The organism is Acaricomes phytoseiuli DSM 14247, assembly GCF_000376245.1.
Taxonomy (GTDB): Bacteria; Actinomycetota; Actinomycetes; order Actinomycetales; family Micrococcaceae; genus Renibacterium; species Renibacterium phytoseiuli.
This window is the reverse complement of sequence record NZ_AQXM01000064.1, coordinates 115,344-171,609: the sequence shown is the minus strand read 5'-3', so window position 1 is coordinate 171,609 and position 56,266 is coordinate 115,344. Positions and strand designations below refer to the sequence as shown.

52 protein-coding genes and 2 pseudogenes (1 of these 54 running past the window's edge) are annotated in these 56,266 nt (G+C 63.4%); 38 read left to right on the top strand and 16 right to left on the bottom strand.

What is annotated here, in order from left to right; all coding sequences use genetic code 11:
* The 5 genes from atpA to C501_RS0111430 form a co-directional block, all read left to right on the top strand.
* Positions 1 to 1,665, top strand: partial view of a F0F1 ATP synthase subunit alpha gene (gene atpA, locus C501_RS0111450; protein WP_018135775.1) — the 3' portion only. It extends 24 nt beyond the left edge of the window; the window shows 1,665 of its 1,689 coding nt (coding positions 25-1,689); the start codon falls outside the window, past its left edge; its stop codon occupies positions 1,663 to 1,665.
* An 83-nt stretch (positions 1,666 to 1,748) separates the two neighbouring features.
* A complete protein-coding gene (locus C501_RS0111445) occupies positions 1,749 to 2,642 on the top strand; it encodes a F0F1 ATP synthase subunit gamma (RefSeq protein WP_018135774.1) in 894 nt (297 codons plus the stop codon).
* A gap of 91 nt (positions 2,643 to 2,733) precedes the next feature.
* Positions 2,734 to 4,188 (top strand): F0F1 ATP synthase subunit beta, encoded by a 1,455-nt coding sequence (atpD, locus tag C501_RS0111440; protein WP_026174870.1) that lies wholly within the window; start codon positions 2,734 to 2,736, stop codon positions 4,186 to 4,188.
* 1 nt (position 4,189) lies between these two features.
* Positions 4,190 to 4,495 carry a F0F1 ATP synthase subunit epsilon gene (locus C501_RS0111435; RefSeq protein WP_018135772.1) on the top strand — a complete coding sequence of 102 codons (306 nt, stop codon included), beginning with the start codon at positions 4,190 to 4,192 and terminating at the stop codon, positions 4,493 to 4,495.
* An 11-nt stretch (positions 4,496 to 4,506) separates the two neighbouring features.
* Positions 4,507 to 4,941, top strand: coding sequence for a DUF2550 domain-containing protein (locus C501_RS0111430; protein WP_018135771.1), 435 nt, complete (start codon positions 4,507 to 4,509; stop codon positions 4,939 to 4,941).
* A gap of 83 nt (positions 4,942 to 5,024) precedes the next feature.
* Here C501_RS0111430 and C501_RS0111425 read toward each other — a convergent pair whose 3' ends face one another.
* The 3 genes from C501_RS0111425 to nucS form a co-directional block, all read right to left on the bottom strand.
* Positions 5,025 to 5,231, bottom strand: a complete 207-nt coding sequence (locus C501_RS0111425; protein WP_018135770.1) for a cold-shock protein — start codon at positions 5,229 to 5,231, stop codon at positions 5,025 to 5,027.
* A gap of 272 nt (positions 5,232 to 5,503) precedes the next feature.
* The gene (locus C501_RS13360; RefSeq protein ID WP_018135769.1) at positions 5,504 to 6,721 is read right to left on the bottom strand and encodes an N-acetylglucosamine-6-phosphate deacetylase; all 1,218 of its coding nucleotides are present in this window, start codon (positions 6,719 to 6,721) and stop codon (positions 5,504 to 5,506) included.
* Between the two features lie 94 nt (positions 6,722 to 6,815).
* Positions 6,816 to 7,502, bottom strand: a complete 687-nt coding sequence (gene nucS, locus C501_RS0111415) for an endonuclease NucS (protein WP_018135768.1) — start codon at positions 7,500 to 7,502, stop codon at positions 6,816 to 6,818.
* Between the two features lie 54 nt (positions 7,503 to 7,556).
* Between nucS and C501_RS0111410 the strand changes: the two genes are divergently transcribed.
* Together C501_RS0111410 and C501_RS0111405 are read left to right on the top strand one after the other, a co-directional pair.
* A complete protein-coding gene (locus tag C501_RS0111410; protein WP_018135767.1) occupies positions 7,557 to 7,871 on the top strand; it encodes a hypothetical protein in 315 nt (104 codons plus the stop codon).
* 35 nt (positions 7,872 to 7,906) lie between these two features.
* Positions 7,907 to 8,710 (top strand): alpha/beta hydrolase, encoded by an 804-nt coding sequence (locus C501_RS0111405; RefSeq protein ID WP_018135766.1) that lies wholly within the window; start codon positions 7,907 to 7,909, stop codon positions 8,708 to 8,710.
* Between the two features lie 100 nt (positions 8,711 to 8,810).
* Here C501_RS0111405 and C501_RS0111400 read toward each other — a convergent pair whose 3' ends face one another.
* On the bottom strand, positions 8,811 to 9,968 hold the full coding sequence (locus C501_RS0111400; protein WP_018135765.1) for an AI-2E family transporter: 1,158 nt from the start codon (positions 9,966 to 9,968) through the stop codon (positions 8,811 to 8,813).
* Positions 9,969 to 10,401: 433 nt separating this feature from the next.
* Between C501_RS0111400 and C501_RS0111395 the strand changes: the two genes are divergently transcribed.
* The 6 genes and pseudogenes from C501_RS0111395 to C501_RS0111370 all read left to right on the top strand — a co-directional run bounded on the left by C501_RS0111395 (position 10,402) and on the right by C501_RS0111370 (position 17,536).
* Positions 10,402 to 12,057: a DUF8094 domain-containing protein gene (locus tag C501_RS0111395; RefSeq protein ID WP_156807753.1), complete on the top strand. Its 1,656-nt coding sequence runs from the start codon at positions 10,402 to 10,404 to the stop codon at positions 12,055 to 12,057.
* Between the two features lie 84 nt (positions 12,058 to 12,141).
* Positions 12,142 to 13,170 (top strand): tetratricopeptide repeat protein, encoded by a 1,029-nt coding sequence (locus C501_RS0111390; RefSeq protein ID WP_018135763.1) that lies wholly within the window; start codon positions 12,142 to 12,144, stop codon positions 13,168 to 13,170.
* 57 nt (positions 13,171 to 13,227) lie between these two features.
* Positions 13,228 to 14,301, top strand: a pseudogene (locus C501_RS13355) (NADH:flavin oxidoreductase/NADH oxidase).
* A gap of 114 nt (positions 14,302 to 14,415) precedes the next feature.
* Positions 14,416 to 15,198 carry a glucosamine-6-phosphate deaminase gene (gene nagB, locus C501_RS0111380; RefSeq protein WP_018135760.1) on the top strand — a complete coding sequence of 261 codons (783 nt, stop codon included), beginning with the start codon at positions 14,416 to 14,418 and terminating at the stop codon, positions 15,196 to 15,198.
* A gap of 98 nt (positions 15,199 to 15,296) precedes the next feature.
* Positions 15,297 to 15,617, top strand: coding sequence for a DUF3039 domain-containing protein (locus C501_RS0111375; protein ID WP_018135759.1), 321 nt, complete (start codon positions 15,297 to 15,299; stop codon positions 15,615 to 15,617).
* Between the two features lie 110 nt (positions 15,618 to 15,727).
* Positions 15,728 to 17,536, top strand: coding sequence for a DEAD/DEAH box helicase (locus C501_RS0111370; protein ID WP_018135758.1), 1,809 nt, complete (start codon positions 15,728 to 15,730; stop codon positions 17,534 to 17,536).
* Positions 17,537 to 17,560: 24 nt separating this feature from the next.
* Here the strand turns inward: C501_RS0111370 and C501_RS0111365 are convergent, their stop codons facing one another.
* Positions 17,561 to 18,160, bottom strand: a complete 600-nt coding sequence (locus C501_RS0111365; RefSeq protein WP_018135757.1) for an isochorismatase family protein — start codon at positions 18,158 to 18,160, stop codon at positions 17,561 to 17,563.
* A 30-nt stretch (positions 18,161 to 18,190) separates the two neighbouring features.
* Positions 18,191 to 19,489, bottom strand: a complete 1,299-nt coding sequence (locus C501_RS0111360) for a nicotinate phosphoribosyltransferase (protein WP_051064544.1) — start codon at positions 19,487 to 19,489, stop codon at positions 18,191 to 18,193.
* Between the two features lie 211 nt (positions 19,490 to 19,700).
* Here C501_RS0111360 and clpS point away from each other — a divergent pair, with 211 nt between their 5' ends.
* The 6 genes from clpS to rdgB all read left to right on the top strand — a co-directional run bounded on the left by clpS (position 19,701) and on the right by rdgB (position 23,993).
* Positions 19,701 to 20,045: an ATP-dependent Clp protease adapter ClpS gene (clpS, locus tag C501_RS0111355; RefSeq protein WP_018135755.1), complete on the top strand. Its 345-nt coding sequence runs from the start codon at positions 19,701 to 19,703 to the stop codon at positions 20,043 to 20,045.
* On the top strand, positions 20,042 to 20,686 hold the full coding sequence (locus tag C501_RS13350) for a DUF2017 domain-containing protein (protein ID WP_018135754.1): 645 nt from the start codon (positions 20,042 to 20,044) through the stop codon (positions 20,684 to 20,686). Before clpS ends, C501_RS13350 begins: the two co-directional genes overlap by 4 nt.
* The gene (murI, locus tag C501_RS0111345; protein ID WP_018135753.1) at positions 20,683 to 21,633 is read left to right on the top strand and encodes a glutamate racemase; all 951 of its coding nucleotides are present in this window, start codon (positions 20,683 to 20,685) and stop codon (positions 21,631 to 21,633) included. Before C501_RS13350 ends, murI begins: the two co-directional genes overlap by 4 nt.
* 4 nt (positions 21,634 to 21,637) lie before the next feature.
* A complete protein-coding gene (locus tag C501_RS0111340) occupies positions 21,638 to 22,456 on the top strand; it encodes an MBL fold metallo-hydrolase (protein ID WP_018135752.1) in 819 nt (272 codons plus the stop codon).
* 65 nt (positions 22,457 to 22,521) lie between these two features.
* A complete protein-coding gene (gene rph / locus C501_RS0111335) occupies positions 22,522 to 23,313 on the top strand; it encodes a ribonuclease PH (RefSeq protein WP_018135751.1) in 792 nt (263 codons plus the stop codon).
* Positions 23,313 to 23,993 carry an RdgB/HAM1 family non-canonical purine NTP pyrophosphatase gene (rdgB, locus tag C501_RS0111330; protein ID WP_018135750.1) on the top strand — a complete coding sequence of 227 codons (681 nt, stop codon included), beginning with the start codon at positions 23,313 to 23,315 and terminating at the stop codon, positions 23,991 to 23,993. Before rph ends, rdgB begins: the two co-directional genes overlap by 1 nt.
* 30 nt (positions 23,994 to 24,023) lie before the next feature.
* On the opposite strand, the gene C501_RS13685 is transcribed toward rdgB, so the two are convergent.
* Positions 24,024 to 24,281 (bottom strand): DUF5703 family protein, encoded by a 258-nt coding sequence (locus C501_RS13685; protein ID WP_051064534.1) that lies wholly within the window; start codon positions 24,279 to 24,281, stop codon positions 24,024 to 24,026.
* Between the two features lie 175 nt (positions 24,282 to 24,456).
* On the opposite strand from C501_RS13685, the gene C501_RS0111320 reads away from it, so the two are divergent.
* On the top strand, positions 24,457 to 24,693 hold the full coding sequence (locus C501_RS0111320) for a hypothetical protein (protein ID WP_018135748.1): 237 nt from the start codon (positions 24,457 to 24,459) through the stop codon (positions 24,691 to 24,693).
* Here C501_RS0111320 and C501_RS0111315 read toward each other — a convergent pair.
* Positions 24,621 to 25,628: an aldo/keto reductase gene (locus C501_RS0111315; RefSeq protein WP_018135747.1), complete on the bottom strand. Its 1,008-nt coding sequence runs from the start codon at positions 25,626 to 25,628 to the stop codon at positions 24,621 to 24,623. The two genes, C501_RS0111320 and C501_RS0111315, sit on opposite strands and share 73 nt — an antisense overlap.
* A 103-nt stretch (positions 25,629 to 25,731) precedes the next feature.
* On the opposite strand from C501_RS0111315, the gene C501_RS0111310 reads away from it, so the two are divergent.
* Together C501_RS0111310 and mshC are read left to right on the top strand one after the other, a co-directional pair.
* Positions 25,732 to 26,571: an undecaprenyl-diphosphate phosphatase gene (locus C501_RS0111310; RefSeq protein ID WP_018135746.1), complete on the top strand. Its 840-nt coding sequence runs from the start codon at positions 25,732 to 25,734 to the stop codon at positions 26,569 to 26,571.
* A 57-nt stretch (positions 26,572 to 26,628) separates the two neighbouring features.
* The gene (gene mshC / locus C501_RS0111305; RefSeq protein ID WP_018135745.1) at positions 26,629 to 27,918 is read left to right on the top strand and encodes a cysteine--1-D-myo-inosityl 2-amino-2-deoxy-alpha-D-glucopyranoside ligase; all 1,290 of its coding nucleotides are present in this window, start codon (positions 26,629 to 26,631) and stop codon (positions 27,916 to 27,918) included.
* An 82-nt stretch (positions 27,919 to 28,000) separates the two neighbouring features.
* Here the strand turns inward: mshC and C501_RS0111300 are convergent, their stop codons facing one another.
* On the bottom strand, positions 28,001 to 28,903 hold the full coding sequence (locus C501_RS0111300; RefSeq protein ID WP_018135744.1) for a PAC2 family protein: 903 nt from the start codon (positions 28,901 to 28,903) through the stop codon (positions 28,001 to 28,003).
* Between the two features lie 195 nt (positions 28,904 to 29,098).
* On the opposite strand from C501_RS0111300, the gene C501_RS0111295 reads away from it, so the two are divergent.
* The 10 genes from C501_RS0111295 to C501_RS0111250 all read left to right on the top strand — a co-directional run bounded on the left by C501_RS0111295 (position 29,099) and on the right by C501_RS0111250 (position 41,236).
* A complete protein-coding gene (locus C501_RS0111295) occupies positions 29,099 to 29,917 on the top strand; it encodes an HAD family hydrolase (RefSeq protein ID WP_156807752.1) in 819 nt (272 codons plus the stop codon).
* Entirely contained in the window at positions 29,914 to 31,098 is a 1,185-nt protein-coding gene (locus tag C501_RS0111290; RefSeq protein ID WP_018135742.1) for a site-2 protease family protein, read from the top strand. The genes C501_RS0111295 and C501_RS0111290 overlap by 4 nt, the downstream gene beginning before the upstream one ends.
* 55 nt (positions 31,099 to 31,153) lie before the next feature.
* A complete protein-coding gene (locus tag C501_RS0111285; RefSeq protein WP_018135741.1) occupies positions 31,154 to 32,278 on the top strand; it encodes a tRNA (adenine-N1)-methyltransferase in 1,125 nt (374 codons plus the stop codon).
* 34 nt (positions 32,279 to 32,312) lie between these two features.
* Entirely contained in the window at positions 32,313 to 34,001 is a 1,689-nt protein-coding gene (arc, locus tag C501_RS0111280) for a proteasome ATPase (protein ID WP_018135740.1), read from the top strand.
* Positions 33,998 to 35,680: a depupylase/deamidase Dop gene (gene dop / locus C501_RS0111275; protein WP_018135739.1), complete on the top strand. Its 1,683-nt coding sequence runs from the start codon at positions 33,998 to 34,000 to the stop codon at positions 35,678 to 35,680. The genes arc and dop overlap by 4 nt, the downstream gene beginning before the upstream one ends.
* A gap of 137 nt (positions 35,681 to 35,817) precedes the next feature.
* The gene (locus C501_RS0111270) at positions 35,818 to 36,042 is read left to right on the top strand and encodes a ubiquitin-like protein Pup (RefSeq protein ID WP_018135738.1); all 225 of its coding nucleotides are present in this window, start codon (positions 35,818 to 35,820) and stop codon (positions 36,040 to 36,042) included.
* 39 nt (positions 36,043 to 36,081) lie between these two features.
* Entirely contained in the window at positions 36,082 to 37,452 is a 1,371-nt protein-coding gene (pafA, locus tag C501_RS0111265) for a Pup--protein ligase (RefSeq protein WP_018135737.1), read from the top strand.
* A 246-nt stretch (positions 37,453 to 37,698) separates the two neighbouring features.
* Entirely contained in the window at positions 37,699 to 38,550 is an 852-nt protein-coding gene (locus C501_RS13345) for an FKBP-type peptidyl-prolyl cis-trans isomerase (RefSeq protein WP_018135736.1), read from the top strand.
* A gap of 59 nt (positions 38,551 to 38,609) precedes the next feature.
* Positions 38,610 to 39,005 (top strand): FKBP-type peptidyl-prolyl cis-trans isomerase, encoded by a 396-nt coding sequence (locus C501_RS0111255; RefSeq protein ID WP_018135735.1) that lies wholly within the window; start codon positions 38,610 to 38,612, stop codon positions 39,003 to 39,005.
* Positions 39,006 to 39,091: 86 nt separating this feature from the next.
* Positions 39,092 to 41,236 (top strand): helix-turn-helix transcriptional regulator, encoded by a 2,145-nt coding sequence (locus C501_RS0111250; RefSeq protein ID WP_018135734.1) that lies wholly within the window; start codon positions 39,092 to 39,094, stop codon positions 41,234 to 41,236.
* A gap of 33 nt (positions 41,237 to 41,269) precedes the next feature.
* On the opposite strand, the gene C501_RS13340 is transcribed toward C501_RS0111250, so the two are convergent.
* Positions 41,270 to 42,751: an amino acid permease gene (locus tag C501_RS13340; protein WP_018135733.1), complete on the bottom strand. Its 1,482-nt coding sequence runs from the start codon at positions 42,749 to 42,751 to the stop codon at positions 41,270 to 41,272.
* A 120-nt stretch (positions 42,752 to 42,871) separates the two neighbouring features.
* Here C501_RS13340 and C501_RS0111240 point away from each other — a divergent pair, with 120 nt between their 5' ends.
* The 6 genes from C501_RS0111240 to C501_RS0111215 all read left to right on the top strand — a co-directional run bounded on the left by C501_RS0111240 (position 42,872) and on the right by C501_RS0111215 (position 50,450).
* Positions 42,872 to 43,267, top strand: a complete 396-nt coding sequence (locus C501_RS0111240) for a hypothetical protein (protein ID WP_018135732.1) — start codon at positions 42,872 to 42,874, stop codon at positions 43,265 to 43,267.
* Between the two features lie 101 nt (positions 43,268 to 43,368).
* Complete coding sequence (locus tag C501_RS0111235) at positions 43,369 to 43,659, top strand: twin-arginine translocase TatA/TatE family subunit (RefSeq protein ID WP_018135731.1); 291 nt, start codon at positions 43,369 to 43,371, stop codon at positions 43,657 to 43,659.
* A gap of 46 nt (positions 43,660 to 43,705) precedes the next feature.
* Positions 43,706 to 44,524 (top strand): twin-arginine translocase subunit TatC, encoded by an 819-nt coding sequence (tatC, locus tag C501_RS0111230; RefSeq protein ID WP_018135730.1) that lies wholly within the window; start codon positions 43,706 to 43,708, stop codon positions 44,522 to 44,524.
* 79 nt (positions 44,525 to 44,603) lie between these two features.
* Positions 44,604 to 47,552 carry a DEAD/DEAH box helicase gene (locus C501_RS0111225; RefSeq protein WP_018135729.1) on the top strand — a complete coding sequence of 983 codons (2,949 nt, stop codon included), beginning with the start codon at positions 44,604 to 44,606 and terminating at the stop codon, positions 47,550 to 47,552.
* Positions 47,553 to 47,628: 76 nt separating this feature from the next.
* On the top strand, positions 47,629 to 49,263 hold the full coding sequence (locus C501_RS0111220) for an amidohydrolase (RefSeq protein WP_018135728.1): 1,635 nt from the start codon (positions 47,629 to 47,631) through the stop codon (positions 49,261 to 49,263).
* A 458-nt stretch (positions 49,264 to 49,721) separates the two neighbouring features.
* Positions 49,722 to 50,450 (top strand): polyprenol monophosphomannose synthase, encoded by a 729-nt coding sequence (locus tag C501_RS0111215; protein WP_026174864.1) that lies wholly within the window; start codon positions 49,722 to 49,724, stop codon positions 50,448 to 50,450.
* Between the two features lie 49 nt (positions 50,451 to 50,499).
* Here C501_RS0111215 and C501_RS0111210 read toward each other — a convergent pair whose 3' ends face one another.
* From C501_RS0111210 to C501_RS14890, 6 genes and pseudogenes are all read right to left on the bottom strand, one after another.
* Positions 50,500 to 50,847, bottom strand: a complete 348-nt coding sequence (locus C501_RS0111210) for an RNA polymerase-binding protein RbpA (protein WP_018135726.1) — start codon at positions 50,845 to 50,847, stop codon at positions 50,500 to 50,502.
* A 196-nt stretch (positions 50,848 to 51,043) separates the two neighbouring features.
* A pseudogene (locus tag C501_RS13335) lies at positions 51,044 to 51,955 on the bottom strand (SPFH domain-containing protein).
* A gap of 47 nt (positions 51,956 to 52,002) precedes the next feature.
* A complete protein-coding gene (locus tag C501_RS0111200) occupies positions 52,003 to 52,497 on the bottom strand; it encodes an NfeD family protein (protein ID WP_018135723.1) in 495 nt (164 codons plus the stop codon).
* Between the two features lie 126 nt (positions 52,498 to 52,623).
* Complete coding sequence (gene yczR / locus C501_RS0111195; RefSeq protein ID WP_018135722.1) at positions 52,624 to 54,078, bottom strand: MocR-like transcription factor YczR; 1,455 nt, start codon at positions 54,076 to 54,078, stop codon at positions 52,624 to 52,626.
* The gene (locus tag C501_RS13330) at positions 54,075 to 55,049 is read right to left on the bottom strand and encodes a methyltransferase domain-containing protein (RefSeq protein WP_018135721.1); all 975 of its coding nucleotides are present in this window, start codon (positions 55,047 to 55,049) and stop codon (positions 54,075 to 54,077) included. The genes yczR and C501_RS13330 overlap by 4 nt, the downstream gene beginning before the upstream one ends.
* A gap of 2 nt (positions 55,050 to 55,051) precedes the next feature.
* A complete protein-coding gene (locus C501_RS14890; protein WP_083906629.1) occupies positions 55,052 to 56,248 on the bottom strand; it encodes a gluconokinase, GntK/IdnK-type in 1,197 nt (398 codons plus the stop codon).
* Between the last annotated feature and the right edge of the window lie 18 nt (positions 56,249 to 56,266).

Sequence of the window (56,266 nt, the reverse complement as noted above, 5' to 3'; positions counted from 1 at the left end):
GAGCAGGGAAAGCAGATGGCTGCAACCTCAGAGGGATTGTCCATCAATGCCGAGGACGTGCGCGCTGCACTCAATGAGTTCGCGGCATCCTACGAGCCCGGTAACGCAGAGCGCGTCGAGGTCGGTCGGGTCACCACCGCCAGCGATGGTATCGCCCGGGTCGAGGGACTGCCCTCGGTCATGGCCAATGAGCTATTGCGCTTCGAAGACGGGACCCTGGGCCTGGCCCAGAACCTCGATGTGCGCGAGATCGGAGTCATCGTCCTCGGTGACTTCAAGGGCATCGAAGAAGGTCAGGAAGTTCACCGCACCGGTGAGATCCTCTCCGTCCCGGTCGGCGACGCCTTCCTGGGCCGCGTGGTGGACCCGCTGGGCCAGCCCATCGATGATCTCGGCACCATTGAGGCTGAGGGAACCCGTGCACTGGAACTGCAGGCGCCCGGTGTGACCGAGCGCAAGAGCGTGCACGAGCCGATGCAGACCGGAATCAAGGCCATCGATTCCATGATCCCGATCGGCCGTGGCCAGCGGCAGCTGATTATCGGTGACCGCCAGACCGGTAAGACCGCGATCGCGGTGGATACCATCATCAACCAGAAGGACAACTGGGCTACCGGCGATCCCACCAAGCAGGTCCGCTGCATCTACGTGGCGATCGGCCAGAAGGCTTCTACGATCGCGGCAGTACGGCAGACCCTTGAGGATAACGGCGCGCTGGAGTACACCACTATCGTGGCCTCCCCGGCCTCTGACCCGGCTGGCTTCAAATACCTGGCCCCCTATGCGGGCTCGGCTATCGGTCAGCACTGGATGTACGGCGGCAAGCACGTTCTGATCGTCTTCGATGATCTCTCCAAGCAGGCTGAGGCCTATCGTGCGGTATCTCTGCTGCTGCGCCGCCCGCCGGGCCGTGAAGCCTACCCGGGTGACGTCTTCTACTTGCATTCCCGACTGCTGGAGCGCTGCGCAAAGCTCTCCGATGAGCTCGGTGCCGGTTCGATGACTGGCCTGCCGATCATCGAGACCAAGGCGAATGACGTTTCCGCGTATATTCCGACCAACGTCATCTCCATCACCGACGGCCAGATCTTCCTGCAGTCGGACCTCTTCAACGCTAACCAGCGCCCCGCCGTAGACGTCGGCGTCTCGGTGTCCCGTGTGGGCGGTGCCGCGCAGGTGAAGTCGATGAAGAAGGTCTCCGGTACTTTGAAGCTGGATCTGGCCCAGTATCGAGATATGCAGGCCTTCGCGATGTTCGCCTCGGATCTCGATGCCGCCTCCAGGCAGCAGTTGACCCGTGGTGCTCGGCTCATGGAGCTCCTCAAGCAGCCGCAGTACACGCCGTACCCGGTAGCGGAGCAGGTCATCTCGATCTGGGCCGGCACCAACGGCTACCTGGACGACGTTCCGGTGGAGGACGTCAGCCGCTTCGAAAGCGAGCTCCTGGATCACCTCCGGCACAGCGGCACGGTACTGACCACGCTGCGGGAGACCAACCAGCTCGATGACGACACGGTCGAAGCGCTCAAGACCGCCGTGGTCGACTTCAAGCAGGGTTTCTTCGGCGAAGGCCACGATCACTTGGTGGAAGCCGGCAGTGAAGAGCACGATGCTCTCGCCGCCGATCAGGTGGACCAAGAGAAGATCGTCAAGCAGAAGCGCTAGCCACGCCCGAAGGCTGAGCCGCAGCAGTCTAGCGGCGGCTCAGCCTTTCGGGAATATCTTCGGCAAGAACCGAAAGGAAAACTATGGGAGCCCAGATCCGGGTCTACCGCCAGAAGATTGCCTCGACATCGTCGCTGCGCAAGATGTTCAAGGCGATGGAACTGATCGCAACCTCGCGCATCGGCAAGGCGCGTGCCCGTGTTGCTGCTTCGGCACCCTACGCCTCAGCGATCACCCGCGCTGTCTCTGCAGTCTCTTCGCAGTCTGAGATCGATCATCCGCTGACCACGGAACCGGCACAGAGCCGTCGCGCTGCGGTGCTCATCCTCACTGCTGACCGGGGCCAGGCCGGCGCCTATTCTTCAACCATCATTAAGCGTGGCGAGCAGCTCGCCGAACTGCTGCGTGAAGAAGGCAAGGAAGTCAAGAGCTACCTCGTCGGCCGCAAAGGCCAGGCGTATTTCGATTTCCGCGAGCGCCCCTATGCCAAGGTGTGGAGCGGCAACACCGATAATCCGGAGTTTGCCACGGCCCAGGACATCGGCAAGACGCTGCTGGAGGACTTCAACCTTGCCTTCGAAGAAGGCGGAGTCGACGAGATCCACATCGTCTACACCCAGTTCAAGTCGATGGTCCTCCAGGAACCGGTCGTCATCCGGCTGCTGCCCCTGGAGGTCGTCGAGGAGGAAGTGACGCAGAGTAGTGATCTCCTGCCGCTCTACGAGTACGAACCGGAACCGGAAGCGGTTTTGGACGCGCTGCTTCCGCGGTACATCGAGTCTCGGATCTTCGCAGCCATGCTCCAGGCTGCGGCGAGCGAACTCGCTTCTCGGCAGCGCGCGATGAAGAACGCCGGGGACAACGCCACCGATCTGATCAATAAATACACCCGTCTGCGCAACACTGCACGTCAGGCCGAGATCACTCAGGAGCTCTCCGAGATCATCGCCGGTGCGGATGCGCTGAGCGCTTCCTGAGCCGCCGCACAGCCACCCCGAACAGGGAGGCGCGCAGTAAGCTCTTAGTAAGAAACTTTAGTAACTCCAGCTACCTAATGAAGTGAGAGAGATGACCGCCACCACCACTGAGCAAGCCGCTGTCAGTACCGGCGCGACCGGCCGCATTGCCCGCGTCATCGGCCCCGTCGTGGACGTTGAATTCCCGGCGGATGCGATTCCGGAGATCTACAACGCACTCACCGCAGAGGTCACCCTCGGCGGGCAGAGCCACACCATCACCTTCGAGACCTCGCAGCACTTGGGCGATAACCTGGTGCGTGCCATCTCCCTCCAGGCCACTGACGGCCTGGTCCGCGGCGCGACGGTTCAGGATACGGGTCAGCCGATCTCGGTACCGGTGGGCGATGTCGTCAAAGGCCATATCTTCAACGTGCTCGGCGAGCTGCTGGACGTTCCCGCTGCCGAGCTGGAGATCACCGAGCGCTGGCCGATCCACCGCAAGGCGCCTTCTTTCGCGAACCTCGAGGGTTCCACCGAGATGCTGGAGACCGGCATCAAGGTGATCGACTTGCTCACCCCTTACATCAAGGGCGGCAAGATCGGACTCTTTGGCGGTGCCGGTGTCGGTAAGACGGTTCTGATCCAGGAAATGATCACCCGTGTGGCCCGTAACTTCGGCGGTACCTCCGTATTCGCCGGGGTAGGGGAGCGCACCCGTGAGGGCAACGACCTCTGGGTGGAAATGGACGAGGCGGGAGTGCTCAAGGACACCGCGCTGGTCTTCGGCCAGATGGATGAGCCGCCGGGAACGCGTCTGCGGGTAGCGCTGTCCGCGCTGACCATGGCAGAGTACTTCCGCGATGTGCAGAACCAGGATGTGCTGCTGTTCATCGATAATATCTTCCGGTTCACCCAGGCCGGTTCCGAGGTCTCCACGCTGCTGGGCCGGATGCCTTCCGCGGTGGGCTACCAGCCGAACCTGGCCGATGAGATGGGTCTGCTCCAGGAGCGGATCACCTCGACCAAGGGCCATTCGATCACCTCGATGCAGGCGATCTACGTGCCCGCTGACGACTACACCGACCCGGCTCCGGCGACGACCTTCGCGCACCTGGATGCAACCACCGAGCTCTCCCGTGAGATCGCTTCCCGTGGTCTGTATCCCGCAGTGGATCCGCTGACCTCCACCTCGCGCATCCTTGACCCGCAGTACATCGGTAAAGAGCACTACGATGTCGCGGTGCGGGTCAAGCAGATCCTGCAGAAGAACAAGGAACTCCAGGACATTATCGCGATCCTCGGTGTCGACGAGCTCTCCGAAGAGGACAAGATCGTGGTGGCTCGGGCCCGGAGGATCCAGCAGTTCCTCTCCCAGAACACCTACACCGCTAAGCAGTTCACCGGGGTCGAGGGTTCGACGGTTTCCATCAAGGACACTATCGAAGGCTTCAAGATGATCTGCGACGGCGACGTCGACCACATCGCGGAGCAGGCGTTCTTCAACGTCGGCGGCATGGACGATGTCGAGCGTCAATGGGCCAAGATCCAGGAATCGACCAAGTAGTATGGCTGACTCACAGAACTCGCTCACGGTGGAGATCGTCGCGGCCGACCACTTCGTGTGGTCCGGACCGGCGAAGTCCGTGCGTGCCAGAACAGAGGACGGCGAGATCGGCATCCTGCCCGGTCACGTGCCGGTGCTCGCCATCCTGGCCCCGGGTGATCTGGTGATTGAGCCCATTGACGAAGAGCGCATCGAGACGCATATCGATGGCGGTTTCTTCTCAGTGGACAGCAACCGGGTGACTATTGTCGCGGACAATGTCCAGCTCCGCGGCAGCAGCGACAGCGCCACTGCAGAGCCCCGTTGAGCCCGGTGACGATGGACGATTTCGAGATCGTATTCATCGTCATCGTCTCGACATTGCTCCTCGCTGTGCTCACGGTTCTGGGCCTCTTCGCGCTCCGCCGTTTTCAACTGCGAAGCGCTCTTGGCACTATCGACGCCTCCATCCTCTATGTGGGAAACCGCTGGCGGATGGGGGTTTGTCGTTATCGTGATACTCAGCTGGAGTGGTTTCGACTCTTTTCTCTGAGTCCGCGGCCGGAATACGCTTTTCGACGCAGTTCACTGAAGATGCTTGGGTGGCGTCAGCCGGCGGAACAAGAACGCTCTTTAGTGCAGGCGGACCATGTGATCGTCTCGCTTTCCTATGAAGACCGCGAAGTCCTTCTGGCTATGCGATTCGATGCCTACGCGGGTCTCAATTCGTGGTTGGAAGCGGGGCCGGTGATAGGAGTGGGCACCTGGCGATAAGCGCCGGACGTCGAGCGGGTTAAAAGAAACGGTGCCTCCCAGGAGAACCTGGGAGGCACCGTTTCTTTTATTGAGACGAAGTCTCAGGCAATTGCGGTGACGCCGGTGGCCTGCGGGCCTTTAGCGCCTTCGCCGATCTCGAACTCAACACGCTGGTTCTCTTCCAGGGTGCGGAATCCATTGGTCTGGATTTCTGAATAGTGAACGAAAACATCCCTATCAGACTCGTCCGGAGTGATGAAACCGAAGCCCTTTTCGGCATTGAACCATTTCACGGTTCCCTGAGCCATATAACTATCTCCTCGTGGTGATACGTTGTGTTCCCCGAACGTTCGCGCGGGGCAGTCACTATGCGAGAAGTTTCTGGGCGACAGGTTTGCCGTTCCAAGCACTCCACGCTCGCAACTTACTTTTGTCCTGCGAGCATGAAAAACACGTACACAAAGACATACTAAGCATTTCACGAGGAATCTCTTAGGTCAATGAGCGTCATGATGTCGGGTCTGAATTCACGCGGAATTCATGGCGCGCTCTTCCGATCTGCTCTCTGTCCGCTCTGAGTTCATAGTGCGGGTGATTCTAATAATTGACCACAACGGAAAGTCTGCACTAACCGGCCCGCTTCGGAAAGCACGAGCACATCTGCCCGGAGGCCGCGTCGCAGACTGCCGAGTTCATCGGAGAGCCCCAGCATCCGAGCCGGGACTGCAGTGGCGCTCAGCACCGCTGCTTCCCACGGTACACCGGCGGCAACAGTGCGCAGAACCACCTGCAGCAGCGTCGCCATACCGCCGGCAATGGAACCGTTACTCTTCAGAGTGGCCATGCCCTCGCGGACGGTGACCTCCGCCGGCCCTAGACGGTACTCGCCGTCCGCCAGCCCGGTGGCCGCCATAGCATCGGTGACCAGCAGGATATTCGCGGCGCCGACGAGTTCGAAGACGGTGAGCACGGTATGCGGGTCGAGGTGAGTGCCGTCGGCGATCAGCTCTACGCAAGCCCGGCCGGAGCGGGCAGCCCGCAGACAGGCGGTCACCGGCCCGGGGCTGCGGTGATGAAGAGGGGGCATGCCGTTGAACAAATGCGTCACCGTGGGTCTGGCGCTGTGGCCGTCGAAGCCGCTGCCGGCAAGCCCATCGAAGGCCTGCATCAAGGAGGCGCCGGCGGTTGCGTCATCGGCATCGGTATGGCCTAAGGAGGGGATGACCCCGTGCTCGGTGAGCAGTTCGACCAGATCCGCTGCGCCGGGGAGCTCGGGGGCATAGGTCATGCTGGTGAGCTGGCCCTGCCCGGCACCGATCAGCCGCTGAGCCAGTGCCAGATCTGGAGCTTGTAGAAAAGCCGGATCCTGCGCCCCGCAGCGCGCTGCAGAAAGAAAGGGGCCTTCGAGGTGAATACCGGCGAGCAGCCCTTCTGCACTCAGGTCCGCATAGAGTTCTAGGCCGCGCAGGAGCGCTGCTTCCGAGGCGGTCACGAGAGAAGCCAGGAGCGTCGTCGTACCGTGCCGGTGGAGGAACGCGATGGCATCCCGGGCGTTGGCCTCCTCGGCCGCAGGGAAATCCGCGCCAGCGGCGCCGTGATTGTGCACATCGACCAAGCCCGGGATGATCTTCGCCTGCTCCGGCAGCGGCAATCGTTCGGCATCGGGGGCGGGGGAGAAATCACTGGCCGGGCCGGCGTAGCTGATGCGTTCCCCGTCGAGGACCACAAGCCCATCGTCAACGCGCGCACCATCGCTGATCAGGGTTCCGTGCAGGAGGCGCTGCGCCGTTGTGCTCATAGCATCGATCCTCTCATGGACATCTGCCGTAGCCGGCTCTGCCGGCGGGGCCTGGGGGCAGGTGAGAAGCCGATCGCGCAGCAGCGGAACGGGGTCAGAAAAGACGAGCGGAGATATCGTCTACGCCGCGCATGGCATCGTAATCCAGCGTGAGGCACTCGATACCCCGGTCCGTGGCCAACACCCGCGCCTGCGGCTTGATCTGCTGGGCAGCGAAGACGCCCCGTACCGGGGCCAGTAGCGGATCGCGGTTGAGTAGTTCCAGGTACCGGGTCAGCTGCTCGACGCCGTCGATATCGCCGCGTCGCTTGAGCTCTACCGCGACCGTGCTTCCGGCGGCATCGCGAGCGAGGATATCCACCGGACCGATCGCGGTGAAATATTCTCTGCGAATGAGCGTGAAGCCATGGCCCAGGGTCTCGATCTGCTCGGCGAGCAGTCGTTGCAGATCGGCTTCGACTCCGTCCTTGACGAGCCCTGGATCCACTCCGAGCTCGTGTTCGCTCTCGTGGAACTTCTCCGCGATCCGGACGATCAGGCGATCATCGCTTTTCGTCGACTGCACGGTCCACTGCTCGATCGTGCCATCATCCAGATCATGCTGTGCCACATGGAGCGTGGCTGGCGGGCTCATCCAGTTGAGCGGTTTATAGGAGCCGCCGTCGGAGTGCACCAGCACCGAGCCATCGGCTTTCACCAGTAGTAACCTGACCGCGGTGGGCAGGTGGGCTTTGAGCCGGCCTTCGTAATCAACGGAGCAACGGGCAATCACTAAACGCACAGGCAGTTATTTTACCGCCTCCCAGGAGCTGGAGCAGCATTACAATGAACCACTATGGGTCGTTCACGTCGTTCACGTCAGGTTCGGCGCGGGCAGCGCGGGGCTCCGGAAGAGCTCGATATCACCAGGATCCGGGCCGGTGAGCCACGGGTCGAATCCGCCGATGGTGCTGAATGGCTGGTGCGCCCGGTCACCGCCGAGGCCGCTGTCAAGGACTATCACTGCCCGGGTTGCAGCGGGGTCATCGCTTCGGGTACCGCGCATCTGGTGGTGTGGCGGCATGACTGGATGTTGGGGGAGGCCGATGCCATCGCTTCCCGTAGACACTGGCATAAGGCTTGCTGGCAGAAGCGCAGTTTCCGCCGGTGATCCGACGTCAGCTATTTCACCTGCGACTCCGTAGGATGGTGGTCATGCAGCTGAATGTGCCAGGAAACCCTGATGATCTGGAATTCACCGAGACTCGCCAGCCACGGGCGATCCGAGCTGGCTCGGTGCTACCGGCCCGCCGGGAGAACATCGAGTTGCATACTGAAGACGGCCTACGCCTGGTCGGGGAACTTGCGCTCCCGGAAGGCGATATCAAAGGCACTCTCGTCACCTTGCACCCGTTGCCGACCCATGACGGATTCATGGACTCCCATGTGATCCGGAAAGCTTCTTACCGGCTTCCGGCACTGGCGGGAATCGCCGTACTGCGGTTCAACACCCGTGGCACGGCATCGGCTCGCGGGGTCAGCGATGGTCAGTTCGAAGAAGGCGTAGGGGAGCGCGCCGATGTGCTGGCGGCTTCCCGCTTCGCCGCGGAGCGAGGTTTGCCTGGGCGATGGTTGCTGGGATGGTCCTTCGGCACCGAGCTGGCACTGAAGTACGGTGCCCTGCCGCCGGTTTCCGAGGAAACCGAAGGCGCGATTCTGCTCTCGCCTCCGGTGCACCGGGCAGGTAGCCAGGATCTCGATGCCTGGGCCGATTCCGCGCGGCCGCTCACGGTCTTGGTGCCGGAGCTCGACGATTACCTTCGCCCCGATGCGGCTGCAGAGCGGTTCGCCAGAGTGCCGCAGGCGAAGATGGTTCCCGTGTCCGGTGCCAAGCACCTCTGGGTGGGGGAGAAATTCGCCAATCGCGCGCTCGAAGAGATTGCCTCGACGGTACTGGCACGCACGGTGACCCTGCCTGCCGAATGGGCTGGTCCGATGGCCTCGGTTTAGAGACAGTCCATGAACGGAAAAGGATCTGAGGGGAGCGACTATCCTGCTCTTGTCGTGCTCTTCGCAGGTTCTTTCTCTTCCCGGATCACCTGCTCCATGCTCAGCGCTGGTCCTGACGTTTGAGCACGATCTCCTTGATCAGCAGCATGATCGAAGCAGCTGTCGGAATCGCGATAAGCGCTCCCAGAACCCCGAGCAGACTGCCGCCGGCGATCACCGAGATCACGACGACCGCCCCGGGCACCGCCACTGCATGCTGCATGATCCGCGGCGAGACCACATAGGCTTCGAACTGGAGGTAGCCGAAGTAGCAGATCGCATAGATCAGCGCTGGCTGCCAGCCGCCACTGAAGGCGATCAAGGTGACCAGCACGCCCGCGATGACGCCGCCGACTAAGGGGATGAAGGCCAGGAAGGCGACGAGGAACGCCAGCAGGATGCTGAAGGGCACACCGACGATCGACATCACGATGAAGGCGAAAAGCGCATTGAGGAAGGCCACGCAGGCCTGCCCCATGACGTAATTGCCCACTGAATGCGTGATCTGTTCGCTGAGTTCCTTGACGCGGTTGCGCCGGGAGCGCGGTGCTAGCTGGTATGCCCACTGCTTCATCGCGGGCAGCGAGGAGAGGAAATAGAGGCTCAGCACGGTCACGATCAGTGCTCCGAAGAGGCCATTGGCGATCGTCGAGCCCACATTCAGGACACCGCCGAACACGCCGCCGACGGCCTGGGAGTCAGTGGCGAATTTATTGAGCTCCTCGAGCATGCGGTTGCGGATACCGAACTGATTATCGATGGCTCGGAAGAAGTCGGAATCCAGGAATTGCTGCCCCCAGAGCGGAGCTCGTTCCACCAATTGCGTGGTCTGGTCTACGATGGTCGGGATCAAGGTGGCGAAGAAGGCTGTGACCGTGCCGATGACCACGACCACGATGGTCAGGATACTAGCCACCCGGGGGATTTTACGCCGTTCCATCCAGCGCACGACGGGATCCAGCCCGAGGGCGATGAAGAGTGCGGTCAGCATCCACACCAGAAGCTGGGTGGTGTTCTGCGCGATGAAGAGCAGGCCCATCGCGATGCCGATGCCGATGGTGAACAGGAAGCCGAAGTGGATGGGATGGCTGACCGTCACCGGTTTGCTGGCTTCTGAGTTAGTCGACGGAGAGCTCTTCTGGTCGGAATTGGAAGCTGCTCCTGCATTGTTAGCGCAGCCCTCCCGCGGTTCGGACTTCGGCTGCAACCGCCTTTGCATCCGGGACCACCAACTGCCGGAAGCACGTTCTGCGCCCCGCGCTGCATGATTCTCGCTGTCCACTTGGATTCCTTTACTGTCTTCTCGCAGGGGAAGCTGCCTGGAACACGATGCCACTCGGTGATCCGAGCCGTGCCTGAGCAACCCCCTGCACTCGCCTGCTGCTCTGTTGCCTAGCTATGTTTTTACCATGCAATTGCTGCGACAACGTATTCAGTGCGGTATTCAGTGAGACCCTCCGTTCCCGTGCCGGAAGCGCTTGCACGCGCTCGGTGCCGGGATCCGGGCTTTTCCGACGGCTAGGGTCGCAGTGTTTTCGACAAGGGTGTTAACGATGCCGAGAGCGATGGGGTAGCCGAAGGGCCGCCCGGCAAGGTTACCCTAGTAGGAGTAAGGAACGTAGGGTAACGAGGATACTTTCGAGGTTAATCACGTGAGATCAAAGTTGAAGTGGCTGGTGCCACTGGGCGTTATCGTGCTCGGTGCGCTCGTCCTGCTAGCAGGGATCGGACAGCGCACCTGGTGGCAGCCGCCGGCAACCTTGAACGCCCAGGTAGATATCACCGGGCTGGAAACAGGCAGTGACGCCCCGCTGGTGATGATCGAAGACAGTGCGCTGAATCAGCGTAGCGGGCCCGTGACCGTCACCGTCCAGGGCAGTGGAAACCTCTTGCTCGCGCAGGGGCGCAGTGACGACGTTAACGCCTGGGTCGGGAAGACCGCACGGCTCGCGATCACTGGGATCAACGACTCTTTCTCAGCGTTGGATACTAATTACGCTAATGAGGGCGGGCCCAAGGCTAGCCCCGCTGGTTCCGATCTGTGGATCGAACAGCAGCAAGCCCAAGGCGAACTAACGTATCAGTGGCTTCCGCCGGATAACGGGCAGTGGTCTCTGCTGCTAGCCAGTGACGGCACCGCTCCCGCTGCACAGGAGGTCTCCTTGTCCGTGGCCAATGACAATTCGACCCCGTGGGCCGTTCCGCTCATGATCATCGGTGGCGTGCTGATCGCCATCGGTATTCTGCTCTGGCTTCTCCTCGGCGCGATGAGTCGCCGCGGCGGCTCAGGCCGACGCATCCTCGGCTCAGGCGCTGCCTCGATCCTGCTGCTGTTCACGGTAGGGCTTCCCGCAGCGGTTCTGGTGACGCCGGAGCGAGCCGAAGCGCAAGAGAGCGGTGCACCGGCATCAGCCGAGGCCGGTGCAGGAGCACCGCCGGTGCTCACGGATGAGCAGTTCTCTCGGGTGCTCAACGCCGTGACCGCAGCGGTGACCCAAGCCGATGCGGCGAAGGACAGCAAGCTCCTGGAGCCCCGGGTAGCAGATCAAGCCCTGCAGGATCGCAGCGCCAATTATCAGATTCGCGCCACGGCACCGGATTACGAAGCGCGGGAGAGCGTAGCGTCTACCGAGCTGCTCAGCCGAATCATCACCACTGATCGGGACTGGCCGCGGACCGTGGTCGCAGTAACCAAGAGCGAGCAGAACGTTGTGCCGCAGGTTCTGGTGCTCAAGCAGAACTCCGCCAGGGAGAACTACAAGCTCACCTCCACTGCCCGGATTTTGCCCGGGCTGACGTTGCCGCAACCGGAGAGCACGGGCGAGCTGACCCTGGCGTCCGATACCACTCAGGGAGTGGCGACGAGCCCGGAGGGGGCCTTCAACAGCCTGGCGGATGCACTTAGCAATCCGCAGGGTGAATCCCGAGGCAAATTCGCGGACTCCGCTTTCCTGAACGACACCAGGGACCTGCAGTCGAAGCTGGTCAACGATAGCCAGGACGCGAACTTCACCTTCAAGCATTCGGTGGTCCCGGATTCAGTCACGGTGTTTCGGTCTGAGGACGGCGGACTCATCGTCCTAGGAAACCTGACGTTCACGGTTGAGGCAACGCCCAAGTCCGAGAACGCCACCCTGACGCTGACCGATGACGGGTCCAAGGCCCTGGCCGGTGGCAGCTCGACCCAGAACGGATTCACCTTGGACTTTTCGGAGAACGCGGTGCTGACCATTCCGCCGGGATCGGACCCGGCGTCGATCACGGTAGTCGCCGCTGAGCGGGCTCTGGTCGGCGCATCATTCAAATGAGTTTTCCGGATCGCTGATGCACTGAGCAATGCACCGGGCTCCCTCGGGGGCCGGTGCATTGCTTATTCCGGATAAACTGGCGGTATGACTGATCTGCCGGCCACCCCGAATCCTCAACCGTCTTCAGCCACGAGGGGAGCCGGAGCAGGCGCCCCGACCGGTGCGCGCTTGCGCGGTGCAGTCGACCTTTCTGGGCTGAACCCATCCGGCGGGTCGTCGCCTCAGGCACGGCAAGCCGGCGCTGAAGGCTGGGGCGCGGGGGCCGCAGCGTCCGCGATAGCTGGCTTCGCTATCGACGTGACCGAGCAGACTTTCCCCGAGATCGTCCAGCTTTCCACGGAGGTCCCCGTGGTAGTGGCGATGCACGCGGCCTTCTCGCCGCAGTCCAGGGCGATGGTTGGCACGATGGAGCGTCTGACAGAGGCGCTGAACGGGCGCATCCTGTTGGCCAGAGCCGATATCGAGGCTTTCCCGCAGCTCGCCCAGGCTTTCGGGGTGCAAGGAGTGCCCGCAGTGGTTGCATTGCTCAAAAGCCAGCCGGTGCCGCTCTTCAATGGTGAACTCAGCGAAGCAGAGGCCAGCCAGTACCTCGATGAGCTGCTTCGGATCGCCGAAGCCAACGGCGTCTCCGGAACGCTGCCTGCCGGTGCGGCACCTGTTGGTGCGGAGCCCGCCGAGCCCGAGCTGCCCCCGCTGCATCAAGAAGCGGTAGATGCGATCGACCGGGGGGATCTGGCAGCTGCGGTAGCGGCATACCGGAAGGCTATCGCGCAGAGCCCCGGGGACTCCGAGGCCAAAGCCGGCCTGGCCCAGGTCTGCCTGATGCAGCGCACCGACGCCATGGACGCCGCCCAGGTCGATGCTGTGCGCACTCAAGCCGCTGAACAGCCGGACGATCTCGAAGCGCAGTTGGCGGTAGCGGATATCGACCTGCTCGGAGGCCACGTCGAGGACGCGCTCAATCGAGTAGTCGGTTTCATCGCCGCGCATCCTGCCGCTCCGGATCAACGGGAGCAGGCCAGGGTCCGGGTGCTCGAACTCTTCGAAGTGGTCGGCCTGAGCGATCCCCGTGTGGCCAAGGCCCGTCAGGCCCTGGCCCGCGCGCTCTTCTGAGCCGCCGAGCGAGGAGCCTCGGGAATAAGCCGGTGCTGCGGCTGCGCTACTAGCACTATGACTCTTTTCGATCCGCTGGTGCTCCGCGAGCTGACTTTCAAGAACCGTGCCTGGCTGTCACCGATGTGCCAGTACTCTGCAGGCTCTGATGGAGTCCCGACGGACTGGCATCTGGTTCATCTGGGCCAGTACGCCCTGGGCGGCGCCGGTTTGATCATGACGGAAGCGACTGCGGTGTCCCCGGAGGGGCGGATCAGCCCGCAGGACACCGGAATCTATACTGACGAACAGGTCTCAGCCTGGCGAAGAATCGTCGACTTCCTGCACGTGCACGGGGCCCGAGTCGGCATGCAGTTAGCGCATGCCGGACGGAAAGCATCCACGTACAGTCCCATGGCCTCCGAGCGCGGCTCGGTTCCGCTCGATCAGGGCGGCTGGCAAACTCTCGCTCCATGAGCGCAGGCTTATCCTGGGTTGGCCGTCCCCGCGGCGATGGACGAATCCCAGATCGAGCGTCTGATCCAGGACTTCGCCGAGGGTGCGCAGCGGGCGCTGGATGCGGGGTTCGACACCTTGGAGATCCATGCCGCGCACGGCTATCTGCTGCACGAATTCATGAGCCCGCTGAGTAATCAGCGCGATGACGACTGGGGAGGCTCGGAAGACAAACGCTTCCGGCTGCCGCTGGAGGTCATCACCGCGGTGCGCGGCGTGATCCCGGAGGGGATGCCCTTACTGCTCAGGGTTTCCGCCAGTGACTGGCTCGCCGGAGGTCTTGACGCCGAGGTCGTACAGCGCTTCGCGCAGCGGGCCAAAGAGCGCGGAGCGGATATGATCGACGTCTCCAGCGGCGGCCTGCTGCCCGCTGAAATTCCGGTATCACCGGGTTATCAGACCGCATTCGCCGCCCTGATCCGCCGGAAAGCGGATCTTCCCACTGCGGCGGTCGGGATGATCATCGAAGCGGCTCAAGCCGAACACATCGTGACGAGCGGGCAGGCCGATGCGGTCATGCTGGGCCGGGTCGCGCTGCGCGATCCGCACTGGTGGCTGCGTGCTGCCCAGTCACTGGGCATCAAGCCGGATCTCGTTCCGCAGTACGAGCGGGCTGTGCCCAGCACTGGATCCTGAGGCTGGTTCCCGGAACCTGCGGATTGGCGTGCGACAAAGTCCATAGCACAATGGTGGTGGCCGAAACTGTCGGCCGCAGGCCGACAGCGGGGAATCAGTGAGGAAGCGGAGCCTATGGAAGTCGTCATCCTGCCTGGGAAAGAAGAAGCGGGAATCCTCGCCGCGGACGCCGTCGAAGCACTGCTGCGGGCCACACCGGATGCTGTTCTGGGACTTGCCACCGGCTCCTCACCTTTGCCGATCTATGACGAGCTGGCTCGGCGGCACCGGGAGCAGGGCCTGAGCTTCGCCGGCGCCAGCGGGTTCGCACTCGATGAATACGTAGGGCTCCCGCCGGGCCACCCGGAGTCCTATCGGGAGGTCATCCGGCGCGAATTCACGGACCGGGTGGATATCGACCCCGCCCGGGTCCATGCTCCGGACGGCACAGCTGCCGATATCCCGGCGGCTTGCGCGGAGTACGAAAGTCGGATTGATCGGGCAGGGGGAGTGGATCTGCAGATCCTGGGCCTGGGCAGTGACGGCCATCTCGGCTTCAACGAGCCGGGTTCCTCACTGGCCTCCCGAACCCGGATCAAAACATTGACGGAGCGCACGCGCCAGGATAACGCCAGATTCTTCGATTCGGCCGCCGAGGTGCCCCAGCACGTGGTGACCCAGGGCCTCGGTACGATCATGGAAGCCAGGCATCTGCTGCTGATCGTCACGGGTGAGCACAAAGCAGATGCCGTTCACGCTGCTGTGGAGGGGCCGCTGACGGCTCGCTGCCCGGGATCGCTTCTGCAGTGGCACTCGCATGTCACGGTGCTCATCGACGAACCGGCTGCGGCGCGGCTGGAACTCGCCGACTACTACCGTCATACCTGGGCGAATAAACCGGATTGGCAGGGTCTCTGAGGGCGGTCTCCAGTCATTGCTCCACGGCTGTAGCGCCATGAGGTTTGCCGGTTCGACGGAGTTGGGCGCAATGGAGCCGGCTTCCATCAGCCGGTAGGATGGTGGCTATGAGCTTGCCACCAGATCCTTTTGAGAATGATCCCGGCAGCGGGCCGAACGGCCCCGGGGGATCAACCGCTACTCTGGAACGGACCGAGCAGCGGGAGCAGCTCGAACCTGGTGATGCTGAACGTTTCTCGCATTACGTGCGCAAGGAGAAGATCCTTGAATCCGCGCTGAGCGGCGAATCGGTGATCGCACTGTGCGGAAAAGTCTGGACTCCTGGCCGAGATCCGAAAAAATTTCCGGTCTGCCCGCAGTGCAAGGCCATCTACGAGGGGCTACGTCCTGGGAACGACGACGGCGACAAGAAAAAGTAAGCAGCAGCACTATCAGCTATCTGGTGTGTCAGCTGGTGCGGGATCCCGCCGGATTGCGCACCAGAGCAAATCAGAGACGGCTTTCACACGCCCGTTGGGGAGCACCACACGTGAGCGAAACCCTTTTCGGCCCGGGTACCACTGAACCCGAGCCGATGTCGGCCGGGATCGTACCCTCGGCGCTACCTCCGGCCTACCCGGAACGGGCCGCTTGGGGCACCGCGCAGAAACTCCGGGCCTGGCAGTCCGAGGCCCTGCACAAGTATTTCGACGGTGGAAGTAGGGATTTCCTGGCGGTCGCCACCCCGGGGGCGGGGAAAACCACTTTCGCCCTGACCGCGGCGAAGACCATGCTGGATCGCCACCAGATCAACCGGATCACCATCGTCACGCCCACCGACCATCTCAAACGCCAGTGGGCGGACGCTGCCTCCCGGATCGGTATCGCCATCGACCCCAATTTTAAGAATGCCGACGGCAAGCACGGCCGGGATTTTCTCGGGGTCGCGGTGACTTACGCGCAGGTGGCCTCCAAACCGGCACTGCACCGCGCGAAAACAGAGGCCGGGAAGACCCTGGTGATCCTGGACGAAGTCCATCACGCTGGGGACGCCCTCTCCTGGGGCGACGGTATCCGTGAAGCCTTCGAACCCGCCACCCGGCGGCTGGCGCTGACCGGAACCCCGTTCCGCTCCGACACCTCACCCATTCCTTTCGTCGACTACGCGGAGGATGGCGACGGCATCCGGCGCTCCAGAGCCGATTACACCTACGGTTACGGCTCGGCGCTCAGAGACCATGTGGTCCGGCCGGTGATCTTCATGGCCTATTCCGGGCAGATGCGCTGGCGGACCAGTGCGGGGGAGGAGATGGCCGCGACACTGGGTGAGGCGGTCACCAAGGATGTCACCGCCCAGGCCTGGAGGACCGCGCTGAACCCCACGGGGGAATGGATCCCCGCGGTGATCGCAGCGGCGGATAAACGGCTCTCCGAGGTGCGCCGGACGGTTCCGGACGCCGGTGCCCTGATCATCGCGACAGATCACGAGGACGCCCGGGCGTACGCCGGTCAGATCAAGAAGCTCACCGGGGAATCGGCCACCATCATCCTTTCCGACGACGGCGGGGCCTCCCGGAAGATCGATGAGTTCTCCGCCGGTACCAAACGCTGGATGGTCGCGGTCCGCATGGTCTCCGAAGGCGTCGACGTCCCGCGGCTGGCGGTTGGCGTCTACGCTACGTCAACCGCGACGCCCTTGTTCTTCGCCCAAGCCGTAGGGCGTTTCGTCCGCGCCCGCAAACGCGGGGAGACCGCATCGGTGTTCCTGCCCTCGGTACCGCAGCTCATGGCCCTCGCCAACGCCCTCGAAATGGAGCGCGATCACGCCCTGGACCGGCCCGATACCGATGCGGAAGCGGACGGTTTCATCACCGAAGATCAGGAGATGCTCGAGGCCCAGCGCGAGGAGAAAGCCTCCGGTGAGCTGGAGAAGGCCAAGTTCGAGGCCCTGGAGTCACAGGCTTCCTTTGATCGCGTGCTCTTCGACGGCGGGGAGTTCGGCCTCGGCGGTGAGCTGGGCAGTGAGGACGAGCAGGACTTCCTAGGCATCCCCGGCCTCCTCGATGCCGATCAAGTGGCGCTGCTCCTGCGCCAGCGGCAGGCCGAGCAGCTGAGCCGCCGCGGCTCCCGCCCCGCAGAGCAGAGCGCCCCGGTACCGGATCATCGCCAGCTCAAAGATCTGCGCAATGAGCTGGCCAAGAATGTTGCGGCCTGGTCGGCCCGTACCGGAACCCCGCACGGCGTGGTGCATAACGAACTGCGGCGCAGCTGCGGCGGGCCGCCGGTCGCTCAGGCCAACGAACAGCAGCTCATGGACCGGCTCAAGAAGCTTCAGGGCTGGTTCATCGGCAAGAAATAGCCGCTATCAGCTCAGCCGTGCTGATCAGTGGAGTTCGGCCCCGGCGGCGCGCAGCTCGGCCAGTGCAGCGCGGGAGGCCTCGGTATCCACCCCGGCGCACAGCTCGGTAAGCACCCGGACCCGGTACCCGAGCCGCAGCGCATCAAGGACGGTCGCCCGTACGCAGTGATCGGTCGCCAGGCCGGCGATCGTCACGGTTTCGATGGCGTTCTCCCGCAGCCAGGCATCCAGGCTCAGCGTGCTGCCGGGGTCGCAGCCGTCCTCGGACGCGGCTGCTGTCGGATCCACAGCCTGGGTACCTTCGAAAGCCGAATAGGCGGCATCGAACTGGCCCTTGCGGAAAGAGGCATCGAGATATCCGGTATCCAGATCGGGGTGCAGTTGCGCACCGGCTGAACCGGCCACGCAGTGCACCGGCCAGGAAGTTCGGAAATCGGGGGAGTCGGAGAAGTGCTCCCCGGGATTGATATGCCAGTCCTGCGTTGCCGCGACGGCATCGAAATCATCGCTGCCCGAGAGCATCCGGATGATACCCGCAGCGACTTCGGCTCCACCCGCCACCGCGAGGGAACCGCCTTCGCAGAAGTCGTTCTGCACATCCACGATGATCAGCGCGTGCGCCATAGTGCCTCCGGAGTTCTGGAAGGTGTGCTCTTATGCTTCTTCGTACACGGTGGGGATCACGGGCTCACCGCGCTGCAGCCGCCGCCAGGCTGAGGGCAGCTCCTCGGTGGAATCTCGGTGACGGGCTGCAGCCCGGCGCACGGCCTCCGGCCCGGTCCAGCCGTCCTGCAGCTCGCCATCGATCACGAAATCCTGTAGCAGGGCCCGATCATCGCCGTCATCGGCCGGCCGGTGCCCAATGCCGATGACCTCGGCCTCGGCGGTGCCATTGGCGTGACGCTTGCGCAACGCGAACTTACGGCCGCCGACACTGGCTTTGCCCTTAGCGGCTTTGGCCACCGCCACGAACTCGCCATCCGGCCCGGCACGGCTGACGAGCTTGTACACCATGCCCGCCGTCGGCGCCCCGGAGCCGGTGACCAGAGAAGTGCCCACGCCGTAGGCATCGACGGGCGCGGCGGCAAGAGCGGCAATAGCGTATTCGTCCAGGTCCGAGGTGACCACGATCCGGGTGTTCTTGTTCCCGAGCTCATCCAGCAGCGCGCGGACCTGGCGGGCCTGGGCCACCAGATCCCCGGAGTCGAGCCGGACGGCGCCGAGTTCCGGCCCGGCGATCTCCACCGCGGCGCGTACCGCGGTGGGTACATCGTAGGTATCGACGAGCAGAGTGGTCCCTACGCCTTGCGAGTCCACCTGGGCGCGGAAAGCATCGGCTTCGGAATCGTGCAGCAGCGTGAAGGAATGCGCTGCGGTGCCTACCGTTGCTAAGCCATAACGATAACCGGCAGCCAGATTGGAAGTGCTGGCGAAACCGGCGATGGCCGCAGCCCGGGCAGCGGCCACGGCGGACTCTTCATGCGTGCGTCGTGAGCCCATCTCGATGCAGGGGCGGCCGGCAGCGGCCGAGCTCATTCTTGAAGCAGCCGCGGCAATGGCGCTGTCGTGATTGAGGATGGAGAGCACATAGGTTTCCAGCACGCAGGCTTCAGCGAAACTGGATTCGATGATCAGCAAGGGCGAGCCCGGGAGGTACACCTCGCCTTCGGCATACCCGTAGATATTGCCGCGGAAGCGGAAGTCAGCCAGGAAGTCCAGGGTCGGCCGGTCCACTACGCGGTGGCGCTCCAGATATTCCAGCTCGGATTCGCGGAAGCGGAAGTCAGCCAGGCCCTCCAGAAGGCGCCCGGTACCGGCGACAACACCGTACCGCCGCCCTTCGGGCAGTCTCCGTGCGAAAACCTCGAACACGCTGGGCCGGTGCGCGGTTTCGGAGCGCAGGGCGGCCTGCAGCATAGTCAGTTCATAGCGGTCCGTGTACAGGCTCGTCATGGCCCCGATGACCGGTGCTGCCGGTGCTGCGGAGTCGCTCAGCCGGCTGGAGACGGAATCTGGCAGAGAAGAGGTCACGGCAAATACTCTAATCGGCTACGGCCGGGGCTGCCCCATCAGCGGTATCGTCCACCCTGCCCAGAGTATTTCAGGGCAGCGTTCAGAACAGTTCAGAACAAGCTGCCTCACCGGACGCCTTTAGAATAGGAAGATGTCGATCAGCACCTTGCCCGAGCGGCTCAGTGGATTGCCTGCGTCCAGCACGCAGGCCGGAACCCAGGAACTGACGCTGGAGGCGGAGCAGCTCTCGGCCTTCGAGCAGCGGCCTTGGTCTGTGCTGGTCTGGGATGATCCGGTGAATACGATGGAATACGTCACCTTCGTCTTCCAGAGCTATTTCGGCTATGCCGAAGACCGCGCTGAAGCGCTCATGATGCAGGTGCATACCGAAGGGCGGGCCGTTGTGGCCAAGGGCAGCAGGGAGAAGGCGGAGACCGATGTGATGGCGATGCACTCTTACGGCCTGCAGGCCAGTGTGAGCCAGGAGTCCCGATGAGCGGCCCGGGTGCTTTCGTGCTATCCGGAGATCGCATCGTCGGGGCGATCGGCGCCCCGGAACGGCAGCTGCTGCAACAGCTGCTCGGTAGCGTCGCTGGGATGCTAGAAGCCGACGACGCCGGGGCTGCGGATCCGCTGGCAGAACTCGTCGGCTGGGATGATGAAGCGCAGGTACCGGTGGACCCTGCGCTCAGGCGCCTGCTGCCGGATGGGGTGCATGATGACGAAGAAGCGGCCTTGGAATTCCGTCGGTTCACCGAGCGCTCGCTCCGTCAGGGCAAGGTCAGTGCGCTCAAAGCCGCTGCCGTGATGCTGGAGAGCAGGGAACTGCAGCTCAGCCGTGAGCAGGCGGAGATCCTAGTGCGAGCGCTCAACGACATCCGCCTGGTTCTGGCCGAACGACTAGATCTCTACGCCTCCGCCGGGGATTCCGATGCAGCTCCTAGTGCACTAGACCCCGAAGCCACTGAACGAGACGGTCTGAGCCAGCTGTACTACTTCGTCACCTTCGTGCACGGCCGATTGGTGCTCGCACTGCTGGAAATGCTCCGCCGTGACGCCGATACTGATCCTGATACTCCGGATACGGGTGCGGGTTCGGGCTCTCCGGAGGCAGATCATTCAGGTCCGCAGCAGTGAGCGGGGCCGATGCGCAGTCCCCGCTGGGGATCTTCGATTCAGGCGTCGGCGGCCTGACCGTAGCCCGCGCGGTTTTCGATCAGCTTCCGCATGAAGCGGTTTTCTACGTCGGGGACACCGCGAACGCCCCTTACGGCCCTCTGCCTATCGCCGAAGTCCGCGCGAATGCCCTGGGCGTTATGGACGAACTGGTCGATGCCGGGGTGAAACTCCTGGTGATCGCTTGTAATTCGGCTTCCGCCGCGGTGCTCGCCGATGCCCGGGAGCGCTATACCCGCAGGCAGGGGATTCCCGTGGTCGAGGTCATCCAGCCTGCGGTCCGCCGTGCTATGGCCGCTACCCGCAACCGCAAGATTGGCGTGATTGGCACCCAGGCGACCATCGGGTCCAGGGTTTATCAGGATCTTTTCGGTATTGCCGGGAACCTGGAAGTCACCGCCGCAGCCTGCCCCGATTTCGTTCCTTTCGTGGAAGCCGGGGTCACCTCAGGGCCGGAATTGCTCAAGACCGCTCAGGAATACCTCGAGCCGCTGAAAGCCGCCGAAGTTGATACCGTAGTGCTCGGCTGCACCCATTATCCGCTGCTGGCCGCAGCGATCTCCTATGTCATGGGGGATCAGGTGACTCTAGTCTCCAGTGCTGAAGAGACCGCTAAAGACGTTTATAAAGCCTTGGTAGGGCATGGGCTCGAGCGCACTCAGGGCTGGCGCCCGCAGCATCGCTTCGTGGCCACCGGAGATGCCGGAGCCTTCGAGGCCCTGGCTCGACGCTTCCTGGGCCCGGAAGTAACTTCGGTAGAGCACGCGGCGCATGTGAGTGCCCACTATCCGACGGGCTCACTCACCCGGATCACCCCCGAACTTCTTACCGCTGCCCAATCCGGGCAACGGGGGCGCGGCGATTCGGGCAGCGGTATCGACCTCGCGGAACTCGCGGAACAGGAGTGACAGCATGCAACTGACGATCGTCGGCTGTAGCGGATCTTTCCCAGGGCCGGCTTCAGCGGCCTCCTGCTACCTTTTGACCGCCTATGATGGCGTACGGCCTTGGCGGATCCTCCTGGACCTGGGCAGCGGTGCCCTGGGCGAAGTCCAGAAGTACCTCGATCTGCGCACTATCGATGCCATCTTCCTCAGCCACCTCCATCCGGACCATTACCTGGACCTGTGCGGTTTGCACGTTGCCGTGCGTTGGGATCCCGCGGGCTGGGACGTCGGCCGGATCCCGGTCTGGGGACCGGAGGAGACTGCGCATCGCCTGGCGACCGCTTACGGGCTCGACCCGGATCCCGGGATGCACGAGGAATTCGACTTCAAAAGATGGGATCCGCGTCAAGCAGTGCGCCTGGGGCCTTTCACGATCACTCCGTACCCCGTGGAGCATCCGATCGAGGAAGCCTATGCCCTGCGCGTAGAAGCCCTGGAGTACCTTGGACACCCGGGGCCTGGGAAGGCCGAGCTCATGGAGCGGCGGTCCGTGCTCAGCTACTCCGGAGACACCGATCTCTGCGTAGGGCTCATCGAAGCAGCTCGGGATGCGGATCTCTTCCTCTGTGAATCAGCCTTCCAGGAGGGCCGGGACGACAAGATCAAAGGAGTCCACCTCACTGGCCACCGAGCGGCCCAGGCCGCGGTGCAGGCCGGTGCGCGCCGGCTGCTCCTGACTCATCTGCCGGTATGGACGGACGCCACCGTAGTAGTGGCCGAAGCGGCTCAGGTCTATACCGGGGACCTATCAGTAGCGGTGGCGGGTGTGCACTACACCGTATGAGTCGCAGCATGAGTCGCAGAGTCTGAGCTGGTCTGCGGGGATTCTCTCTGGGTAGGCTGAGGAGCATGGTTCCCGTGACTTCCGATTCTTCTTCCGAGCGCGCGCAGACCGGGCCGGACCGCGCCGATGGCCGCACCCCCGATCAACTCCGCGATATCGCTATCACCCGTGGCTGGTCGTCTCAAGCCGAAGGCTCTGCGCTGATCGAGTTCGGCAGCACCCGAGTGCTCTGCACCGCCTCGTTCACCGCAGGGGTGCCGCGCTGGCTCAAAGGAGAAGGCCGCGGTTGGGTCACCGCCGAATACGCGATGCTGCCGCGAGCCACCAATACCCGAAACGACCGGGAATCGGTCAAAGGCAAGATCGGCGGCCGCACACACGAGATCTCCCGGCTGATCGGCCGCTCGCTGCGCTCGATCATCGACGCCGAGGCCCTGGGTGAGAACACCATCGTCCTCGACTGTGATGTCCTCCAAGCCGACGGCGGAACCCGGACCGCAGCCATCACGGGAGCGTATGTCGCGCTCGCGGAATCCATCCGCTACGCGAAAGAGAACAAGCTCATCAAAGCGGCGGCGAAGCCCCTGATCGATACCGTCGCCGCGGTATCAGTGGGCATCATCGATTCGGTGCCCATGCTCGATCTCGCCTATGTGGAGGATGTGCGCGCGGAGACCGATATGAATGTCGTGGTCACCGGTGACGGCAGATTCGTCGAGGTCCAGGGCACCGCCGAAGGCGCGCCCTTCGACCGGGCCGAGCTCGATCAGCTTCTGGACCTCGCTCTGTTGGGCACTGCCCAGCTGGCTCAGATTCAGCGCGACACCCTGGAGCTGACCTCGTCGGGGTCGCAGTGATGCCGGCCTCCGACTCTACAGCAGAATCCGGTGCGCGCCTGGTGCTCGCGACGCACAACCAGGGGAAACTGCGAGAACTGCGAGAACTGCTCAGGGGAGAGGTGCCTGGCCTCGATGTTGACCGCCACGTGGTCGACGCAGCCGCTGCCGGAGCCCCCGATGTCGCCGAAACCGGGGTCACCTTCGAGCAGAACGCTCTGCTCAAAGCCCATGCGGTGGCGCAGGCCACGGGTCTACCAGCCATCGCGGATGACTCGGGTCTCAGCGTCGGGGTGCTCGGGGGTGCCCCCGGGATCTTCTCGGCCCGGTGGGCCGGCAGGCACGGGGACGATGCAGCGAATCTGCACTTGCTGTTAGCTCAGCTCAGCGACATCGGCCCTGAGTACAGAGAAGCCGAATTCGTCTGCGCCGCGGCCTTGGTGTTCCCCGTCTCGCTCAGCGAGGGCGGTGACGCTGGCGAGATTCAGGAGCGGGTGGAATGGGGCAGCCTGCGCGGCACACTGCTGACCGAGCCGCGCGGAGAGCACGGCTTCGGCTATGACCCCGTACTCCAGCCGCTGGGGATGAACCGCAGCTGCGCCGAGCTGAGCCCTGCTGAGAAAAACGCCATCTCGCACCGCGGCCAGGCCTTGCGCCGGCTGCTTCCCGCGATGATCGCCGCGTTGGAGCCGAAGAGCTGAGGCTCGCGGAGTGCGCGCCCCCTGGACTCCTCACGCCGTGCGCTCTACCCGCAGCACCCGTCGTCGCAACCAGAACTGCCGCCGCCCGCCGGTGTACAGGCGGCTGCGCCGCAGTTCCCATTTACCGTACTCGGCATGCTCGGTGAGCCGCTGCCGGGCCTCCGGCAGCGAAGCGCGCGCATCGATGGTCAACACCAGATACTCATAGAGACCATCCCGGTTCCGGACCTGTGCTGCATGTCCAGAAGAAGAGTCAGAAGAGGGGTACGAGGATGCGGGGTGGGTCACGTTTCCTCCGATCGGGGCAGCCGGGTGATCCCGGAAGTGTCTAGAACATCACTAGAACATCACTGGCACCCTTTTTACTCCCGCCTTACTCAACGGGTGCCATGGCAATGCTGATAACGATGCAGTTGATGCAGCTAACGGTGCTCTCGGCGCCATTAAGAGCTAACGTTTAGCTATGAGCATAGACCCGGGTATTGCATTACAGGCACTCACCGCAGCGCTTGAAGATCATCTTGCCGCGGTGCGCGCCCGTCGAGGGGAAGACGATCCCGCGGTCGAGGCTGCTTATTCCGCTATCATCGAGGCTTTCGATGCCTACGAGGACCTTCTCTATGAGAACTACGGCGAGGTCACGCCGCTGGTGATCGACGAGGAGGAAGACAGCGATGAGGATGGCGACGGCACAGGCTGACCGAGCGGCTGGGACACTTCATCGAGCACGCTGCTGATCTGCTCCGGCAGCGGTGCCAAAGAGGCGGCTAGCAGCTGGGTCAACTGACCTGGTGTACGGGGGCCGATGATCGCGCAGGAGACCATGGACCGGTTCAGCAGCCAGCTCAGCGCGACATCGAAGGGCTCCCGGTCCAGGCCCTTGGCCGCAGTGCTGAGAGCCTCGGTCACCTGGCTGGCCGGGCCGCTGAGATAGGGCTCCACATAGTCCTGCCAGAGCTCTGATGCAGCCCGGGAATCAGCCGGGATCCGGCCGCGGTACTTAGCCGTCAGCACGCCTCGGCCTAGCGGGCCCCAGCACATCAGGCCGATTCCGGCGTCTTGAGCCGCGGGAAGGAGCTCGGTTTCGGCCGAACGGTTCAGCAGGGAGTATTCGATCTGCCCCGCCACGATCGGCCGGCCCGCGGTAGCCGCTGCTTTAGCCAACTGCCAGCCGGCATAGTTCGACACTCCGGCATAGCGGACCCGACCGGAAGCCACTGCATCGTCGAGCACGCCAAGAGTTTCCTCGAGCGGGACCATCGGATCCCAGTGCTGCGGAAGCCAGATATCGAGATAGTCAGTGCCCAACCGGGCCAAGGAGGCATCGAGGTCGGCCAGCAGTGCTTTGCGCGAGCAATCCACGTATTCCCGATCATTTCGGTACTGCACGCCGGCCCTGGAGACCAGAACCAGATCATCGCGCGGGACGACATCATCGAGCAGGGCCCCGAGGAGTTCCTCGCTGCGCCCATCCGCATCACCGGCGGCACTATCGACAACCGTGCCACCGGCTGCGACGTAGGATGTCAGCAACTCACGGCAGTCCGCTTCCTCGGTGCCGGCGCCCCAGGTGGCGGTCCCTAGACTGAGCACGGAGACGCGCAGGCCGCTGCGGCCCAGGAAACGTTGCTGCATAGGAACCAAGTCTACGTGCCGGGACGGCAGATGTGCTCATGGTCTGGCTGCCCGGACCGTGGCGGTGCGCTCCGCGGGCAGGTGATGACATAAGGTCTACTACGTGAACTGGTTAGAAGCTGCCTTATTAGGCTTGGTCCAAGGGCTGACTGAATTCCTGCCGATCTCCTCGAGCGCGCACCTCTATGTGGTGGGCACGCTCTTCGGCATGCCGGATCCGGGGGCGGCTTTCACCGCGATCAGCCAGCTCGGCACGGAAGCCGCGGTGGTGGTTTTCTTCTGGCGGGATATCGTGCGGATCATCAGGCAGTGGTCGCTCTGCCTCGTCGGGAAGGTTCCGCGCAGCGATCCCGACGCCAAGATGGGCTGGTTGGTGATTATCGGCACCATACCGATCGTGGTGATCGGCTTGCTGTTCCAGGACGCCATCGAAGGCGCGCTGCGCAATCTCTGGCTGGTAGCCACCATGCTGATCGTCTTCGGCGTGATCCTGGCAGCTGCCGATGCCCTCGGCAAGAAGCAGCGCCCCATTGAGCAGCTCACCTTCAAGCACGGCATCCTCTACGGTCTGGCGCAGTGCCTGGCTCTGATCCCGGGTGTCTCCAGGTCCGGGGGAACCATCACCGCAGGCCTCATGATGGGATACACGCGTGAAGCCGCAGCTCGCTATTCCTTCCTGCTAGCGATCCCCGCGGTTCTCGGCAGCGGCTTCTATCAGCTCTACAAAGCATTCATCAGACAGGAAGGCGCGCCCAGCCCCTTCAACCTCGGCGAGACACTCCTGGCCACCGGTGTTTCTTTCGTCGTGGCTTATGTGATCATCGGCTGGTTCCTGAAGTACATCTCGAATAACAGCTACCGGATCTTCGTCTGGTACCGGATCGCGCTCGGCCTGCTGATCTTCGTCCTGCTGGGCTTCTCCGTGATCCCTGCGACCGGCTGAGTTCGACCGGAACTTCTGCCGAGCCCGGCCCTGACTTGATTCTGAAAGGCGAGGAACGTGAAATCTTGGGTCAGCCGCCCGCAACCGGAGCTTCCCGGAACGCTCACCGAGCTCTCGGTATACGATTCGGTCGCGCAGGAGCGCCAGCCGCTACTGCCGGAGTCGAGGGAAGCCAGCCTGTACGTCTGCGGTATCACCCCATATGATGCCACCCACCTCGGTCACGCTGCGACCTACGTGGCTTTCGACCTGCTGGGCCGGGCCTGGCGGGACGCCGGGGTCTGCGTCCAGTATGTGCAGAACGTCACCGATGTGGATGATCCGCTGCTGGAACGAGCGGAGCGGGACGGCACAGACTGGCGGGTGCTCGCACAGGAGCAGACCCAGCTTTTCCGCGAGGATATGGCCGCCCTCTCCGTGACCCCGCCGCAGCACTACATCGGCGCGGTAGAATCCATCGACCGAGTGGCCTCCGCTGTGGCGAAACTGCTGGCGGAAGGCACCGCCTATAAAGTTCAGGATGCCGAGACCGGGGCGACGGATATCTACTTCGATGTCCGGGCGGCCGGTGCTGACACACAGGCTCATCCCGAGCAGCCCGGGGCCTGGTCCCTCGGCTCGGTGAGCGGACTCGATGAAGCCCAGATGCTCCCGCTGTTCGCCGAGCGCGGCGGCGACCCCGAGCGGGCGGGCAAGCGCCACTCGCTCGACCCGCTGCTATGGCGCGGAGCTCGGCCCGGGGAACCCTCTTGGCCGGGAGGCGCCCTGGGCGAAGGACGCCCCGGCTGGCATATCGAGTGCACCGTGATCGCCCGTCAGTTCCTGGCCGCTCCTTTGACCGTGCAGGGCGGGGGAGCGGACCTCATCTTCCCGCACCATGAGATGGGTGCCGGCCACGCTTGGGCGCTTGACCACACCCCGCTGGCCCGGCACTACCTGCACTCCGGAATGGTCGGCCTGGATGGCGAGAAGATGAGCAAGTCGCGGGGCAATCTGGTTCTGGTCTCCGCATTGCGCGAACAAGGCGCCGACCCGGCGGCGATCCGCCTGGCGATCCTCAGTCAGCACTATCGTTCCGACTGGTCCTGGCATGACCGCCTGCTCGCGGAGGCGCAGCTGCGCCTGGAGCGTTGGCGGGAGGCTCTCGACCGCGCCCCAGAAGGTTCCGCGAAGCCCCTGCTCGCAGCGGTCCGGCAGGCACTGGGCGCGGATCTCGACGCGCCTGCGGCGCTCGAAGCCGTCGATCGATGGGCGGCCGAGGCTCATGATCACCCTGCTCGGCCCGGTAATCCGGATGGCGAGCTGGTCCGGGACACTGTAGATGCGCTACTCGGAGTCAGGCTCTGAGCGTTAGGTTTTGAGCATCAGGCTCTGAAGGGCAGCCTCTGACCGGGGCGGTAACGGTCACCGACCACTGAACCACTGTTAGCTAGGGCTTCTCTGGACCCCGCCGCCGCAGATAGCGCTCGAATTCCCGGGCGATAGACTCTCCGGAAGCCTCCGGCAGATCGGCGGCGTCCTTCGCTTCCTCGAGCTGCCGGACGTAGGCGGCCACCTCTGGGTCATCGGTGGCCAGCTCATCGACTCCGCGCTCCCAGGCTTCGGCTTCCTCCGTGAGTTCGGTGGTGTCCAGTGGTGCGGCTAGCATCTCCTCGAGCTGATGCAGCAGGGCGAGCTGGGCCTTCGGCGAAGGCGACTGCGCCACGTAATGCGGTACCGCGGCCCACAACGAGAGCGTCGGTATGCCCTCCTGCATAGCGGCATCTCCGAGCACCCCGACGATGCCCACCGGCCCCTCGTACTGCGGCGTCTCGATGCTCATCCGTTCGCGGAGGGTGCGGTCTTGGCTCGTGGAGGTCACCGGGATCGGCCGGGTATGCGGCACATCCGCGAGCAGCGCACCCACCAGGATCAAGCAGTCGATGGAAAGATCCGCGGCGTGCTCCAGGAGTTCTGCGGTATAGGCCTGCCAGCGGTAAGAAGGCTCGATACCGTGCACGAAGACCACCTCAGCGTGCTCGAGCGAGACCCTGGCGATTCTTGTGCTCGGCCAGACGATCTTCCGCTCTCCTGAAGCGTCCCGGCGGATCACCGGGCGACTAAACTGGAAATCGTAGTACTCATCCGGATCGAATTCGGACGTCTGCTCTGCCCCCCAGGCCCGGTTCAGGAAGTTCAGCGCTTCAGAAGCCGCCTCACCGGCATCGTTCCAACCTTCGAACGCTGCCACCATGATGGTAGGCCGGCGCCTGCCCCCGACGAGGGGCAGGAACTGCCCTTCCGGGGCGTCATCGTCGAACCGGGGTTCCGGCTCTGTGCTACCTGCGCTCATTCCTCCACCCTACGACGCGATTTCGGCAGAGCAAGCACTCTCGCCAGGTAGTTGCCCGGGTGCATGCGCGTTGCGGCCTGGTTTCCTGCTGGCTCCGGGCAGCTCCGGCTGCGTCAAGGCCAGTGCTGGATTCGCGGAGAGCTTAGCGCACTGCACTGTCTCAGTGGCTCCGCTTCGCCCGGCTAAACTATTGGAATGCATGATGCCTCAATACCATCCGACCTGCTTTCGCAGCAGGATTCGGTGAGCCCGGCCGGGTCGGTCCCGGATTCCGCTGCCCCGGCGCTGCGTGCAGTGCTCTGGGATATGGATGGCACTCTGGTCGATACCGAACCATACTGGATCGCCGCGGAAACCGAGCTCGTCCACGCGCATGGCGGGCAGTGGAGCCATGAGCAGGCTATGGGCTTGGTAGGCCAGTCGCTATGGCGCAGCTCCGGCATCCTGCAGGAGGCCGGAGTTCAGCTCAGCCGTCGGGAGATCATCGATGCCATGACGGCTCAGGTGATCGCGCGCATTCAAGAACAGATGCCATGGCGCCCCGGTGCCCGCGAACTGCTCGAACAGTTGCGGGCGGAGGGCATTCGCTGCGCTCTGGTCACGATGAGCGAAGGCCCCTTGGCCTCGGAGATCGTTGCAGCCTTACCGGCGGAGACCTTCGAGTTCATGGTGACCGGTGATCAGGTGACCCAGGGCAAGCCGCACCCGGAGCCGTATCTACGTGCCCTGGAACTGCTGCGCCAGGATGACCCTCAGCTGCAGCCGGAGCAGTGCATCGCTCTGGAGGATTCGGTGCCGGGTGTGACTTCGGCGCTGGCCGCCGGTCTGCCGACCATCGGCATCCCGCATACCGTCCCGCTGCCGGAAGACACCCGCCGAGTGACCTGGGAGAGCCTCAGCGGCCGGACACCCGAGGATTTGGCCGAGGCGCTGGCCGCTGTGCAGCACCCCGTGCCCGCACTGGCTGCCGCCGGCGCCGCCACCGCCGGTGCGGATCAGGACGGCGCAGCATGAACGGCGAACAGGGCAACCAGCCGGGGCATCAAGAAGCAAGCAGAACCCGACGCGAAGGAATCCCGCTAGGGAGGATCGCCGGCGTTCCGGTGATCCTCGCGTACTCCTGGTTCCTGATCGCGGCTTTCACGGTGATCGTCTTCGGCCCGTTCATCCAGATGAACTTCCCCCGGCTCGGCGCCGGAGCCTACCTCATCGCTTTCCTCTATGCGCTGCTGCTGCTGTTCTCGGTGCTCATCCATGAACTGGCGCATGCTCTAGCGGCTCGCGGGTTCGGCTGGCCGACGCAGAAAATCGTGCTCAACCTCTGGGGCGGTCACACACAGTTTGAGAATTTCACCGCGACGCCCTGGCGCTCGCTCGTCGTGGCGTTCTCCGGCCCCGCAGCGAACTTCGTCCTCGCCGGCCTGGGCTGGCTGCTCGTTATGGTATTGCCACAAGGCAGCTCGGCCAATCTGGAGCTGCTCTCGGCGCTCGCGAACATCTTCGTCTGGGCGAATCTGCTGATCGGTGTCTTCAACGTGCTGCCCGGTCTGCCCCTGGACGGCGGTCGGCTCGTGGAGTCGATCTTCTGGCAGATCACCGGTAGCCAGGAGAAAGGCACCGTGGCGGCCGGCTGGGCCGGCAGAGTCGTCGTGGTGCTCTTGGTCGTCGGTGTCTTGGGTGTACCGCTTCTGCGCGGCGGCACGCTGAACATCCAGACCGCCTTATTCATGCTCCTGGTCGCGGGCTTCCTCTGGCTGGGTGCGAGCCAGGCGATCAGTGCCGCCCGCATGCGCTTGCGGCTTCCGGCGATCAGTGCGGGGGCGCTGAGCACCCCAGCGGTGGGCCAGAGCGATGAATCATCGGTGGCCCAGGTGCTGGGACTGCTGTCCAATCATCCGGGGGTGAGCGTAGTGCTTTGCGGTCGGGACGGCCAACCGGGATACGTGGTTGATCCACTGGCTCTGGCCTCGGTGCCGCTGACCGCTGCGGCATCGACTCTGGCCACCGCCGTGGCCAATCCGCTCGCGCCGGGAGGGTATGTTCCGGAGAGCGCCTCCGGGCAGGAGCTCATCCAGTATCTGGCACAGCTATCCGGTAACGAGTACGCCGTGATCGACAGCCGGGGGCTCGTCACCGGCCTGCTGCGACAACAGGTCGTGGTAGCAGCGGTGACCGGCAAGCCGGTGCCGGAATGATGTCGGTCCGAGATGATGCACCTCAGCCGGAGATTTCCAGGAGTTCCAGCAGACGATGACTAAGCGCGAAGCCCAGCCGAATCCCGAGCAGTCCCCGCATGGCGCCCAGTTGCGTCGCGGCCCTTTCCGGGTCGGGGAGCGCGTCCAGCTGACTGATGACCGGGGCCGGATGAACACCATAACCCTCGCTGAAGGAGGAGCGTTCCACACGCATAAGGGCTTCCTCGACCACAGTGAGCTGATCGGCCAGCCCGAGGGAAGCATCGTCGAGAACACCAAGGGCCAGCGCTATCAGGCGCTGCGACCGCTGCTGAGTGATTTCGTGCTCTCGATGCCCCGGGGGGCGGCAGTGGTGTACCCCAAAGACGCGGGCCAGATCGTCACGATGGCCGATATCTTCCCTGGTGCCCGGGTGGTCGAAGCCGGCGTGGGGTCCGGAGCGCTCTCGCTGTCCCTCCTGCGCGCCGTGGGCGATCAGGGATATCTGCACTCCTTCGAGCGGCGCGAGGAATTCGCCCAGATCGCGCAGAGCAATGTCGAGACTCTTTTCGGCGGCCCGCACCCCGCCTGGAAGATCTCCTTGGGAGACTTCCAGGCGGAGGTCGTCGCCGCTGAAGCGCCGGGCAGCATCGACCGTGTGGTGCTCGATATGCTCGCCCCCTGGGAGTGTGTCGATGCGGTGGCCACGGTCCTGGCACCCGGAGGCGTCTGGATCAACTACGTGGCCACGGTCACCCAGCTCTCCCGCACCGCTGAAGCGATTCGCGCCGACGGCAGATTCACCGAGCCGGAGGCCTGGGAGTCCATGGTCCGCGGTTGGCACCTCGAAGGACTGGCGGTAAGGCCCAACCACCGGATGGTGGCGCATACCGGTTTCCTCCTGGTGACGCGCAGGCTCGCTGCGGGAGTGTCCGCGCTGGCTGCCAAACGCCGGGGTGCCAAACCTGAGTTCACCCCGGCTGATCTGGAGGCCTGGACTCCACAAGGTGCCTCGCAAAGCACCTCGCAAGAGGATACGGACGAAGCCGAAAATCCTTGGAGCCCGGAAGCAGTCGGTGAAAGAGTAGCCTCGGATAAGAAGCTGCGCCGGACAGTCCGGGATGCCGCGGCGGCCGGGCAGGCGGCAGCGGGTCACGACTCTGCGGCGAGAACCGAAGAGCCCCAGGGCCAGGAGCAGTAACCTCGCGGGATGAAGCGGAGAGGATCGGAGCAGGATGAGCCAGGGTAGGGCAGGAAACCACGAAGTCCAGAAGCACTCCGATGTCGAGCGTCAGGTCAACGTCCTGCGGGACAAACTGCGCAGGCTGGATCATCAGCTGGCGTCGGCGACCCAGAACAACAGCAAGCTGACCATCATGCTGCAGACCGCCCGTTCCGAGATCGTTAAACTCAGGACCGCATTGGAGAAGGAAGCCCAGCTGCCCTCCAGTTTCGCCACCGTCATTCAGGTCAACCATCCGCTGGCCGCCGGCCCGGGGGGCGGCGCAGATTCGGAGCTGGCCAAGGAGAGCGCCGATGTCCTGGTCCAAGGCAGGAAACTGCGCGTCGCGGTGAGCCCGCTGATCGATCTCGCCTCTCTGCGGCCCGGGCAAGAAGTCCTGCTCAATGAAGCGCAGATGGTCATCGCAGCGCTCGGTTTCGAACGCGCCGGGGAGATCGTCACGGTCAAAGAGCTGCTGGGCGAGGACCGAGCCCTGGTCATCGGCAGGTCCGATGAAGAACGAGTCGTACGCTTGTCCGGTGATCTGATCGGCCAGGGCCTGCGAGTCGGCGATGCGGTTTCCCTGGAGACCAGGAGCGGATACGCCCTGGAGAAAGTTCCGCATTCCGAGGTGGAGAACCTCGTGCTCGAAGAAGTACCGGAGATCTCGTATCACGACATCGGTGGGCTCGGCCCGCAAATCGAGCAGATCAAAGACGCTGTGGAACTTCCCTTCCTGCACCCGGAACTGTACCGCGAGCACGGACTGAAAGCGCCTAAAGGCATCCTGCTCTACGGGCCGCCCGGCTGCGGTAAGACGCTGATCGCCAAAGCCGTGGCGAACTCCTTGGCCGCTCAGGCCGCCGAGCGCAGCGGGGCAGCCCCGCAGAACTCCTACTTCCTGAACATCAAGGGGCCGGAACTACTGGATAAGTACGTCGGCGAAACCGAGCGGCAGATCCGAATGATCTTCGCCCGAGCCCGGGAGAAGGCTGCCGATGGCAGTGCCGTGGTGGTGTTCTTCGATGAGATGGACTCGCTGTTCCGCACCCGTGGCACCGGGATCTCCTCCGATGTGGAGACCACCATCGTCCCGCAGCTGCTGAGCGAGATCGACGGGGTGGAACGGCTGGATAATGTCATCGTCATCGGCGCCTCCAACCGCGAGGATATGATCGATCCGGCGATCCTGCGGCCCGGCCGCCTGGATGTGAAGATCAAGATCCGCCGCCCAGACGCCGAGGCAGCAGCGGAGATCTTCGCCAAATACCTCACCACTGCTGTGCCGATCCATCGGGCTGAGCTGGAAGCGCATGGCGGCGATATCCGGGCAGCGGTGGCCGCGATGATCCAGAACACGGTGGCCGCGATGTATGCCACGAGCGAAGCCAACCAATACCTCGAAGTGACCTATGCGCACGGTGCGTCCGAAATCCTCTACTTCAAGGATTTCAGCTCGGGCGCGGTGATACAGAACGTCGTAGACCGAGCTAAGAAGTACGCGATCAAAGACCTGCTGACCTATCAGGAGAAGGGGCTGCGCACCGAGCATCTGCGGCGGGCCGTCGCCGATGAATTCCAGGAACAAGAAGATCTCCCCAATACCGCTAACCCGGATGATTGGGCCAGAATCTCCGGCAGGAAAGGGGAGCGGATCATCTCTATCCGCATTCTCAGCCAGGACCAGCGCCTCTCATCATGAGCCATGTACCGCCGTTCCCCGGAGCCAGTGAATCAGCGCAGCGGATTTCCCCCGGTGTTTTCCCAGATGCGCTGGGCGTGCATCGAGTCATGGGCGCGGAAACCGAGTACGGTATCCACGCTCCTGCCGCTCCGGGAAGCGATCCTGTCTGGCTCTCCAGCGAACTCGTGCACGCCTATGCCCAAGGCCCGGCGGCCCTGCCTGACGACAGTTCCCGGGCGAGCTGGGATTACAGCGAGGAATCCCCGCTCGTCGATGCCCGAGGCTGGTCGATGCCGCGTGAGCAGGCGCATCCTTCCCAGCTCACTAACGAACCGGCGTTCTTCGCCAGCCATGATGTCATCAGTGAGGGGGACCCCGCGCAAGAGCGGTCTCTGATCATGAATATGGTGCTCAGCAACGGCGCCAGGTTCTACGTCGACCACGCGCATCCGGAATACTCCTCACCGGAAGTCACCAATCCTTTGGACGCGGTGATCTGGGATTTCGCCGGGGACCAGGTGCTGCGGGACGCCCTGGCCGGTATTGAGCAACGCCGAACCGGAACTCAGGAGAATCCGGATGATCCGGATGGTCAGGAGCTGCCAGAGCTCAAGCTCTACAAGAACAACACCGACGGCAAAGGCGCTTCGTACGGCAGTCATGAGAATTACCTGATGCCCCGGAGCGTCCCGTTCCGTCAGATCGTCTCGGGGCTGACCCCCTTCTTCGTCACTCGGCAGCTGATCTGCGGCTCCGGCAGAGTCGGAATGGGTCAGCACGGTGAAACGGCCGGGTATCAGATCAGCCAGCGCGCTGATTTTTTCGAAGCGGAAGTTGGTCTGGAGACGACGATCCGGCGGCCTATTATCAACACCCGGGATGAACCGCATGCGGTGGCTGATCACTACCGACGGCTGCACGTCATCGTCGGGGACGCCAACCTCTTCCAGGTATCGCACTTCCTCAAATTCGGTACGACCTCGCTCGTTTTGGGTCTGATCGAACGGGGGCTGACGCCTGAGCTTGAGGTCTGGGAACCGGTGACAGCGCTGCACCAGGTCAGTCATGACCTCAGCCTGGCGCAGCGGTACCGGTTGATCGACGGGCGGCGGGTGACCGCCTTGGATGTGCAGGAGATGTACCTGGAAGCCGCTCAGCGTGCGGCAGGTGCACAGCCCGATGCGCAGACCGGGCAGGTCCTGAGGCTGTGGTCCGAAGTGCTGGACGGATTGCGCCGAGGGTCGGAAGCGGTGCGAACCCGCGTGGAATGGGCTGCGAAACTGCACCTGCTGGAGCAGTACCGGCAGCGAGACGGCTTGGACTGGGATGATGCACGCCTGGCGCTCATCGACGTGCAGTGGTCGGATCTGGAGCCGAGCCGGGGACTGGCCTACCGCTTGCAAGCCCGTGGTCAAGCGGAAGCCCTAGTGAGCGATGAGCAGATCCGGGCCGCGGCCCGCCGTGCGCCGGAGGACACGAGAGCTTATTTCCGAGGCGAATGCATCCGGCGCTATGGCCGGGACATCGCTGGAGCTTCCTGGGACTCGGTGATTTTTCGCTTGTCCGGCAAACATCGGCTGCATAAAGTCCACACCAGAGAGCCCCTGGACGGAACGAGACAGCACGTGGGTGCTCTTTTCGAAGCTTATCCGGCGGCCGAAGATTTTCTTCGTGATCTGCTGGCCGGGGAGCGCTGATCTGGGAAGTCGCGGCTGCGGACAAGTATTCGCAGACGTGGCAGGATGAAGGGTGAAGCCAGGGCCGGCGCGCAGAGGATCAGAAGATCGTAGCCGGCCGTGCATGTGGCTCTACGGCTATACGAGGAGGCGCCGAGATGGCAGGCCAGGATCAGCAAGGATTCCGCCGGCACGAGGACCGGCACGAGGAAGAGTCCGAACAAGAGATCACCGGCTCCCCGGCACCGGAAGCGGCTACCGGTCAAGCACAGTCGCATGAGCACACGGCGGGTCTCGACGATCTGCTCGACGAGATCGACGGCGTACTGGAAAGCAATGCGGAGGAATTCGTGCGGGGCTTCGTGCAGAAGGGTGGTCAGTGATCAGGCTGCCACTGCGCTCCGACGGTCAGAAGCGTCACCGTGCAGCGTAGGATTCTTGGGGTCGAAACCGAGTTCGGCATAGCCTTCGCCGGAAAGGATTCCCGTACTCTCTCACCCGAAGAAGTGGCCCGCTACCTCTTCCGGAAAGTGGTGAGTCAGGGGCGCAGCTCGAATGTCTTCCTGCGCAATGGTTCGCGGCTTTATCTCGATGTCGGCTCGCATCCGGAGTACGCAACCGCTGAATGCGACGATCTGCAGCAACTCATCGCCCATGACAAAGCTGGGGAGCTGATTCTCAACGGACTGCTCGAAGAGGCCGAGCGGCGGCTTCATCTGGACGGTTTCAAAGGTAAGATCTACCTTTTCAAGAACAACGTCGACTCTGCGGGGAACTCCTACGGCAGCCACGAGAACTACCTGATCCAGCGAAAAGGGGAGTTCAACCAGCTGGCGGAGACCCTGATCCCTTTCCTGGTCACTCGGCAGCTGATCGCCGGTGCGGGGCGTTTGCAGCTGCAGGCAGGGCAGCCGCACTACGCTTTCTCGCAACGCGCCGAGCACATCTGGGAAGGGGTCTCCTCCGCGACGACCAGCTCCCGGCCCATCATCAATACCCGGGATGAGCCGCACGCCGATGCAGAACTCTACCGGAGGCTGCACGTGATCGTCGGCGATTCTACAATGTCCGAGACCACGACGTTGCTCAAGGTCGGCAGCGTCGATCTGCTGCTGCGCATGATCGAAGACGGGGAGTCGATTACGGGCCTGCGCATGGAGAACCCCATCCGCAGCATCCGGGAGATCTCCCGTGATATCAGCGGTAGAACCGCCGTGAGATTGGCCGATGGAAGCGTGATGAGCGCCGTGCAGATTCAGCGCATCTACTACGAGAAGGCGCTCGATTATGTAGCGCGAGCCGGGCAGCACCACCGGCATCTGTCGCAGATCATGGAGCTCTGGGGGCGGACTCTCGAGGCCATCGAAACCGGTGATCACGGGCTGATAGACACCGAGATCGACTGGGCGATCAAGAAGCGTCTGCTCGACAGCTATCGCCGGAAGCACGACCTACCGGAGAATTCGCCGAGATTGGCCCAGCTGGATCTGACGTATCACGATATTTCACCAGACCGCGGGCTCTTCTACCTCCTGCAGGCAAAGGGCGCGGCCCGCAGAGTAATCACCGATGAAGATGCGCTCCAGGCCGTGCAGCATCCGCCCGCGAACACCCGGGCTGCCCTGCGCAGCAGGTTCATCGAGGCTGCCCAGGCCGCGGGCCAGGACTACACGGTGGATTGGGTCCACCTGAAGCTCAACGGCCGGGCGCATCAGACGGTGCTGTGCAAAGATCCCTTCCGGAACGAAGACGAACGCGTAGACGCGCTCATCGCCTCTCTGCCGCTGGTGTGAATTACCGCGCCCAGGGGTTTCTTATCAAGGGAGGGTACACTGGGGAGAAGTCAACGCCGTCAGTCCGGATCCCGCCGAAGCACAGGCTTCCTAGGCAGGTGTCCGGGCACTGTGAGGAAGAGAGCGCGTGTGCGTCTGCGTTATTCCAAAGTTTTTGTAGCTGCCCTTGTCCCGCTGAGCTTGATGCTCGCTGCCTGCAGTGGCCCCGCATCGGATTCGAGTACCTCGCCGAACCCTTCGGTGAGTATGAACCCGGAATCAGCCCAGATCTTCAACGATGTGCAGGTGACCCCCGGCGAGAACGGGCAAGTCCCTGAGGTGAAGTTCCCGACTCCTCTGAACATCACGGATCCCGCGGTCAAGCTGTTGCGGCAAGGCGAGGGTGATGAAGTGCAATCGGGCCAGCAGGTGAGCTTGCGGGGCGTGACCTTCAACGCAGCCGATGGAACACAGCTGGGCGAGACCTTCTCCGCCAGCGCCGGGCAGACTCAAACCGTTGACGATTCGCTCAAATCCCAGTCCGCAGAGGTCTACGAGGCTTTCTCCTCCGCGAAAGTAGGGGCTTATATCGGCATCGCCAACCCTTCCAGCCCGTCCATGCAGCAAGGGGCCAGCCCGGATCCGGCGACTCTTTCCATCTACTTCGTGGAGTCCGTGAGCAACTTGCCTTCAGTGGCCCCGTCAGATGAAGTGGCCTCGCTCGACTCCGAGGGGAAGCTGCCCACGGTGAACTTCGACGACAACAACGTGCCCAGCGTCAACATCCCCTCCGGGCCCGCACCGGAGAATCTCGTGGTCAAGGTTCTCAAAGAGGGCGATGGCGATGCACTCGCGGCAACCGATACTATCAACGCGAATTACGCTGGTTGGCGCTGGGAGGATAGCTCGAAGTTCGACTCCAGCTATGATCGCGGTGAGCCCGCGAGCTTCGGCCTGAGCCAGGTGATTCCCGGCTGGACTCAGGGCTTGACGGGCCAGAAAGTCGGTTCCACCGTACTGCTGGTGATTCCCTCCGCCCTGGGCTACGGGGATAACCCCGGCACTGGCCGCCCGGCCGGCCCCCTGGTCTTCGTCGTGGAGATCGTCGGCAAGAGCTAGGCTGTACCAGCCGATAGAGAGATTCTGACCACCTAGATTCCGCGAGGAGATATTGGATTATGTCTTTTGGAGAGCGCAATTACGATCGGCAGAAGCCGGAGATCGACTTCCCGGAGCACGATGTTCCTGAGGATCTCGTGATCGAGGACCTAATCGTCGGTGACGGTCGCGAGGTCAAAGCCGGGGACGGCATCTCGGCGCATTACGTCGGCGTGGCATTTAGCACGGGAGAAGAGTTCGACGCTTCCTGGAATCGTGGCCAGCCGCTGGACTTCACCGCAGGCGTTGGCCAGGTCATCGAAGGTTGGGATCGCGGCCTGATCGGCATGAAAGCCGGCGGCCGGCGACGCTTGGAAATTCCTTCGCACCTGGCCTACGGTGAGCGCGGAGCAGGAGCGGGGATCGGTTCGAACGAAGCACTGATCTTCGTCGTCGACCTGGTCAGCGTGCGCTGATTCTTCGGTTCTCTTTTGTTCTCTTCGCATCAACGATGCAAGCGCGTCGGCGCGGGGCAGTGCGATGCGAGTATTAGGCTTGAAGCGTGTCCGCATCCCGTACCGAACGACTGCTCAACCTGCTGATCGCCTTACTGGAGACCCGTTATGGGCGCAGCAAGGAATTTTTGCGTGAGAACATCCAGGCCTACCGGGAATCGCCCTCGGAAGAAGCCTTCGAGAGGATGTTCGAAAGAGACAAGGTCGACCTCCGCGCCATGGGCATTCCCCTGGAGACGCAGCGGCAGCCGGGTGCTTTCGAAGAAGACCCGGGGAACGTCAGCTACCGGATTCCGAAAGAGAAGTACCGGCTCCCCGAGATCCAGCTGACCGCAGCGGAAGCGGCAGCGCTTTCACTTGCGGGCAGGCTCTGGAGCCAGGCGGCGTTAGGCGCGGCGGCGAGTCGTGCCGTGCGCAAGATCGGTACGCGGGTGGTCGGTGATCCGGCCCTGCTGGACGGCACGGAGGCTGCAGAGCCTCTGCTGGAGCCGCGGATCAGCCTCAGGGAACCGGGTTTCGAGGATCTACTCGAAGCCGCTTCCACCCGCCGCACTGTGCGCTTCGACTACCGCGGCCGGGAAGACGAGAAACCTCGTCAGCGGACGGTCCAGCCTTGGGGGCTCGGCCTGAAGTATGGTCACTGGTACCTCGTGGGCTGGGATCTGGAGCGCCAGGGGCAGCGCATCTTCAGGCTCTCCCGGCTGTGCTCCGGGGTCAGCCTCAGTGCCGAAAGCTTTGACCGCCCGGAGGACTTCTCGATCACCGAGGCGCTCCGCAGCCTGGAGGCCCCCGATACTCAGCGCGCTGAAATCCTGGTGCGGGCCGGCCGAGGCCAGAGCTTGAGGGACCGGATTGTCCCGGAAGACGTTATACCCGGAGACGAAGACACTGCCGGAAGCAGGCCCGCAGTGGGCTGGGACCGGATCACCGTGGCCTATGGATCCTGGGACGACTTTGCAGGAGAGGTCGCCAGCTATGGGCCGGATGCGCGTCTGCTCGCCCCTGAAGATCTACGGGCTGAGGTCATCAAGCGCTTCGAAGGGGTGCTCAGTTCCCATCGAGAGCAATTACCGCAGCTGCCGGATCGGCCGGCTCCGGCTCATCAGCCCCGTGCCAAAACAACCGCTCAGGATCGGCTGCGCCGGCTCGTGGATCTGGTTCCTTTTCTCAATCACCATCAGGGCATGCATGTCGATGACGTCGCCGCCGAGTTCGGGATCAGCCGCCGGGATCTAGAAGCGGATTTGAGCCTGCTCATGGTCAGCGGCCTGCCTGGCGGCCTGCACGGCGATCTGATGGATGTCACCTGGGATGACGGTTACATTCATATCGCGGATGCGGAGGAACTGTCCGAAGCGATCCGGCTCAGCGTCGAAGAAGCCTCGGCCCTGCTGGTCGGTCTGGAGGCACTCAGCGCTTTGCCCGGTCTGAGCTCCGACTCCGCAGTGCGCACCGTGATGTCGAAGATCAGCGCCGCGGCGGGGGAGGCTGCTGGCGAAGAATCCAGCCCTGAGCTGGGCACGGGCCTCGGCGGGATCGTCGACATCAGGCTCAGCAGCCCTGAGCAGGACCGGACACTTGAGCTGTTGCAGAGCGCGATCCGCTCTCGGCAGCAGCTCAAGCTGGAATATCTGGTGCCCCACCGTGATGAGCTGACGGAGCGCATTGTGGATCCGATTCGGGTCTTCTCCCAGGACGAGGCCTGGTACCTGCTGGCCTGGTGTCATAGCGCTGAGGCGCAGCGGACCTTCCGCGTGGACCGGATCCGCTCAGCCGAGCCGGAGGCCTCGAGACCAGCCGAGGTGAGCCGGGAACAAGAGGCAGTCAGGGAAGTGGCTCAAGCGCAGAATTTTCCGCTCCACCTCTTCACCCCGGGAGCCGAAGACATCGAGGCCACACTGCTCGTCGACGCTTCGGCGCTCTGGGTGGCTGATTACTATCAAGCGTCGGCGGTCTTGAACCTTCCGGAGACCGGTTCGTGGGCGCAAAACCGCTGGGTGAAGCTGCTCTGGATCGATATCGGCAGTCCCGAGTGGTTGCCCCGGCTGGTGGCCCGTGCCGGCGGTGCTATCCGCCTGGTCGCGCCGCAGGATTGTTTGGATGATGCGCTGACCTGGTCCCGAGAGGCCTTAGCGGGATATGCGGGATATTCGGAAGCCGCATCGTCACAAGGAGCGGCGAGACCGGCATAAGCAAACCGGCCTCGCCTTGTTGCTCCACGGAGCTCAACTGCTGTGCCTCTCCTGCCGGTCTGTTGGGTGGCTCGCGGTGTTGTTCCGCTGCCCGCGGTGCACCAGGAAGAAATAAGCGGCTGCCAGGATCGCGTACCAGGCCGGTGCATAATACAGAGCCACCCGGGTGCTTTCCTCCAAGCCGAGGACCACGATGGTGAAGACGAAGAAAGCCAGCACCATCCAGGCGGTGAATCGCCCGCCGGGCACCTTGAACTTCGATGCCGCATGCAGTTCCGGCCGCTTGACCCGGTAGCACAGATAGGCGATGACGATAAAAGCCCAGACGGTGATGAACAGGATGGCCGAGATCGAGGTGACGAAGGTGAACGCCTCGCCCACGGAACCGCTCGTGTACAGCAGCACGACCCCCGGAATCAGGCAGATGACGGACAGTAGAAGCGCCCGGGCCGGAACCCGGTTTCCGGAGAGCCGGTTGAACATAGCCGGTGCCTTGCGCTCCATCGACATGCTGTACATGATCCGGGAGGTGGAGAAGATCCCGGAGTTTGCGCTGGAGGCCGCCGAGGTGATCACGACGAAATTGACCAGCGCTGCCGCGGCACCGAATCCGGCGAGGGCGAACATCTCCACGAAGGGACTGATATTCGGATCGGCTCGGCGCCACGGGGTCACCGCCATGATGACGACGAGTGAAGCGACGTAGAAGAGCAGCACCCGGATCGGGATCCAGTTGATCGCTCGCGGCAGAGTCTTCTCCGGATCCTTCGTTTCCGCGGCAGCGGTGCCGGCGAGCTCGATGCCCTGGAAGGCGAAGATGGCGATCTGGAAGCCGCCCAGGAAGCCCATCAGCCCCTGCGGGAACATTCCGCCGTCGTTCCAGAGATTTGCCAGGCTCGCGGTATCTCCCGTAGGGGAGCGGAAAGCGGTGATGATCATGATGGTGCCGACCAGCACCAGGGCGACGATCGCGACGACCTTGATGAGCGCGAACCAGAACTCCAGCTCCCCGAAGAGCCGTACTGCCACCAAGTTGAGCACCAGGAAGAGGAGGATCGACAAGATCGCCGGGATGGCACGCGCGATGGTCGGCTCAGCGAGTTCGGGGAACCAGAACTGCGCGTAACTCGTGATGGCTACCAGATCCGCTATGCCGATGATGATCCAACAGATCCAGTAGGTCCAACCGACCATGAAACCGGCCCAGGGGCCGATCAGATCGCCGGCAAAATCGGCGAAGGTCCGGTATCCGAGATTGGACAGCAGTACCTCGCCCATCGCCCGCATGACGAAGAAGAGCATGAAGCCAATGATCATGTACACGAAGATCACGCTGGGTCCGGCGACGCTGATGATCCTGCCGGAGCCGAGGAAAAGCCCGGTGCCGATGGCTCCGCCGATGGCGATGAGCTGGATATGACGGTTGCTCAGGCCGCGGGTGAGGTTCTGGCCAGATTCTGGAGCATCATTGGATGGCGCGGGGCTGGTCTCCGTCGCTGTGGGCTTAGTCGTCATAGATCCTCATTTGTTCTCTGATGAAATTGTTCTTGGTTGAAAAGTGTATCTAGGGCAAATGCAAGGTAAGCCGGACTGGACCGGAGCAGACCGATCAGGACAGCGTTTACACTTGATGATATGCCCTGGTGGTCGTGGATCGTGATCTGGATCGCACTCATTGCGCTCTCCTTGTTATACCTCGTGCTGCTGGGAATCAAGCTGTGGCGGCATCTGACACGCCTGGGCAAAGACATCAGCGAGGTTTCCGCAAAGCTCAGCACGGAATCTCAAAGCGCTTTCAGCGCCGCTGATCCGGGGCTGTACCGGCAGGAGCTGCAGGCTGGTTCCAGGGCACCGGATGATCCGGAACTGCTCGCCTTCCCCTCGCCGGCCGAGGCTGCTGAGAACTACCAGCAGGGTAAAGCTGAACGCCGTGCCGCCCGGATCCGCCGGCGGGTTATCCGCCGCAGGCGTCGCGGTCAGCCGCAGTCGCTCTGGGACTTGCGGAACGAAGGAGTGGACTTGACTCGTTAGACAGGCCCCTTTTCACGCATTGATCTGCGGACGCTGACCGCAAGCGCTAGGACTGTGCGGCTGCGAGGCGGTAGACTTAAAGCTAACGAAAGGAACGTTCCGTGGGTTTTTTGCGAGAGCCGTGGGTTATCGGCTTCATTGTTCTAGTCATTTTGCTGCTCTTCTTCGCCCCTAAGCTGCCTGCTATGGCACGGAGCCTGGGCCAGTCTTTCCGAATCATCAAGTCTGAAGTTCGAGAGTCCCGGAACGATGGCAGCGACGAAGCCGTTAACGACCAGTCTCAGAGCGCTAAGCAGGATAAGCCGGTGGAAGGGACCGTGATGCCATCCCAGAACCGGGCCGAGCAGGGCAACAACACGGGCAGCACTCCGCCGGGCACTCCCTCGGCCTGAGGCAGTGGCCGCTTTAACGGGACGCAAATCCAACCCTGAGGGGCGGATGTCCCTCAAAGAACACTTCATCGAGCTGCGCAACCGGCTGATCAAAGCCGGTATTGCCTTGGTTATCGGTGCGGTCATTGGGTGGATCCTTTACACCCCGCTGTTCACTCTCATCGCAGAGCCGATTCACCGGGTAAACGAGGAGCGCGGCGTCCAGGCCTCGATCAACTTCTCCGGGGTCGCGACGTCCTTCGACCTCCAGGTGCAGAGCGCTATCTTCCTAGGTGCGATTGTTTCCTCCCCGGTGTGGATCTATCAGATCTGGGCATTCATCATGCCCGGCCTGACCTCCAAGGAGAAGCGTTACACTTTCGGCTTCATGCTAGCGGCGGTGCCGCTGTTCTTCGCCGGCCTGTATTCGGGCTGGTTCGTCATGCCCAATATCGTCTACGCACTGACCTCGTTCACACCGCAGGATGTAGGTGCCTCTAACGTTATTCAGGCGACCGATTACTTCAGCTTCGTGATGCAGCTGATGCTGTTCATGGGATTCTCCTTCCTGATCCCCGTGGTCTTGGTAGGCGTGAATATGGCCGGAGTGCTGCGCGGTAAGACGATGTTCAAAGGCTGGCGGGTCACTGTCTTGCTCGTGACCGTCGTCGCGGCGATGGCGGCTCCAGGAAATGACGCCTTCACGATGTTCCTGCTGGGCGGCCCGCTGCTCGTCCTGTACTTCGCGGCGATGGGGCTCTGCGTGCTCCTGGACCGCCGTCGGGACCGGCGTGCTGCTAAACGCGTGGAAGAAAATGAGAGCACGGCGGATATCGCCACTTCTAGCGACGACTTGAAAAACCTTGGCGCGTCCGGTCAGCCCTGAGTAGCTTCTTAAGTAGCCTTGAGCTGAAAACACCCTGAAGTATTCGGTGGTGGGACGCTCAAGCGCATAGGCTGAGGGCATGTCGTCGCGATTAGCAGGAGACCAGCCGACGGAAGAAGTAGCCCTTAGTCCTGCCGAGCGATACCGCTCAGCGCAGGAGCGGCAGCGCAGAGCGCAGAGCGCTTTTGGGGAATTTGAACAGCTCACTGAGTTCCAACTGGATCCCTTCCAGGTCGAGGCGTGCGAAGCCCTGGAAAGCGGTGCCGGAGTACTGGTGGCCGCACCGACGGGAGCCGGAAAGACGATCGTGGGGGAGTTCGCGGTCTTCTTAGCCCTGAAGCGAGGCTGCAAGGCGTTCTACACCACTCCGATCAAAGCACTGTCCAACCAGAAATATGCTGAGCTGGCTGCGCGCTACGGCGCCGAGCGAGTGGGCTTGCTGACCGGGGATACCTCGGTGAACCCGGAAGCTCAGATTGTGGTGATGACCACAGAAGTACTGCGCAATATGCTCTATGCCGACTCCGCCAGTCTCAAGGATCTCGGTTATGTGGTGATGGACGAAGTGCATTACCTCGCGGACCGGTTCCGTGGCGCGGTTTGGGAAGAAGTGATCATCCATCTACCGCTCCGCGTGCAGCTGGTCTCCCTGTCCGCCACCGTTTCCAACGCCGAAGAGTTCGGTGCCTGGCTGGATACTGTACGGGGGCAGACCACGGTGGTGGTCTCGGAGCACCGACCAGTGCCGCTGTGGCAGCACGTGATGGTGGGCAAAGACCTCGTGGACCTTTTCGCGGGGGATGAGGCAGCCCCTTCCTCGGCGCGGCAAGTGCGCGGCGAATCTAGGCGAAAAGAAGGCCGAGACCAGGTGCCGGCGGTGAATAAAGAACTCATCCAGCTGAGCCGGAACGAATCCCGGCAGCGGATGCGCGGCAGGCCGCCGCGCAATGGCCGGGGCCGAGCAGAGCGCTATCAGCGCCGAGGCGGCCGGTCGGTTTCCCGCGATATCCCGACGAGCACGGAGCAGGGGCTGGTGCCGCGCCGGGTCAGTCGTGCCCAGGTCATCGAAAGCCTGGCGCAAGCGGATCTGCTGCCGGTGATCACCTTCATCTTCTCCCGTGCAGGCTGCGATGCCGCAGTCCAGCAGTGCGTCGATGCCGGGTTGGTGCTCACGAACCCGGAGGAGCGGCGCGACATCGAGCGACGCGTCGAATCGCTCCGGGAGGAGTTGCCGGGTGAAGACCTGGACGTCCTGGGTTTTTGGTCCTGGCGTGAAGGGCTGCTCCGAGGCATCGCCGCGCATCATGCCGGAATGTTGCCGACCTTCAAAGAGGCCGTCGAAGAGCTCTTCGCGGATGGTCTCATCAAAGCTGTTTTCGCTACCGAAACCTTGGCTCTGGGCGTCAATATGCCGGCCAGATCAGTGATACTGGAGAAGCTGGAGAAATTCAACGGCGAATCGCACGTCAATATCAGTGCGGGAGAGTACACCCAGCTGACAGGGCGGGCCGGGCGTCGCGGTATCGATATCGAGGGCCATGCGGTGGTGCTCTGGCAGCCGGATATCGACCCGGCCGCAGTGGCGGGCCTAGCCTCCCGGCGAACCTACCCGCTGAACTCCAGCTTCCGGCCCACCTACAACATGAGCATGAATCTCATCGCTCAGTTCGGCCGCAGCCGGGCCCGTAAGATTCTGGAATCTTCCTTCGCCCAGTTCCAGGCGGATCGCTCGGTGGTCGGGCTGGCGCGTCAGGTGCGCAGCCGGGAAGAGGCCATGGCCGGGTACGAAGAAGCGATGACCTGCCATCTGGGCGACTTCGCGGAATATGCTGCGCTGCGCAGGCAGCTGAGCGATCTGGAGTCCGCAGCATCCAAGCAGGCCGGCCGCAATCGTCGCGAAGCCATCAATGAATCCCTGGCTGCACTGCGCGTGGGGGATGTCATCGACGTTCCTGCGAAACCCTCGTACCACGGCGTGGTGGTTGTCGCTGATCCGCAAGCCCGCGATCCGAGGCCCACCCTGCTCACGGAGAACCGGGAGCTGCACCGCCTGGGGCGGCAGGAGATCCAGGTGCCGGTCGAGCCCCTGCAGAGACTCAGGGTGCCCAAGAGCTTCAGCCCGAGGCAGCCGGCCGGCCGTCGTGAGCTTGCCGCACAGCTCCGGGCCGCCGTCCGGCAGGCCGGTGGCGGAGCTGCTCGCAGCGATCATGACCGGGGCGCCAACCGCCGGCTGGGCGTGCCCAGGGACAGCGGCGTGGAGCAGGAAATAGCAGCCTTGCGGCGCAGGTTGCGAGCCCACCCTTGTCACGGCTGCAACGAACGGGAAGTCCATGCCCGCTGGTCCGAGCGCTGGGGCCGGTTGAACCGCGAGACGGAAAGCCTGAAACGGCAGATCCAGAACCGCACCGGGACCATTGCCAAGACCTTCGACCGGGTCTGCGACTTGCTCGCCGCTCGGAACTTCATCGAAAAAGGCGAAAACGGGGAGCTGCATCCCACTGCGGATGGCCAGCGCCTGCGCCGGATCTACGGCGAGAAAGATCTGCTCATCGCACTGGTGCTGCGCGAAGGGGCGTTTGACGATCTGAATCCGGAAGAACTCGCGGCATTCGCCTCTGCCCTGGTCTATCAGGCCAAACGCGAGGAACGCGGCATCCGGCCGGTTCTGCCCACGCAGGCTCTGGAAGCAGCCGCACAGACCTTGGTGCGCCAGTGGTCCGTGCTGGAGGACGATGAAGAACAAGCGCGATTGCCGCTGACCGTCGAACCCGATTTCGGCATGGTCAAGCCCGTGTACGCATGGGCGCGCGGCCAGCGTCTGGAGAAGGTCCTCCAGGGCACGGACTTCGCCGCCGGGGATTTCGTCCGCTGGGCCAAACAGGTCATCGACTTACTGGACCAGCTGGCGCAGGCGGCCGGGGCGGATCCTGCTGAAAGCGATCTTCCGGATCAGCAGAGTCTGCGCAAACGCTGCCGTGCGGCAATCGACCTGATCCGCCGCGGCGTGGTCGCCTACTCCGCTGTGTAGCCGTCACTGGATCAATGCAAACCGAGTCACCGGGACCGCCCTGCCTATGCGCCGGGTCCTTGAGGAAGAGTCTGAAATGACACTGGCGTTATATCGCAACGGCTCGATCTACAGCACTGCGGACCCGCTGGCATCAGCGATGCTCGTCGAGGACGGTACCGTGGCCTGGGTCGGCGGAGAGCATGCGGCGAATGCCCTCTACGATGACCGGATGCAGCTGGTCGATCTTCAGGGTGCCTTGATCACCCCGGGATTCGTCGATTCGCATGTGCACTTGACCGAGACCGGCCTAGCGTTGGCCTCGCTCGATCTGAGCCGGGTGGACAGCCGCGCGGAGCTGCTGGCAGCAGTCGCCGCGGTGCCCGGAGAGGATCTGCTGCTGGGTTTCGGCTGGGATGAGACGAAGTGGCACGGCCCCGACGCCGAAGCCGGGCAGTGGCCGACCGCCGCAGAGCTCGACCGCGCGGGCCGGGGCAGGGAAGTCTACCTGGCCCGGATCGATGTGCATTCAGCGGTGATCTCCTCGGCTCTTGCCGAACGCTCCGGGGCGCGCCAGTTGACCGGCTGGAACGGCTACGGAGCGGTGGCCGGTGCAGCGCATCAAGCCGTGAGCGCCTTGGCCCGGCGCATCCCTGAGGCGCGGCGGGCGCAGTATCAACGGCGGGCCCTGGATAGCGCGGCTGCGGCAGGCATCGTGGCGGTGGCCGAAATGGCGATCCCGGATGCCGAGACGCTCACCGATCTTTCCCTGCTGATGAACCGCGATGACGACGAGCAGGCCGCCCCGCAGGTACTTCCGTACTGGGGTCAGGCAGTATCGTCCGCGGCAGAGGGGCGTGAACTCCTGGCGACTCTCGCCGAAGCAGGGGTGGTGCCCTTGGGGCTGGGCGGGGATCTCAACATCGATGGCTCCTTGGGGTCGCGGACCGCGTTGCTCCGCGAGCCCTATGCGGATCAGCCGGGGCACACCGGCAGCCGCTATCTCACCGCTGAGGAGGTCGGGGATCATCTTGCCGCCTGCAGTGAGCTGGGGGTGCAAGGCGGCTTCCACGTGATCGGTGAGGCCGGTATGGATACTGCGGTAGCCGGTATCCGGCGGGCCGCGGACACAGCAGGACTCGCGGCCATCCGGCGCTCCGGCCATCGGCTGGAACACGCCGAGATGGTCGATGACGCGGCTTTGGCGGCTCTTGTGGAGCATGTTATCGCGGTGAGCGTGCAGCCGGCCTTCGACGCCGCGTGGGGCGGGGCAGGCGGGCTCTACGAGCAGCGTCTCGGCACCGAGCGAGCGGGGCGGATGAACCGCTTCGCCTCGATGCTGGCGGCCGGTGTACCGATGGCACTGGGCTCCGATGCGCCGGTCACTCCGCTGCAGCCCTGGGCGGGCGTCAGGGCGTGCCTGGAGCACCATGAGCCGACCCAGCGGATCTCCGCGCGCGCGGCCTTCCTCGGCTACAGCCGGGCCGGCTGGCGGATCGCGGGGGAGACCAACCCCTTGCTGGGACAGCTGGTGCCGGGAGCCCCGGCGAGTTTCGCGGTCTGGGAAGTTGATGAACTGATGGTTCAGGTCGCCGACGAGCGGGTTCAAGCCTGGAGTACGGATCCCCGGGCCAGGACTCCGCTGCTGCCGGCTCTCGATACGGAGAACGAGCCGCGCTGCCTGGCTACGGTGCATCACGGCGTAGAGCTGTTCCGGTCGGAAGGGTTTTGAGTCTTATCTGGTCTTATTTGGTCTCATCTGTTCGGTTTAGCCGTGACGAGTCCGCCTCGGGTCACTAACCGACACGCCGAAGAAGCGAAAAAACCGAAAAAATATCGGAAGTTTGCTAGGCGGCGGCGCTCGTCTGACCTGCGCTAATAAGCAAAACTCCTGGTCAAAGCCATGTTGACAGGGTTTTCAGAGGACGTAGGATTTTAGCTCAACGGGTTTTCATAGTGATCTCCAATGATGGAAGCCCAGCTGCCAGGAAGAAGCTCTCCAGGGCGCTTTCCGGTGTTCCAGCCGGGCTGGCAGCTCATGTAACGGGTGGGTTCACGCGTCAGTAGAAAACAGTTCGGATGCGCCGCGACGGTGGCATCGGAGGTGGTCCGAAGGCGCGTGAACCTACCCACTTCTTCCGCTCGTATAAACTGGAACTTTGCTGCGCTCGAGCAATGAAAGGTTTCTGCGTGCGTGTTCTGACGATTATCCCGACCTATAACGAGGTCGAGTCGCTGCCGATCACCCTTTCGCGACTGCGCAAGGCCGTTCCCGAAGCAGACGTCCTCATTGTGGATGACAACAGCCCGGATGGCACCGGCAGCCTCGCCGATGATTTCGCCGCACAGGATGAACGAGTGCATGTCCTACATCGTCAGGGCAAAGAAGGCCTGGGCGCCGCCTATATCGCGGGCTTCCGCTGGGGTATGGGCGAAGGCTATGAGGTTCTCGTCGAGATGGACGCCGATGGCTCGCATCAGCCTGAGCAGCTGCCCCGGCTCCTGGCCGCTGTTGACCAAGGCGCGGACCTGGCCCTGGGCTCCCGGTGGGTGCCCGGTGGAAAAGTAGTGAACTGGCCGCTGGGGCGGATCATCATCTCCCGCGGAGGCAGTTTCTACTCGCGCTTCATGCTGGGCCTGCGAGTCAAGGACATCACCGGCGGGTACCGGGCGTTCCGTCGGGAAACGCTCGCGGCCATCGACCTCAGCACTGTGGCCTCGGTAGGGTACGGGTTCCAGGTGGATATGCTCTGGCGGGTGGCTCAGCTCGGATTGAAAGTGGTCGAGGTGCCGATCACCTTCGTGGAGCGCGAACTCGGCGCATCGAAGATGAGCGGCGGAATCTTCCAGGAAGCCGTGATCAACGTGACGAAGTGGGGCCTCAGCGCCCGCTGGAAGAAGCTCACTGGAAAAGACTGAACCCCTCAGCCAGTACTGGCTGAGGGGCCCGTCTCGTGATGGATGATGTTTAGCTGACTTTCTCGCCGCGCCGGGCGCGCAGGATCTTGAGGCGGTCCTCCAGGGTCTGCTCCAGCTCCGGTACGCTGCGCCGTTCCATCAGCATGTCCCAGTGGGTGCGCACTGACTTCTCCGTGGAGGCTTCATCGGGCTTCTCGCCATCCACGAGCACAGCTTCTTTGCCGGTCTTGGACACCCAGAGAGTCGGGATCTCGGCTTCAGCAGCAAAGGTCACGAAGACCTGCTCGCCGTCCTCGCAGCGGTATTCGACCCGCTGCCGGGGTGCCGGCTCTACTCCGGCTTCGGTTTCCATGCTCTGCGCGCCTAAGCGCATGCCGCGCAAGCTACGGTCGCTCATAGTGCCGTCCACTTCCTTCGATTGCTACTTCCTGCCCAGATCATAACGCTGCGCAGGCCCGGGGTATTCCGGAACGGGAATCCGATGCGGTCCATGAGAAGGCTCACGGAAAACGGTGCCGGGTTCCGGACTTAGGCAAGGTACAAGTATACCGCCTGATCATGCCGAGCGGTTCGGCGTGATCCTTCTGCTGCTGTTATAACTCCGGTTCCGGCCGGGTAGCGCGCTCAGCCCTGGGAGCAGCGGGGGCCGGCGATGCCGGGCCGTCCGGGGTGGTTCGGCCGAGAACATCGCCGATGCCCTTGAGTGCCTCGCCCACTTCGGAGGGGATGATCCAGAGTTTATTCGAGCTGCCTTCGGCGAGCTTCGGTAAAGTCTGCAGATACTGATACGCCAGCAGCTTCTGGTCCGGCCCACCGCGGTGGATCGCGCTGAACACCTTCTCGATCGCCTGAGCTTCGCCATCGGCACGCAGGATCGCGGCCTTGGCATCGCCCTCCGCCCGGAGAATCGATGACTGACGTTCGCCCTCAGCGGTCAGGATCTGCGACTGCTTCGTGCCCTCAGCGGTGAGGATGGCGGCACGGCGGTCACGCTCCGCCCGCATCTGCTTCTCCATGGAATCCTGAATCGACATGGGCGGCTAGATCGCTTTGAGCTCCACTCGAGAGACCTGGATGCCCCAGCGGCCGGTGGCCTCGTCGAGAACTCCGCGCAGCTGCTTGTTGATCTGGTCCCGGCTGGTCAGCGCCTGCTCAAGATTCAACCCGCCCACGACGTTACGCAGAGTCGTCGTGGTCAGCTGCTCCACGGCCTGGATGTAGTTGGCGATCTCGTAGGTGGCCGCCTTGGCGTCGGTGACCTGGAAATTCACCACCGTGTCGATGGAGACCACCAGGTTGTCCTCGGTGATCACCGGCTGCGGCGGGAAGGAGACCACCTGCTCGCGGAGGTCGAGCAGCGGCAGCAGCCGGTCGACGAAGGGGATCAGCAAGGTCAGGCCGGGGTTGAGCGTGCGCTGATACTTGCCCAAGCGCTCCACCACGCCGGCTCGGGCCTGCGGGATGATCCGCACCGAGCGCACCAGCACGATCACGATGACGACCATCAGGATCAGCAGGACGATGGTACTTATCAGATTACCGTTCGTGCTGTTCATAGCGCCCCTTCAGACTTTTCTTCGGTATGAGCTTCGGTGCCGGCTGATGCCGGGGTGACTACTGCGGTTGCGCCGTCGATGGCGATCACCCGCACTTCTGAGCCGGGGCTGAGCGCTTCTCTCTGCTGGCCGCGTGCGCTCCAGATATCGCCTCCGATCCGGACCTGCCCGCGCAGCCCGGTGACCGTCTCCAGTACCGTCGCCGACTGGCCGATCAGCAGGTCGATATTACTGCGCTGCTCAGGTGGCCCTTTGCGCAGGTACCGCATGGCCAGAGGCCTGAGGAAGAGGATCAAACAGAGTGCGACCACCGCGAAGACGAGGACCTGGAGCCAGAAGACTGCGCCCATAATCGCTGCCAACATGGCGGCGAATGCCGCGACGGCGAGCATGATGAAGTACAGGTCTAAGGTGAGCGTCTCCACGGCTGCCAGGATCAGGAAGGCCGCGAGCCAGAGAAGCCATGCGTTCTCTATGAACCACATCAGCATGGAAATGCCTCCTGTCTAATACCTCAATTCTACGATATTTCTCAGATTTTCAGGACTGTTCCGGTGGTCTCCGGAGGCCATCTGCGGGCGCTGCAGGGGAGGCTGTGAATGCCCGTGCTGAGGGTTTCAGACGACGGGGTGCCAAGGAGCTTTGGCAGGATTTGGGCCGAGGCTCGAGGCCGCCCGGGATAGCGCGCCTACGACCTCCCGGAGGTCCGCTTCAGGATAGGTGAAAGGGAGCCGCAGGAAGCGTTCGAAAGCCCCTTCAATTCCGAAACGCGGGCCAGGCACCAAGGCGAGGCCTTCTCCGCGGGCTGCGAGGGCCAATGCAGAGGAGGAAATCTGCGAAACGGAAGAAGCAGAAGCGAACGGAGCTCCGCTGCCGCCGATGTTCACCCACAGAGACATCCCGCCGAGCGGCTTCGGCAGCGACCAGCCCGGGAATGCGCGCCCCAGCTCAGCGAGCAGAAGATCCCGACCAGCCCGTAGTTCCCGGCTGCGGTTCGCGCACATGGCGGGCAGCTCCCGCAGCAGGCGGATCGCTGCCAGCTGTTCGAGTATTGGCGTGCCGAGGTCGATGGCCGGCCGGCTCTGCTGAAGTCTGCTGATGAGTTCCCTGGGGCCGCGGACCCAGCCTATGCGCAGGCCGCCCCAGGCGATCTTGCCGAGCGATCCGATGCTCACCACGTTGGGCGAGAATGCGGCGAGCGGGGGTAGCGGCCCGCGGTCGATGTCCAGTAGCGCGGTGGTCTCATCCGCTATCAGAGTGACGTTCTCGCTACTGGCCAGCTGCGCGAGCTGTTCGCGCTCTGAAACCGCCATGCTGGCCCCGGTCGGGCTCTGGAAATCCGGCATGAGGAAGGCCATGCTGGGCGCTGCCCGACGGATTAGGAGCTGGGCCTCGGCAATATCCCAGCCGCCCTCATGGCTCACCGGCACGGTGAGCAGCCGAGCCCCCGCGGCCAGAAAAGTGTCTATGGCATGCGGGTACGTAGGGTGTTCGATGAGGATGCGCTCACCGGGGGCGTAGATCGTCCGCGTGATCAGGCTGAGCGCATGCTGCGCGCCGAGAGTGACCAGGATCTGCTCCGGGGCGGTGGACACACCTCGATCGAGGTAGTGCGCGGCGATCTCTGCACGCAGCTCCGGCAGCCCTTGAATATCGAAATCGGGATGCCCCAGATACCGGGGAAGAGCCTGAACGGCATCAGCATAAGCCCTGACCAGGCCCGGGTAGGCCGGGGCCGCTGCTTTGCTGAAATCCAGCTCGTACCCTTCGGTGGTTTCCGCGACTCCGCGCTGCCCCTGCGGCAGCATCAGCCTGGAGCCGGAGCCGCGGATGCTCTGCAGGAACCGCTGCTGCCGCAACTGCGCATAGGCGGAGGTCACTGTGGTCCGGGAAACACCGAGAGCCTCGCTCAGTTCCCGCTCGGCCGGCAGACGAACCCCGCTGACCAGTCGTCCGTCGATGAGCATGAGCCTGAGCTGCTCGGCCAGCGCCTGATACATGATGCTATGGCCGTTACCGCGCCAGTAGCCTAGCTCACGGGCCAGCCGGCGCGCGGAGAGACGGGGGCTCATGCTTCCAGGGTACTGGCGCCCGGGCTGCTGCTTGCTGCTGCGTTCTGCGAATCCTCGGGCAGGGGGCGGAGCACCTGGATCGTGACTTCCAACCAACTGTCCCACTGCGGCTGCTCCGCTAACGCTGCAGCGGCTTCGGCCGGGTCCAGGTGATGCCCCGAGGGGCCCATGGCGATGGCATCGAGCGCTTCCGCAGCGCTGAGTCGGAGCGCTTCCCGGACCGTGTGCTCGGAAACTGTCTGGAACCAGGGGGCCAATTCCTCCGCGAGTCGCTCTTGCTTCCGCGCTCGCTGAGTCAGCCTACCGGTGATCGAGGGGAGTCCGCTGAGATGTCGGACTGAGGGGGAGGCCAGCAGAAGGGCCCCTCCGGGGCGCAGCACCCGGTGAAATTCGGCGAGCGGGCGCGGTGCGAAGACGACCAGCACCGTGCTGATGCTGCGCGTGGCGACAGGCAGCGGTCGCCACAGATCCCAGGCCACAGCGGCAGTCTGCGGTAAGCGAGCAGCCCGACGAAGCGCATGGCCGGAAAGGTCCAGGGCCAGCGCTGCACCGCCGGGGCGGGCGTTGAGAACCCCGGAGAGGTAGTATCCGGTACCGCAGCCCGCGTCCAGGATCAGCGGATCATCGCGACGCTGATCGGCGACCTCCGCCGCCAGCGAGGCGAGTGCTGCCCGGAGCGGCTCGTAATGCCCGGCTGCCAGGAAGCGCTCCCTCGCCGCGACCATTTCGGCGTGATCCGGAGTCGATCGGTTGGCTCTGCCGGTGAGCAGATTCGCATAGCCGTATTTGGACAGATCGTAGCGATGCCCGGACTCGCAGTTCAGCACACCCTGCGGCACCGGCCGGCGAGAGCTGGAATTCTGTACCCTGGCCCGGCCCGGCTGATCGATCAACTGGTTGAAACCGCTGCCGCAGACGGGGCAGCGCAATGCGCTGAGCGGCCCGGCAGGCAGCCTCCAGGATTCCGGCACGTTCAGAATCCCAGCTCTGCCCGGGCTTGGCCGATGCCGGGCTCTGCATAGTGGTGACGGTAATCATCACTGGTCAGGGATCGCAGCATCGCCCGATCCAGGTACAAGGTTCCCGCCAGGTGATCGGTTTCATGCTGCACGATACGCGCAGCCCACCCCTGGAAAAGATGTTGCTGCGGCACGCCTTGAGCATCGAGATACGTCAGTTGCACGGCCCGGGGGCGGGAGACCACCGCCTGGAAGCCGGCGACGGAGAGGCAGCCTTCGTAGAATTCCGCACACTGATCAGAGCTAGTCTCCGTTGGTGAGTCTGCTGGCGAGTAGCGGGGGTTGAGCATCACGAGAAAAGGCAGCGGCTCGCGCTCCCTGACCCGTCGGATCTCTTTGGGAACCTGGTATTCGTCTTCGGCCACCGCTAATTGTAGGGACAGCCCCAGCTGCGGAGCCGCCAGGCCGACGCCCGGGGCGGCGTGCATGACCTCACGCATGAGTTCGATGAGCCTTCGCAAGCGATCCTGATCAAGCTGACCCCGCCACGGCTGTGCAGGACGGCGCAGTGCCGGATGGCCGGCTTGGACGATAGCAGGCAGCTCACCGTGCTGTCGGATCGCCAATAACTGGTCGACTTGATCCTGGATCGACGGCTCGGGGCTCCGTGCGGCGAGCGTGGACATTACCTGCTCCACTTGTTCCGCCGGGCCCGCCTGGATGTTCGCCCGGACCGCATTCTCCTCAGCGGCCGGTGGCTGCAGCTCGGCGAATTGGGAATCCAGCAAGGAAGCCGGCATGAAATGCCCCTTCCTGGAGCTGAGCCGTTCTGCGATCTGCTCCCGGCTGCCATCGAGGAACACGAAGACCACACCCTCAGCATGCTGTCCGTTGTCACCACGCAGGATATCCCGGTACTCGCGACGCAGAGCCGAGCAGGTGACGATCCCGGACTCGCCGCGCTCGAGCCGCTGGCGGATCCACGTCGAGATTCGCTCCAGCCAGGGTCTCCGGTCCGCATCATCGAGCGGGATTCCCGCAGCCATTTTCGCGATATTGGCTTCCGGATGCAGATCATCGCCCTCTTGGAAAGCCCAGCCGGTTCGTTTCGCCAGAGTTTGTGCAACGGTGCTTTTCCCAGAGCCGGATACCCCCATCACCACGAGGACGGTTGGTTGAGTCGCCTGGGATGTTACCTGGGATGCCGTCATCTTCCTATCCTGTCACGG

What these genes read in the sequence shown, in the direction of transcription:
- C501_RS0111445 (WP_018135774.1), top strand. Translation starts at nt 1,749, where the DNA reads ATGGGAGCCCAGATCCGGGTCTACCGCCAGAAGATTGCCTCGACATCG.
- atpD (WP_026174870.1), top strand. Translation starts at nt 2,734, where the DNA reads ATGACCGCCACCACCACTGAGCAAGCCGCTGTCAGTACCGGCGCGACC.
- C501_RS0111435 (WP_018135772.1), top strand. Translation starts at nt 4,190, where the DNA reads ATGGCTGACTCACAGAACTCGCTCACGGTGGAGATCGTCGCGGCCGAC.
- C501_RS0111430 (WP_018135771.1), top strand. Translation starts at nt 4,507, where the DNA reads ATGGACGATTTCGAGATCGTATTCATCGTCATCGTCTCGACATTGCTC.
- C501_RS0111425 (WP_018135770.1), bottom strand. Translation starts at nt 5,231, where the DNA reads ATGGCTCAGGGAACCGTGAAATGGTTCAATGCCGAAAAGGGCTTCGGT.
- C501_RS13360 (WP_018135769.1), bottom strand. Translation starts at nt 6,721, where the DNA reads ATGAGCACAACGGCGCAGCGCCTCCTGCACGGAACCCTGATCAGCGAT.
- C501_RS0111410 (WP_018135767.1), top strand. Translation starts at nt 7,557, where the DNA reads ATGGGTCGTTCACGTCGTTCACGTCAGGTTCGGCGCGGGCAGCGCGGG.
- C501_RS0111405 (WP_018135766.1), top strand. Translation starts at nt 7,907, where the DNA reads ATGGTGGTCATGCAGCTGAATGTGCCAGGAAACCCTGATGATCTGGAA.
- C501_RS0111400 (WP_018135765.1), bottom strand. Translation starts at nt 9,968, where the DNA reads ATGCAAAGGCGGTTGCAGCCGAAGTCCGAACCGCGGGAGGGCTGCGCT.
- C501_RS0111390 (WP_018135763.1), top strand. Translation starts at nt 12,142, where the DNA reads ATGACTGATCTGCCGGCCACCCCGAATCCTCAACCGTCTTCAGCCACG.
- nagB (WP_018135760.1), top strand. Translation starts at nt 14,416, where the DNA reads ATGGAAGTCGTCATCCTGCCTGGGAAAGAAGAAGCGGGAATCCTCGCC.
- C501_RS0111375 (WP_018135759.1), top strand. Translation starts at nt 15,297, where the DNA reads ATGGTGGCTATGAGCTTGCCACCAGATCCTTTTGAGAATGATCCCGGC.
- C501_RS0111365 (WP_018135757.1), bottom strand. Translation starts at nt 18,160, where the DNA reads ATGGCGCACGCGCTGATCATCGTGGATGTGCAGAACGACTTCTGCGAA.
- C501_RS0111360 (WP_051064544.1), bottom strand. Translation starts at nt 19,489, where the DNA reads ATGACGAGCCTGTACACGGACCGCTATGAACTGACTATGCTGCAGGCC.
- clpS (WP_018135755.1), top strand. Translation starts at nt 19,701, where the DNA reads ATGTCGATCAGCACCTTGCCCGAGCGGCTCAGTGGATTGCCTGCGTCC.
- C501_RS13350 (WP_018135754.1), top strand. Translation starts at nt 20,042, where the DNA reads ATGAGCGGCCCGGGTGCTTTCGTGCTATCCGGAGATCGCATCGTCGGG.
- C501_RS0111340 (WP_018135752.1), top strand. Translation starts at nt 21,638, where the DNA reads ATGCAACTGACGATCGTCGGCTGTAGCGGATCTTTCCCAGGGCCGGCT.
- rph (WP_018135751.1), top strand. Translation starts at nt 22,522, where the DNA reads ATGGTTCCCGTGACTTCCGATTCTTCTTCCGAGCGCGCGCAGACCGGG.
- rdgB (WP_018135750.1), top strand. Translation starts at nt 23,313, where the DNA reads ATGCCGGCCTCCGACTCTACAGCAGAATCCGGTGCGCGCCTGGTGCTC.
- C501_RS0111320 (WP_018135748.1), top strand. Translation starts at nt 24,457, where the DNA reads ATGAGCATAGACCCGGGTATTGCATTACAGGCACTCACCGCAGCGCTT.
- C501_RS0111315 (WP_018135747.1), bottom strand. Translation starts at nt 25,628, where the DNA reads ATGCAGCAACGTTTCCTGGGCCGCAGCGGCCTGCGCGTCTCCGTGCTC.
- C501_RS0111300 (WP_018135744.1), bottom strand. Translation starts at nt 28,903, where the DNA reads ATGAGCGCAGGTAGCACAGAGCCGGAACCCCGGTTCGACGATGACGCC.
- C501_RS0111295 (WP_156807752.1), top strand. Translation starts at nt 29,099, where the DNA reads ATGCATGATGCCTCAATACCATCCGACCTGCTTTCGCAGCAGGATTCG.
- C501_RS0111290 (WP_018135742.1), top strand. Translation starts at nt 29,914, where the DNA reads ATGAACGGCGAACAGGGCAACCAGCCGGGGCATCAAGAAGCAAGCAGA.
- C501_RS0111285 (WP_018135741.1), top strand. Translation starts at nt 31,154, where the DNA reads ATGACTAAGCGCGAAGCCCAGCCGAATCCCGAGCAGTCCCCGCATGGC.
- arc (WP_018135740.1), top strand. Translation starts at nt 32,313, where the DNA reads ATGAGCCAGGGTAGGGCAGGAAACCACGAAGTCCAGAAGCACTCCGAT.
- dop (WP_018135739.1), top strand. Translation starts at nt 33,998, where the DNA reads ATGAGCCATGTACCGCCGTTCCCCGGAGCCAGTGAATCAGCGCAGCGG.
- C501_RS0111270 (WP_018135738.1), top strand. Translation starts at nt 35,818, where the DNA reads ATGGCAGGCCAGGATCAGCAAGGATTCCGCCGGCACGAGGACCGGCAC.
- C501_RS13345 (WP_018135736.1), top strand. Translation starts at nt 37,699, where the DNA reads ATGAACCCGGAATCAGCCCAGATCTTCAACGATGTGCAGGTGACCCCC.
- C501_RS0111255 (WP_018135735.1), top strand. Translation starts at nt 38,610, where the DNA reads ATGTCTTTTGGAGAGCGCAATTACGATCGGCAGAAGCCGGAGATCGAC.
- C501_RS13340 (WP_018135733.1), bottom strand. Translation starts at nt 42,751, where the DNA reads ATGACGACTAAGCCCACAGCGACGGAGACCAGCCCCGCGCCATCCAAT.
- C501_RS0111240 (WP_018135732.1), top strand. Translation starts at nt 42,872, where the DNA reads ATGCCCTGGTGGTCGTGGATCGTGATCTGGATCGCACTCATTGCGCTC.
- tatC (WP_018135730.1), top strand. Translation starts at nt 43,706, where the DNA reads ATGTCCCTCAAAGAACACTTCATCGAGCTGCGCAACCGGCTGATCAAA.
- C501_RS0111225 (WP_018135729.1), top strand. Translation starts at nt 44,604, where the DNA reads ATGTCGTCGCGATTAGCAGGAGACCAGCCGACGGAAGAAGTAGCCCTT.
- C501_RS0111220 (WP_018135728.1), top strand. Translation starts at nt 47,629, where the DNA reads ATGACACTGGCGTTATATCGCAACGGCTCGATCTACAGCACTGCGGAC.
- C501_RS0111210 (WP_018135726.1), bottom strand. Translation starts at nt 50,847, where the DNA reads ATGAGCGACCGTAGCTTGCGCGGCATGCGCTTAGGCGCGCAGAGCATG.
- C501_RS0111200 (WP_018135723.1), bottom strand. Translation starts at nt 52,497, where the DNA reads ATGCTGATGTGGTTCATAGAGAACGCATGGCTTCTCTGGCTCGCGGCC.
- yczR (WP_018135722.1), bottom strand. Translation starts at nt 54,078, where the DNA reads ATGAGCCCCCGTCTCTCCGCGCGCCGGCTGGCCCGTGAGCTAGGCTAC.
- C501_RS14890 (WP_083906629.1), bottom strand. Translation starts at nt 56,248, where the DNA reads ATGACGGCATCCCAGGTAACATCCCAGGCGACTCAACCAACCGTCCTC.